Source organism: Mesorhizobium zhangyense (assembly GCF_011045115.1).
Classification (GTDB): domain Bacteria; phylum Pseudomonadota; class Alphaproteobacteria; order Rhizobiales; family Rhizobiaceae; genus Mesorhizobium_M; species Mesorhizobium_M zhangyense.
Genome location: NZ_JAAKZG010000009.1, coordinates 169,840 through 226,763, shown reverse-complemented (window position 1 = coordinate 226,763; position 56,924 = coordinate 169,840). Strand labels below are relative to the sequence as shown.

The window sequence follows — 56,924 nt, the reverse complement described above, 5'->3', positions numbered from 1 at the left end:
AAGTAGCGTTGCGTTCGACATCATCAGAATTTGCTGCCTTCATGATCTGCCCGACCGACGGCACGATCTCGCGGGCCATCTCGGCGTCATAATCATATTCCTCCTCATCAGCGCCTTCCGGCTTTGAATTGTCATTGGCTGCGACCAGCGACCAATTTGAGTTCAACGGCTCTTCTTCTGTTTGATCGCGCCATGCCCGCAGTGGCTCAAACTGCTTGGCCTTCTGATTGCGACGCGGTTTCGACGGTGCCGATTTGCGCTCAAGATATGCGGAGAGACCATCGAGGAAGGAGCGGTATTTTGTTTCGTGATCAGGCTGCATCTTTTTCCTCCGGTGTGCGATTGTCATTCGCAGCCACATGCGGCCGCGGTGTCGATACGTGAACGCCAGAAGCGGCTGCGTTAAACCGGTCCAATCCGGTAACGCCATCTGACGGCAAGTGAAAGTCCTTGGTCATTGCTGGAGCCGGGCCGCGCCAGGCGGGCGCTCCTTGTTGGCGATGAGTTCGAAGGGGTGGCATTTGCTTTCCTGTTGATATGCGGTGTCGAAGGGGCGCCCGGTCCCAACCAGACCGGGTGCGAACCCCTTCGCACACTGCTGGGGGTATATAGGGGGTGCGCGAACACCCCAGTTCGAAGGGGTTCGAAGGCGTTCGAAGCGGGGTGCGAAGGTTAGTTCGAAGGCACCCCCCCATAAGTCTCGGAAGCGACGAGAAGACGATTGTACTGACGCGATGGTGGCCCCTCGCTGACAATGCGAATTGTTCCAGCATCAAGCAGGCGCTGCTGTGCGGCGGCCAGATCCTTCTTCGAAACCCCTTTCGCGTCAGGGTGCGTTGCAATTACCTTCGGCGCGTAAGTGGCACTCGGATTGGGACTGAGCCGCTGACCTTGTCTGTTCAATTTAGAAAGTACAGCTATGTAGGTCTTCTCGGCATGCTTATGCAGCAAGCCGGCGATTGCGCTCGGCCTCCCGTCATCGAGTACAAATGCGCCGTCTTGCCACCGCAGCCGCAACTCGGCGCCTACCTTGCCGTAATTTGCCTTCATCGTGCGTAGGATGCGGGCGTCGGGGTCCTCGTCTTTGCCTTCCGGGCGCGTCAGATAAAGTCGACTTCGCGCACTGTTGTTCCACGCCGTCGATCCCGACGACCCGGTGCCAGTTTGCATTCCGGAAACCGACGGATGGGATAGCAAGATGATCGCACAATCAATCTCGATGGCCAGCTTTCGGAGCATCGAAATGAATTGTCGAACCTGATTCCGCTTGATCTCGTCACCGCCGAACAGGTCCGCGCTAGTGTCCAGAACGATAAGCTTCGGCAGGAACGCCCGCGCGTCGACTGCAACGGTAAGCCATAATGGCGTTGGTCGCATCGTGCCGTCCTTCTCCGGAACGGCCAGTAGCGCGTCTCTATCCGCCAGGGGCAAAAGCCTGAAATCGGTTAGGTCGGACATTTGACGGTGGTGCATATTGACTATATCGGCCAGACGTCGATGGAATTCTTCGGCCTCATCTTCTGCACCAACGTACAGGACGCGACCGGCCATCGGGCGAAGCCCCAGCGTGTCGCACTGAAGCGCACCGGCTGCGGCTAGCTGAAGCGCGGCAAGGGATTTGCCAACACCACCGTCGCCATTCAGGATGGTCACCTGCCGCATTGGAACTAGACCTTCGGACCACCACTCACGCGCCGGCACAGGAACGTCCTGCCACTCTGCGGGGCAAAGATAAGGCAGAAAGTTCGTCGGGTTCTCGTTATCGTTATCGGCCTTCGGAGAACCGGATCGAAGATAACCAGCCAGGATCGTGCGATTGCCGCCGGCATCGAACGATACGCTTACGCTGACTCCTTCTGATAAGGATACTGTTCCGCTTCCCCACTTGTCATGAACGACCCGATCACCAGGCACGTAGGCAGATTCTTCTTCAGGCTGCGTCTTCGGTAGCGGCGCCAATGGTCGACTCCATATGATGTGCGGCAAGTTGAGAAATCTGGTCACGAAAAGCCGGCGCCAGTGATGCGCAACGTCGACCGTCCTGCCGATCTGGTGGGTATATCTCCAACCGCGCGGATGGCGTCTTCACGAGGCGCAAGCCGTGAAGCGTGACCGCTGGTCCAAGCTCTAAATCGAATGTCGCAATACGTTGAAATCCCTTGGGCGACGGGCTTTCACCCGTCACTCGAAGATGCCTGATTGCAGGTTCCATCAGGCGGCAGCCTTCAGAAATGCTGCATCCTCGTCCGCGACGGCGGCCTTGAAGGCCTGAATGTTGCAGAAGCGGTTTCCGTCGCAATCGGTTACGAGGCCGTTCGGCTCCTGAATCGCTGCGTAGCCCTCCTCGGTGCTCCGGCCCTCCAGGAGGGCATAGTTCCCACCTGGGCAAATGCGCCAACCGATCACCGCCCGCTCTTCAAAGAAGTGCTCCCGATCAATCACATCTGTGATGATGCCTCGATATCCGGCTGCCGCCGGCACGATCGGCCAGATTTTAGATTCAGGCTCGTTGGTTCGGCCGGTGGCGATGCTGCCATCGGTCATGAGGAATTTGTATTCGCCGTTTCTGAGCTTGGTCAATTTCACCACATGCGCGGTGTTCAAGACGTCGCCGTCATCGAGCGTAATTGTAGACATGGCTTCTCCCTTCCCGCTCATGGCGGGTTACTTGGTAGATTTGGAAAAGATTTAGGCGGCGCGGGCCGCAATGCGTGCGTTAATGAATTCCATTACCTCGGCCTTGACGAAGGCCACCCGTCGCTCACCCAATGGGACCGCGAGCGGGAATTTCCCGATCGCCCGAAGTCTGTTGATAAAAGTGCGCGACAAGCTGGTCATTCTAGCCGCGTCGTTGAGTGAAACGAGAACGACGTTGTCGTTGGCATGCATACGAAATCCTCCTCGCGACCGAACGGAATCCGGGCGCGTAGTTGTGGCGTTGAATAAAAACGGGGATTTTTGGCCAAGGCCGCCGGGTTGCCGTCGCAGTCCACGCGGGGACACTGCGGGTCGGGAAAGCGTCCGACCAACGTTAGCGAAAACCTGCTAGTCACACACTATATAGGGTTTTAGAATCAATTTTCTCAACATGTGCGTCCATTTTATTTATCGTGGACCTATGCCTTCGGCAAACTGGCACAATAGTCCGCCCAGTCAGACATCAGCACTCGCCGCTTGTCCAGCGCATCTCCGCGCCGATAAGCACGCTCAACGGCATCACCGACCGCGTGCGCCAAGGCCGCCTCACCCAGCTCACTGGGGTAATCAGTAGCCTCGATCGTCCAATCCTTAAATGCCGAACGGAAGCCGTGTGGCGTGGCCACCCTCGGCTTTCCATCTGCATCAAGTTGTTTGGGATCGACCCAACCAACGCGACCGGCTTTTAGCTCGGCAACCTGCATACGCTTTATCGTCGCCGAAAGTGTCATGTCGCTAAGCTCTCCGCCTCGCACAGCCGGAAAGACTAGATTGATGCCCTCGAAGCGCGGCACGGCCCGAAGTAGCTTTATTGCAGCGTCTGACAGCGGAACACGGTGCTCCCTGCCCTCTTTCATGCGTTTCGCGGGGACGGTCCACAGTTTCCGTTCAAAGTCGATTTCTGACCAAGTGGTGCCACGCACCTCGCCACTGCGGGCGGCTGTGAAGATGGTGAATTCAAGTGCCCTTGCGCCCGTGCCTTCGATTGCAGCAAGTTTCTTCATGAAGATTGGCATCTGGCTATAGGGCAGCGCCGGATGGTTCGCTGTGTTCGTCAGATCGTCGGGCTTGTGCAGCACGTGTTCCAAGTTGCCTTTCCAGGCGGCTGGATTCTCTCCCGCTCGCAATCCTTCGACGCGCGCTGAGTCCAAAACTCGTTCAAGGCGCTCTCGAAGCTTTTCTGCCGTCTCCTGTTTTTCGCCCCAAAGGGGTCGCAGCACAGAAAGGACATCCTGAACGTCAATATCGGTGATCGCCTTGGTTCGTATCGCGGCGGCATGTTTGGTCAAAGTGTTTCGCCAACCGGCTTCGGTCTTAGCGCCACGCCAGCGGCCCGCCTTAATGGCAGCGTCGATGTAGGCGTCTGCGTAGTCACCGAACGTCTTTACCGAGGCGGATGCCTTGGCCGCCTCGATGGCGCCCGCGCCCCGCCTGTGTTCGACGGGGTCTGTGCCTTGTCGAAGTAGCACCCGAGCATCTTCAGCTTTCCGGCGGGCTTCTGCCAATCCGACTGTGTGTAGCGGGCCAAGGCCCATTTCGCGCCGTTTGCCATTGTAGCGAAAATCAAAGATCCAATACCGGCCAACCCCTTTGCGGACGAGCCAGAGCCCTCCTCCATCGCGCAACTTTTTTGCCTTGCTCGAAGCAATGGCCTTAACTGTGAGGGCATTTTTCGTATGGCTCCCCATCGCGTCTTTCCCCGCTTTATCCCCGCTATTGGGTTGCGCGCTAGCTGTAACCACTATGGACATAATGGACAAGTGAAATGTTTGTTTTCAAGGTGTTGGTAGCACGTTGGTTGCCACAATGGTTCCTTATGGATACCGAAATGTCTCCGGCCCGGGGAGCCACTTTTCCAATTATCTCATCGACGCTTGAATCCGCAGTCTCGCCAAGGCAACGCTTGGAGATGCCGTATGCGAGATGGCCTGGCTAGGTGACACGTCCGCTCGCTCGTCGTCGGCGAGGTGCATGGCTGGTTTCCATTCCCGCCACGCAACGCGATTGAAGGTCTTCAGGCAGTGATCTGGCAGTATTGCTGTCGTTTTCGGACTGTGATCTAAAAGCGCTGCCGGGGGGCGCTTCTAGAATGAAATGCGGTGCGTCTGATGGACGACCACGAAGAGTTTCGTCGCCTTTGCACGACGATCTATGGCTATGGCGCGCAATCCAAAGTGGCCCGAGAGTTTGGCTGGACTTTCCGATCAGTTCACCGTTGGTATCACGGCAAGACATCCGTACCGAAAGAGGTTCTGGACGCACTGAGGCGTAAGACGGAAATCGCGTCGCCTGCTTCGGGCGTCACCTGCAAGGATGCGATCGCACTCCTTTTTACTCGCCTCGTGATTCGCGCGATGAGAGCCGGCTGGCAGGAGAATCAAATCCGGGCGGCCGTCATCGAACTGGCTTCGGACGGCGCCGCGTTCGATATCTAAACTCAGCCGGGCCACTCGATCGCCGGCAGGGAAACATTCAAGAAACCTGACCTTCTCTCCCGCCGAGTGGAACCTTGGGTGCCATTTCGCGTTGTTCCCAATCAACCGGGAAATCTCACAACCTGAAGGAGTGATTCCTCCGCCGCTGGGGCGTGTGGTTCATCATGATCATTCAGCTTCATGTATTTGAGATCCGGCTTACAGGCGCAGATTGAGCGTATTGGCGTCAGGCCGTGCGTGATCTCGAAGCGAATGTCACCGACAAACGGAGATACTGGATGACGGACACTCACTGGTCGAAAAAATATCGAACTCCTCCGCTGGAGGAAATCCAGAGAGTGGGTGCCGATAATTGGGAGGTGTTCAAGCGTCAGGCCGAAGTCATCGAACCCGTGATCTCAAGCCATCTCAAATCGGAATTCGGGTTCTGGCCGTGGTCGAAACCGAGAAAGGTTCTGGATTTCGGCTGCGGCATAGGTCGCGTCGCGCTCAAGATGCACGCGGAGAAGAACTGGCCGACGCATGGCTGCGACGTGAACCGAATCGGGGCCGCCTATCTGCAAAGGCAAATTCCCGAGATTCAGGTCTTTCATACCGAGTATGATCCGCCCCTCCCTTTCGAAGCCCAGACGTTTGACGCCGTCTATTCGGTTTCAGTCTGGACCCATATGCCGGAGGATGCGCAGGACCGCTGGCTGAAAGAGATGGCAAGGATCCTGAAGCCTGGAGGCCTCGCTCTCATCACAACCTCCGGCTACAAAGCCCTGGAAACCCGTCGAAAGCGCGGCGACCCGGGCTGGACCGACATCAAAGACGAGGACCTGAAGGAGCGCGGGTTCATCTACATGGAATACGAGCGCTTTCGCGCACGCAAAACCACCGACTACCCCGGCATCACGGATTCCTACGGCCTCACCGCCCATGACGATGACTACATCCGCCGTCATTGGGGCGAGTTTCTCGACGTGCGGGCGATCAAGCGCGGCGTGATCTCGAATGTTCAGGATCTGGTGATCTGCACGGCAAGAAACGTTCACTAGGCAGCGCTGCATATTACGGGATTCGGGCAGCAAGCGCCCTGCCCCGAATCCCGCCGTTGCTTAGAGCGGTTGAGCTAGCTGAAGAGTTTGGGGCCGATCACCGGTATCGAGTTAGCCGGAGATCCGCACATTGAGGCTTCCTCGGCCCTTGGCGAACAAGGCCTCTGAAAGTCTTGACCGGAAGAATTGCTCTGGCATCCAGAAATAGCAGCACCCGCTGCAAGCATTACACAGATCGCAAGCCGTTGCATTTGCCATCCTCAGTGTATTCATGCCCCCAGGACCATCATCACCGCACAAATCCAAAAGACAAGCCTCTGGTGCGGGCTGCCGGGTCCATGGTTAATTTTCTTAACGATTACGGCCTAGAATCTGCCATAGAGATTTCGGCTTCAACTGAAGGCATCGTAACGGTCCGGCCATGCAAGCACTTGTCTTCCTGCTCTGCGCCTGCGTTTCGCTCGAACCCGCCTATGTGGTGATCGATGGCGATACATTCGTGCTGGCCGGCGAACGCATTCGCATCGCCAACATCGATGCACCGGAATCGCAGGACGCCGGATGCAAGACCGAGAACCAGCTTGCGGAACAGGCAAAGCGGCAACTGGAAAGCCTGCTGGTTACCGGCTTCATCACCGTCAATCGCGGCGATCCGGTCACCGGTCGCCTCAAGGGGCCGGACGGCGATACGCTGGCCACCGTATCGATCGACGGGGCGGATGTCGGCGAGATGATGATCGAGGCCGGCGTGGCCCGCAAAGCGAGTGCCGGATCGGCGAGGCCGGCCGTGCTGCAGGCCTCATCCTCGAACGTGGCCTGCATTCAGGCCACCGCCGGGCGCTGACCTCAGGCAACCCAGTCCAATTCCAGCGCGAGGCCGGGCGGGCTGAAGTCGTTATATCGTTATATACGAATGAGGTATGCATATCGTCTTGCGTGCATCACGCAATCTATGCAATCTCGCCGTGCTCAGATGTACGTGGGCCTCTTTTGAGGCAGTTCATCCGGCCTGGGCTCCGGACGTGCGATTGAGTTCGCACGAGGGAGCCGTTCGCGCGTCCTGCAGCTTCTGCACGTCCGTAGTTTTTCAACATTGGTGACCACGATGCGGTGCGCACCGAAAACTATGGAGAATTCAGATGGTAGCGGAAGCGACGATCAACCAGTTCAGAGCTGGCAATCCCCTTGATATAATTGAACATACGGCGGAACTGCCTGGACAGACAGTTCAATCATTCTCTTCCACCAAGATCGTCTGGGGCAAGAAGAGCGGCAGCTTCTGGGCGCAGGACAGGATCGAGATCGAAGGCCAAAATCTCAGCTATAACCCGCTTACCGGCGTTGCGTCGGGAACGGTGACATCCATAAAGATCATCCCGGCAATCCGCCTTATCATCAACGGTGTCGCTCAGCCAGATCCCCTTGAGATCATCGGCCTGTCGCAACCCGTTGGTCCGATCGCGCAAGCTGTCATGGATGGCAATTACGCGGCGCTGACGGCAATGCTGGATGCACAGCCATTCGTGTATAATGGCAGCTCCGGCAATGACAACGTCACATTCGGAGCGGCTTACGACAAGCTGCACATGGGCGCCGGAAACGACGTGGCCCATGGTGGTGGCGGAAACGATCTTCTCGAGGGCTGGTCGGGTCATGACGTCCTTTATGGCGACGGCGGCGATGACCTGTTTTATGGCAATACCGGCAACGACAAGCTGTTTGGCGGAACCGGCAACGACACGATCTATGCTGCCGAGGATAATGACTATCTCGATGGCGGCGCTGGCAACGACACCATGTATGGCGGCACCGGCAACGACATCTTCGTCGTTTCCTCGACCGGCGACCGGGTGATTGAATCCGCCAGCCAAGGTACTGACACCGTACGTTCCCATATCGACTGGACGCTCGGCGCCAATGTCGAGCGGCTGGAGCTGCAAGGCACGACCAATCTGGTCGGCAACGGCAACAGCCTAGGCAACACAGTGATCGGCAACAGCGGCAATAACGTCCTGCGTGGCGGGGCCGGCAATGATTTGCTGTCCGGTGGCGCGGGCAAGGACACGCTGGTCGGCGGAAGCGGAAATGACGCCTTCCATTTCGACGCGCGATTGGGCTCCACCAACATCGACAAGATTACGGACTACAATGTCGCGCAGGACATGATCCAGCTGGAGAATTCGGTTTTCACCGGTCTCGCGGCTGGCTGGCTTTCGGCGGGCGCTTTTCACACCGGAAGCGCCGCCCACGATTCAACCGACCGGATTATCTACAACAAGACAACCGGCGACCTGTATTTCGACAAGGACGGGCTCGGTGGAGCGGCGGCAACGAAGTTCGCCACGCTCTCGCCCGGACTTGCGATGACTGCGGGCGACTTTTTTGTCGTCTGAAGTCTGAAACGGAACAGACCCGCCACGCCTTTCGGCGTGGCGGGTCTGTGCACGTTCACGCCAGGCGCTCCGGCATCGAAGGGGCGTGGAACCCCGCCATCCTCGTCCAGGAAGGCGGGCTACGTTGCTGTTAACCGCGAGCGAAAAGGGAAGCTCTCATGGCTACGATCACTGTCTCACAATCATTCGGAAGCGACCTGCTCGGCTTCCTGCAGGACGTCATGGAAAATCAGACGAATTCAAGCGGCACCGATTATCGGAAGACATATACGGGGCCAGACGGCTCGTCCTATGTGTCTTTTCGAGGTCAGCCGATCCCGGGCAGCCCCGGCCTGAAAACGATCGATAATATCCAGTTGGTTGCAGCAACCACTGATCTTATCGGCGAGCCCAGCGCGATAACTTTGGGCACAATCACAGGGTTTTCTCTACCTGCGGCCGATGTGCTGGCGGCCGCAAACCAATCACCGCAGGCCCTTCTCAATCTTTTGGGCGACATAACATTCATGGGTAACGCCGGTCGCGACGTCGTCACGCTCGCAGACGGCAACGACGTGCTGCATCTCGGGGCCGGAAATGATGAAGCCCATGGTGGAGCCGGAAACGACCTTCTCGAAGGCTGGTCCGGCCATGACGTCCTTTATGGCGATGCCGGCAATGACTTGTTTTATGGCAATACCGGCAACGACCGTATCTATGGAGGCGACGGCAACGACACGATCCATGCCGGTGAAGACGATGATTACCTCGATGGCGGCGCTGGTGCCGACATCCTGCGCGGCAGCACCGGCGACGATATCTATGTTGTCTCATCGACCGGTGATCAGATCGTTGAATTGGCCGGTGAAGGCACCGACACCGTGCGTTCCCATACCGACTGGACGCTTGGCGCAAATCTTGAGCGGCTGGAACTTCAAGGCAGTGCCAACCTGACCGGCAACGGCAATAGCCTCAAAAACACCCTCATCGGCAATGCCGGCAACAACATCCTGCGCGGCGGGGCTGGCAATGATTTGCTCTCGGGTGGTGCGGGCAAGGACACGCTGGTCGGCGGAACCGGAGGCGACGCCTTTCACTTCAACGCCCCGCTCGGGTCGACCAACATCGACAAGATTACGGACTACAACCTCGCCGACGACATGATCCAGCTTGAGAATGCGGTCTTCACCGGCCTTGCGAATGGCTGGCTTTCGGCGGGGGCCTTTCACACCGGCAGCGCTGCGCATGATGCGAGTGACCGTATCATCTACAACAAGTCCACTGGCGACCTGCTGTTCGATAAGGACGGCCTTGGCGGTGCTGCGGCAACGAAGTTCGCCACGCTCTCGCCGGGACTTGCCATGACGGCCGGAGAGTTTTTCATCGTTTGAGGTGTGCAATGAAAAAAGTCCGCCACACCTTTCAGCGTGGCGGACATGTCTTAGCTTTGGGTGAGGTCGCCAACCTCACCCTTCAAGGTTACACGAGGAAGAAGTCGCCGGCCGTCAGAGCCAGTCCAGGCGTAAGCAGGGCGAATTTGATCGCTGCCGCACCGCCCAGCCCATCCTTGTCGTAGAGAAGGTCGCCGGTCGTCGAGTTGTAGATGATCCGATCGCTCGCATCATGTGCACCGGTGCCGATGTGGAAGGCTCCCGCCGATAGAAAGCCAGCGCCGGTGTTGGTGAAGTAACCGTTGTCCAGTTGCATCGTATCGTCAGCAACATTGTAGTCGTTGACCTTGTCGATGTTGTTCGACCCGAGCGGCGAATTGAAGACGAACGTGTCACGGCCGGCCCCACCCAACAGTGTGTCGGTGCCTTTGCCGCCGTTCAACGTATCGTTACCATCGCCGCCGCGCAGGATGTTCTTGCCGTCATTGCCGACAAGGGTGTTGTTGAGCGTATTGCCGTTGCCGGTGAGGTTTTCCGCACCCTGAAGCAGCAGGCGCTCAAGATTTGCACCGAGCGTCCAGCTGAACGCCACCCGAACCGTGTCGGTGCCCTCGCCCACAGCTTCGATCAATTGATCGCCGGTCGAGGATACGACGTAAGTGTCGTTTCCGGCTCCACCAAGCATGGTGTCGTTACCAGCCGCGCCATCGAGGAAATCATTGCCGCCTCCGCCTTCGAGGCGATTGTTTTTCTCGTTGCCGGTAAGACTATCGGCATGGGCAGACCCGATGAGATTGTCGATACCGGCCAACGTGTCGCCTTCGGCGTCGCCACCGTGACCGATAGTGACATCCTGCAGACCGAGCGTGAGCCCCAGGATCTCAAGCTCATTGTCGCCAGTCTCTGACAGGTTGATCGTCACACCCGCCGAAGACCCGGTGTAAGAGGCGGTATCGTTACCAGCCAGTTCCACCGTTCCAACGCCGAGACTGACATTGAGAATACCGCCGATCAGCACATCGGCGCCCTGGCCGCCGTTGAGCACATCATTGCCGGTCCAGCCCATCAGCAGATCATCGCCGCCGAGCCCGTTTATCTCATCATCTCCTAGCGCCTGAAGTGGCGCGAGAAGCAGTGGGGGTAAGATTTCACCGCTGTTGGTTCCATTGAATGTTGCCATCAGTTCCTCCTGCAACCTGGGCGTCATGATGCCCACACCAAACATCCCATAATTGTGTTGACGTCTAATTGAATGTAATGAGATTTTTATATTATAAATTAATTTAACTTTAATAATTATTACTGTAAAATATGAAAGTAGAGTCAAAGCATAGCCATTTGTATGCTGTCAAAAAGACACTTAATCATTCAGCTTTATTAGCAAGAGCTGAAGCACGAAACCTGTGCGCCCGAAGCGAAAGGCGCTCGGCGCAATGGGTTCTGCTGTTAATCAAGCCGGCTAAAGAGCGGGAGGCGGGCTACGGCGGAAAGCGCCTCGGGTGGCATCGCCTATCGAAACAGGGGAACCCCGACACCTGCGCAATACAGTGCGCTCGGTGAGCCGAAGATGACGATCATGGCGTTCCTGCCAAGGCGCGCGATCAAAGCTTTACGGTGAGAAAGTTTTCTTCCAGGCCAAGTATTCCAAGGCGCGGTATCGAACCGAGCCACTGCACAAGGCAAAAGCCGGGATCGATTGATACCCGGGAAGAATCGCAATCAGCGGGGCAGCGGCCCCTTCTCCAATCCGAACGAAGCAGGTTCTATACGACGAAGAAGTCGTTGGCCGTCATCGCCAGTCCGGGCGAGAGCGTGGCAAACTTCATGGCCGCAACGCCGCCCAGGCCGTCCTTGTCGAACAGCAGGTCGCCCGTCGTCGCGTTGTAGATGATGCGATCGGTGGCATCGTGGGCGCCCGTGCCTGTGTGGAAGGCACCGGCAGCCAGCCAGCCTGTGACCAGGCCCGCAAAGTATTTCGTGTCGAGCTGGATCGTGTCCTGGGCGGGGTTGTAATCATTGATCTTGTCGATGTTGGTCGACCCGAGAGGCTTGTTGAACACGAAGGTGTCATTGCCGGCGCCGCCGACCAGCGTGTCCGATCCCTTGCCGCCGTTCAGCGTGTCGTTGCCGGCCCCGCCACGCAGGATGTTCTTGCCGTCATTGCCGACAAGCGTGTTATTGAGCGTGTTGCCGTTGCCGGTCAGATCGGCAGTGCCAAGAAGCTCCAGCCGCTCGATATTGGCTGCAAGAATCCAGTCGACGTCGGAACGCACCGTGTCGGTACCCTCGCCGGCAAGTTCGATCGTTCGATCACCTGTCGACACGACATATGTATCGTTGCCGGCCTTGCCATCGAGCGTGTTGTTCCAGGAATTCCCCACCAGCATATTGTCGAGAGCATTGCCCGTGCCATTCAGCGCGCGATCGACCAATACGAGCTTTTCGACGTCGTCCGAAAGGGTCCAACTCACGTAGGAATGGACCGCATCGTAACCTTCGCCGGCAAGTTCAATCGTCCTGTCTCCGAGATGCACAATGTAGACATCATCGCCTGTGCCTCCATAAAGCATGTCACCGCCGGCACCCCACAGCGTATCGTTCCCACCCATGCCGTAAAACGTATCATGACCTCCGTAACCCTGCAGTGTGTCGTTGCCGGATCCCAACTGGACGACATCGGAACCTGACGCCCCAACGAATTCAATATCACCGAGGAGGTCGAGAAATGCGTCGATCGACGTAGAAAGAGCATTGTAGCTGTCGACCAAGGAAACCGAGGACTCGATGAATCTTATTATTGGGGCCTTGTCTAGCGTACGGGAGACATAAAATGCCGTGGCCGTGCCAGCGACAGGTATTGGATCATTTTCATTAGCACTCAGATATTCAAAGCCGTAACCGGCCCAGCCTGCGTCAACACCATTTGCTTCTTCACCGCCCTTGTGCATCGAAAGCGTTGTCGCTGATCTATAGGACGTAATCGGACCCTCCCAATCGATATACTCTTGCAACTGGGCGCGAAGATTGCTGTCCTGGCCTTCACGCGCCGTCACTGTGATTTTGGTCATTTTCCCGCTCCTCCTCAGCAACGCTACACTATGTTGATTTTGGCTTCAGGGCCTGCGTCCAGCGTTCGCCAACGGCGATGGCCCTGCTGTCAAAATGGCCAGGTCAAGAAACCGCGCATGGCAAGACCTGATGTCATAATACCAGGACAGATCAGACGATGAAGAAGTCATTGGCGGTCATCGCCAATCCTGGCGAGAGCAAGGCGAATTTCAAGGCTGGCGCACCGCCCGGGCCGTCCTTGTCGAACAGCAGGTCGCCGGTCGTCGCGTTGTAGATGATGCGATCGGTGGCATCGTGGGCGCCTGTGCCAGTATGGAATGCACCGGCAGCCAGCCAGCCGGCGACCAGGCCCGTAAAATACTTCGTGTCGAGCTGGATCGTGTCCTGAGCGGGGTTGTAGTCGTTGATCTTGTCGATGTTGGTCCCGCCGAGAGACCTATTGAACACGAAGGTGTCATTGCCGGCGCCGCCGACCAGCGTGTCCGATCCCTTGCCGCCGCTCAGCGTGTCGTTGCCGGCCCCTCCGCGCAGGATGTTCTTGCCGTCATTGCCGACAAGCGTGTTGTTGAGCGTGTTGCCGTTGCCGGTGAGATCGGCCGGGCCGAGAAACTCCAGTCGCTCGATATTGGCTCCGAGAATCCAGTCGACGTCGGAACGCACCGTGTCGGTGCCCTCGCCGGCAAGTTCGATCGTTCGATCACCGGTCGACACGACATATGTATCGTTGCCGGCCTTGCCATCGAGCGTGTTGTTCCAGGAATTCCCCACCAGCATATTGTCGAGAGCATTGCCCGTGCCATTCAGCGCGCGATTGACCAATACGAGCTTTTCGACGTTGTCCGGCAGGATCCAGCTTCTGTAGGCGTTTACCGTGTCGTAACCTTCGCCGGGCAGCTCGGTGATCGTGTCTCCGGGAACAGTCACAATGTAGACATCATTGCCTGTGCCTCCATAAAGCATATCACCTCCGCCACCCCACAGCGTATCGTTCCCGCCCATGCCGTAAAACGTGTCATGACCTCCGTTACCCCGGAATGTGTCGTTGCCGGATCCCAGCTGGACGAAATCAATCCCCTGCCCTCCAAAGAATTCAATATCACCGAGGAGGTCGAGAAATGCGTCGATCGACGTAGAAAGAGCATTGTAGCTATCGACCAACGAAACCGAGAATTCGCTGAAATTTAGTTCTGGAACCAATCCATCGGAGCGGAAGAGATGGAACTCGGTAGCTATTCCAGAGATAGGGGTCGGGTCATCATCGTTTGTGGTAGCGTATCCAAAGCTGGTTCCACTCCAGTGCGCACGGCCAAACAATCCTTCAGGATCGCCTCTTGTTATAGAAAGCTGGGTCCCGGCCTTTACGACGGTGGTGGGGCCAGCCCAGTCAATATACTCCTGCATTTGGGCGCGAAAGTCGGTACCCATCCACTCTTGGCCAGAGACCTCAATAGTCGTCATCGCCTGGTTCCTCCTCAGGAACCGCTAAACTATGTCAACGTCGGCGTCAGGGCCAGCAGCCACGTGCGGCAAGGCCCTCCCGGCACTCTGAAGACTGACGCGCTCGGCAGCCTACACGACGAAAAGGTCTCCAGCCGTCATCGCCAGTCCGGGTGTGAGCGTTGCGAACTTGATTGCCGCTGCACCGCCCAGGCCGTCCTTGTCGAACAGCAGGTCGCCCGTCGTCTGGTTGTAGATGATGCGGTCGGAAGCATCGTGGGCGCCAGCCCCGGTGTGGAAAGCGCCGGCCGAAAGCCAGCCCGCCGCGAGACCGGTGAAGACGCCATTCTCCAACTGGATCGTGTCCTGCGCGACGTTATAGTCGTTGACCTTGTCTATGTTGGTCGAGCCGAGCGGGGCGTTGAACAGGAACGTGTCGTTGCCGGCTCCGCCGACCAGCGTGTCCGATCCCTTGCCGCCATTCAGCGTGTCGTTGCCGGCCCCGCCACGCAGGATATTCTTGCCGTCATTGCCGACCAGCGTGTTGTTGAGCGTGTTGCCGTTGCCGGTCAGGCTGGCGCTGCCTTGCAGTTCCAGCCGCTCCAGGTTGGCGCCCAGGGTCCAGTCGATATGGGAGCGCGCGGTGTCTGCGCCTTCGCCGGCTGATTCAATGATGCGGTCGCCGGTCGAGGAAACGACATAGATGTCATTGCCGGTGCCGCCATACATGCTGTCCTTGCCGGCCTTGCCATCAAGGAAATCGTGACCGGCCCCGCCATACAGCGCATTGCTGTCGGCATTACCGATAAGCGTATTGGCAAACCTGTTGCCCGTTCCAATCAAATTGCCAGTACCGATCAGCTCAAGCCGTTCGACCTCGTCGGCAAGCGTCCAGTTGATATAGGATCTGACGGTATCGATGCCCTCTCCGGCATACTCGAATGTCTGATCGCCGGTGGACGAGACGATGTAGATGTCATCACCTTCCCCGCCAGTCATCCTGTCCTTGCCGGCGCCACCGTCGAGATAGTCGTTGCCTCCAAGGCCGGACAAACGGTCGTCGCCTTCGCCGCCATAGATATGGTCGACCTCATCGCTGCCCATAATGCCGTCATTGCCTTCGCGGCCATAAATCGTGCTGCCGGAGGAGCCGCCGTAGATGGTGTCGTTGCCCGTGCCGCCGTCGAGAATGTTCGCACCGGAGCCGCCGTAAATCTCGTCGTCGCCGGCTTCGCCATAGACCCAGTTGATCGTGCCCGGACTGTCCCGATGCGTGTCGTCATAATAATCGGCGTAAAGGGTGTCGTTGCCGTCACCGCCGTAAATCCTGTCACTGCCTTCCCAGCCGAAAATCCAATCGTCACCCCCCAGACCGGTGATCGTGTCGTCTCCGGATGTTCCATTGAGGGAATCGTTTCCGGGGCCTCCTGGAATTACTGCCATTTCGTATCATCACCTCGTTGACGGGAAGGTCGGATATGGCGGACCGGAACCTTCTTTCAACCCCTCATTGTATTTTTCGTTGGTCTCGACGGTTGAGGCAAAAGAATTCAACGCACGGCAGAAGCCGCATCGACGGCGGTCCAGGACCGTCGTCGATACGGCATTCCTCAAAGCCGAATTACCCCCTTGGAGCAGACCTACACGATGAAGAACTCGCCCGCGCTGAGGGCGAGACCGGGCGTCAGCGTGGCGAACTTGACGGCTGCCGCGCCGCCGATGCCGTCCTTGTCGAACCAGAGATCCCCGGTCGTCTTGTTGTAGATGATGCGGTCGGAAGCATCGTGCGCCGAGGTGCCAACGTGGAATGCACTCGCAGCCAGCTTGCCGAGGGAAAGGCCGGCAAAGACGGAATCGTCCAGCCGGATCGTGTCGTCGGCAGCGACGTAATCGGTGATCCTGTCGATGTTGGTCGAGCCGAGGCGGGCGTCGAAGACGAAGGTATCGGCTCCCGCGCCGCCCGTCAGCGTGTCCTTGCCCGTGCCACCGACCAGCACATCATTACCGGTACCGCCATCCAGCGTATCATTGCCTGCTCCACCGGACAGCGTATCGTTGCCGCCGCTGCCGCGCAGCACGTTGTTGCCGCTGTTGCCGATGAGCGTGTTGGCAAGCGTATTGCCGTTGCCGGTCAGATTGGCAGTGCCGCGCATTTCAAGGCGTTCGACATTGGCGCCGAGAGTCAGATTGACATAGGCCAGAACCGTATCGGTGCCCTGCCCGGCCAACTCCACCACCTGATCGCCGACATCCGACACGACATAGCGGTCGTTGCCGGCCCCGCCGGCCATGTAGTCATTACCGAGCCCGCCATCGATGGTGTTGTTGCCGGCATTGCCATAGATGGTGTTGTTCAGCGTGTTGCCGGTAGCATTCAGGTTGGTTGCCCCAAGCAGCTCAAGCCGCTCTATATTGCTACCAAGCGTCCAGCTTATATAGGAGAGAACGGTATCAGTGCCTTCGTTTGCGGCTTCGATGGTCTGGTCGCCGGCCGCGGAGACATAGTAGATGTCGTTGCCGGTGCCGCCCTGCATACGATCGTTGCCGGAGCCCCCGTTGAGCGTGTCGTTGCCTTCCATTCCGTAGAGAATGTCATTGCCGGCACCGCCGTTGAGGTTGTCATCCCCACTGTACCCATTGAGCGTATCGCCACCATTGCCCCCGAACAGGACGTCGCCGTAGAAATTGGAACCGTGGACCGTCAGATCTGCCGAATTGGTGTTGAAGATGAAGTGCGATGCGTTCAGCGCCGCCTTCGAGACGCCATTCAGCGTGATCCATTCCGAAGTACCACCAAAGCCGAGCTTGATGACGGCATTGCCATTGGCATCCTGCGTGATGAAACGCGACAGCGTGCCGAAGTCGGCGACATTAAACAGTGACAGGTCGATCTTGTCCCCCGCCTTGAGGTCGGCAATCGTATCCCGGCCGAACTCTCGAGCAGTGTATGCAAATGTGTCGTCGCCGGCGCCGCCGACCAGGATGTCATCACCGGTCATGCCGTTGAGTTTGTCGTTGCCGGCGCCGCCGCTCAGCGTATCGCTGCCGCTCAGGCCGTTCAGCGTATCGTTGCCGTTGCCGCCGAACAGGATGTCGCCGTAGAAATTGGTGCCGTTAACCGTCAGCGCTGCCGGATTGGTGTTGAAGATGAAGCTCGATCCGTTGAGCGACGCCTTCGAGACGCCTTCCAGCGTGATCCATTCATAGCTGCCGCCGAAGCCGAGCTTGATAACGGCATTGCCAAGCGAATCCTGGGTAATGAACCGCGACAGGGTGGCGAAGTCTGCAACATTGAACCGCGACAGATCGATCTTGTCGGTACCCGGCGCAAAGTCCTTGATCGTATCCCGACCGAACTCGCGGGCAGTATAGGCAAATATATCGCTGCCCGCACCACCGATCAGCGTGTCATCGCCAGACATGCCGATGAGCTTGTCGTTGCCTGCACCACCATTCAGCGTATCGCTGCCGCTGAGGCCGTTCAATGTGTCGTCGCCATTGCCGCCGAACAGGACATCACTGTAGAACTCGGTGCCGTTGACCGTGAGGCCTATCGAACTGGTGTTGAAGATGAAGCTCGACGCTTTCAGCGTCGAAGCCGGAACACCTTCCAGCGTGATCCACTCATAGCCGCCACCAAAGCCGAGCTTGATCACGGCATTGCCGAGGCTGTCCGTGGAAATGTAGCGTGACAAGGTCGCGAAATCGGCCACGTTGAGCGCCGAAAGATCGATCCTGTCCTGCCCGACCGTGAAGTCCTTGATCGTATCACGACCGAACTCACGGGCGGTGTAGGCGAAGATGTCGTTGCCGGCTCCGCCCACCAGCGTATCGTCGCCCGCCATGCCAATGAGCATGTCGTTGCCCGCGCCACCATTCAGAGTATCGGCGCCACTGTAACCGTTCAGCGTGTCGTCGCCGTTGCCGCCGAACAGTACATCGCTATAGAAATTGGTGCCATTGACCGTCAGGGCTGCCGGATTGGTGTTGAAGATAAAGCTCGACGAAGTCAGCGTCGAAGCGATTACACCTTCCAGTGTGATCCACTCATTGCTGCCGCCGAAGCCGAGCTTGATCACGGCATTGCCGAGACTGTCCGTGAAGATGTAGCGCGACAGTGTATCGAAGTCGGCAATATTCAGGGCCGACAGGTCAATCCTGTCCTGCCCGAGCGTAAAGTCCTTGATCGTGTCCCGGCCGAACTCGCGAGTGGTGTAAGCAAAAATGTCGTTGCCCGCGCCGCCGATCAGCGTGTCGTCGCCGCGCATGCCATTGAGGGTGTCGTCGCCGCCCTTGCCGTCAATTGTATCACCCGAACTCGTCCCCACGAGATTTGGGTTATTGCCATCGTCACCGTTAATTGTTGCCATGTATTGTTCCCATATCTGGATAGGCAATATTCCTCACACAACACGCCTCCCAAGCATTAGCCAGGCGAAGGTGATATCAACTCGAGATCGAATTTGGTGAAGGTTATGCCAACCTATGATTTCTAACGCCCCGACATCTCGCGATGTCATACCCCTGTTTCTTCATGTCCCTGACAGACGGCATCGACCCGGAAAAGATCAACCGGATTTTGCCAAGAAACCCCTCCTTTCACTTCTTCTGGATAGTCCGTTTAGACTCGCACTCTCCGCCAATTACTTGGAGGAAAATTCTTATTGCACAACTTACGGGACGTCGCAATTCGCGCAATACGGGCAATCGTCGACTTGAACTTGAGAAAATCGGGGAACGGCCTCGCCGCTAAAAAATCAAAGCCCGCCACTCCTTTCGGAGTGGCGGGCTTTTTTGTACTTCAGACCTCAGACGATGAAGAACTCACCCGCGCTGAGGGCGAGACCGGGCGTCAGCGTCGCGAATTTGACGGCTGCCGCGCCGCCGAGGCCGTCCTTGTCGAACCAGAGATCCCCGGTCGTCTTGTTGTAGATGATGCGGTCGGAAGCATCGTGCGCCGAGGTGCCAACGTGGAATGCACTCGCAGCCAGCTTGCCGAGGGAAAGGCCGGCAAAGACGGAATCGTCCAGCCGGATCGTGTCGTCGGCAGCGACGTAATCGGTGATCCTATCGATGTTGGTCGAGCCAAGGCGGGCGTCGAAGACGAAGGTATCGGCTCCCGCGCCGCCCGTCAGCGAGTCGCTGCCGTTACCACCCACAAGCGTGTCGTTGCCTGCGCCGCCTGACACCGTGTCGTTGCCATCGCCGCCGCGCAGCACATTGTTGCCGCTGTTGCCAACGAGCGTGTTGGCGAGCGAATTGCCGTTGCCGCTCAGATTGGCAGTGCCGCGCATTTCGAGCCGTTCGACATTGGCACCGAGGCTCAAATTGACATAGGCCAGAACCGTATCGGTGCCCTGCCCGGCCAACTCCACCACCTGGTCGCCGACAGCCGAGACGACATAGCGGTCGTTGCCCGCGCCGCCCGCCATGTAGTCGTTGCCGACACCGCCATCGATGGTGTTGTTGCCGGCATTGCCATAGATGGTGTTGTTCAGCGTGTTGCCATTGGCATTCAGGTTCTCCGTCCCGAGCAGTTCGAGCCGCTCGATATTGGCACCCAATGCCCAGCTGATGTAGGAGCGAACGGTATCGGTGCCTTCATTTGCGGCTTCGATGGTCTGGTCGCCTGCCGCGGAGACATAGTAGATGTCGTTGCCCGTGCCACCCTGCATGCGGTCGTTGCCGGAACCACCATTGAGCGTGTCGTGGCCTTCCATTCCGTAGAGAATGTCATTGCCGGCACCGCCGTTCAGGTTGTCATCACCGCTGTACCCATTGAGCGTATCACCGCCATTACCGCCGAACAGGACGTCATCGTAGATGCTGGTGCCATTGACCGTCAGGGCCGCCGCATTCGTATTGAAGATGAAGTGCGATGCATTCAGCGCCGCCTTCGAGACACCGTTCAGCGTGATCCATTCATAGCTGCCGCCGAAACCGAGCTTGATGACAGCATTGCCGTTGGCATCCTGCGTGATGAAGCGCGACAGCGTGGCGAAATCGGCGACGTTCAGCAACGACAGGTCGATCTTGTCGCCGCTCTTGAGGTCGGCAATCGTATCCCGGCCGAATTCGCGGGCCAGGAAAGCGAAGGTGTCGTTGCCTGCGCCACCAATCAGCATGTCGTTGCCGGTCATGCCGATGAGCTTGTCGTTGCCGGCACCGCCGCTCAGCGTGTCGTCGCCGCTCTGCCCGTTCAGCGTGTCATGACCATTGCCGCCGAACAGGACATCGTCATAGATGGTGGTGCCGTTGACCGTAAGATTTGCCGGATTGGTGTTGAAGATAAAGCTCGACGAAGTCAGCGACGCCTTCGAGACGCCTTCCAGCGTGATCCATTCATAGCTGCCGCCGAAGCCGAGCTTGATGACGGCATTGCCAAGCGAATCCTGGGTGATGAACCGCGACAGGGTGGTGAAGTCTGCGACATTCAACAGCGACAGGTCGATCTTGTCGGTACCGGGTGCGAAATCCTTGATCGTATCCCGGCCAAACTCGCGATCGGTATAGGCAAAGGTGTCGCTCCCGGCGCCACCCACCAGCGTATCGTCGCCAGTCATGCCGATAAGCTTGTCATTGCCGGCGCCGCCGTTCAGCGTATCGCCGCCACTCTGGCCGTTCAGCGTGTCGTTGCCGTTGCCGCCAAACAGCACATCATCATAGATGGTGGTGCCGTTGACCGTAAGGCCCGCCGGATTGGTGTTGAAGATGAAGCTGGATGCGCCCAGCGACGCCTTCGAAACGCCTTCCAGCGTGATCCATTCATAGCTGCCGCCGAAGCCGAGCTTGATGACGGCGTTGCCGAGGCTGTCCGTGGTTATGTAACGCGAAAGGGTCGCGAAATCGGCCACGTTGAGCGCCGACAAATCGATCTTGTCGGTACCCGGCACGAAATCCTTGATCGTATCCCTGCCGAACTCGCGACCGATGTAGGCAAAGGTGTCACTGCCGGCACCGCCGACCAGCGTATCGTCGCCACCCATGCCGATGAGCTTGTCATTGCCGGCGCCGCCGTTCAGCGTATCGCCGCCACTCTGGCCGTTCAGCGTGTCGTTGCCGTTGCCGCCAAACAGCACATCATCATAGATGGTGGTGCCATTGACGGTCAGATCCGAGGAGCTGCCGTTGAAGATAAAGCTCGACGCATTCAGCGACGAGGCCGAAACGCCCTCCAGCGTGATCCATTCATAGCTGCCGCCGTAGCCGAGCTTGATAACGGCATTGCCGAGGCTGTCGGTGAAGATGTAGCGCGACAGCGTGGCGAAATCGGCCACGTTGAGCGCCGACAGATCGATCTTGTCGCTGACGGGCGTGAAGCCGGAAATGGTCTCCTTGCCCCAGCCGCGGGTCGCAAATGTGTGAGTAGTCATGTGTGTTGGTCCCACGTTCTGTTGGCAAAAACTTCCCGAGCCCTCCCCGACATCCGGACGGACATCGACGGGCAGGTTCACTCAGGATCGAATTTGCTGAAGGTTGTTCTGACGTTCTTGTTCAGAAGGCCCGGACATCTCGCTGTTTCGCGTCCGGGTATTCTTGTTTCCTTGGCATCCATATCGAGCTTCATGCCTGGCCGGGAGAAACCTCGCGTCAGGCCACGCAGAAATCGATTATTCGATAAGTGCCAAAGAGCCTCCTTTCACTCTACCGATAGTCTGGTTCAGGCTCGCTACGTGCGGCCGGTTACTTGGGGGCGAATCTTTATTGCACAACTTACCGCACCCCGCAATTCGCGTAATACGGGAAGTCGCTTATTTCAAATACCTCAAAAGGATGAGGCCGCGCGATCAGCTCTGCCGGATGGCGGCAGACTTCCAAGGGTTGCCGGCAAGCAGCGCCCGGCACGGAAATTTCCTGTTCACCTCCCTTCGGAGGTACTTCCCATGCACGGTCTGTTGCAATGTTGTGGCAGGATTGCCGTGATTCGAGGTCAAGTTGCGGTCGCAGGGAGTGAACAGTGGCTTCTCCAACTCAGAACTATGTGCCGGTTTCAGACGTCAATCCTGCCGTGGCAGGCAACGCCATCTCTCTGATCTACGGTGCCAAATGGGGCGGCGGCGCAGGCACCGGCGTGACCCTGACCTACAGCTTTCCGACCGGAACAGCCTACCACATCACCCCTTATTCGAGCAGCTACGAATGGGATAGCTGGTCGCAGCTCTCCACCGGCGAACGAGCGGCGGTGCGTGACGTCCTTTCGGCCTGGTCGAATTCCGCCAACATCCGTTTCACCGAAGTTGCCGACAATTCGTCGACGGTCGGGGAACTGCGCTTTGCCTATACGGAAAATATCGACGCAACCGCTGCCGCCTATGCCTATCTGCCGGTCGATCATCCTTCGGCCGGTGATGTCTGGTTTAGTTGGACTGACTTCAACCCGACTGGGAGCGCGAATATCGCTCGTGGCACCTTTGACTACTACTCGATCCTGCACGAGGTGGGCCATACGCTCGGTTTGAAGCACCCGTTCGCGGGAGAGAACACCATCCCGGAAAATCTCGACAATCTCTTCTATACCGTCATGAGCTACACTGCTTCGCCCTGGTCGGTGCAAGATGATAACTACGCGTCATTCTATCCAACCACGCCGATGTATTACGACCTTCTGGCGATCCAGGCGCTTTACGGCAAGAACACCACGATCAACAGCGGCAATTCCACCTACACTTTCAATGACGGCACGCGTTACTGGCAAGCAATCAACGACAGCGCCGGCCACGACAGGATCGTCTACAACGGCTCGGAAAACAGTTCGATCAACCTTAATCCCGGAAGCTTCAGCGACCTGAGCGAGGCGATCTTCTTCACTGACGGGCAATCCTCGCGATCCACCGTGACGATCGGACCCGGCGTCGTCATAGAAGACGCCCGTGGCGGCAGCGGCCACGACACGCTCACCGGCAACGGTGTCGCCAACTACCTCGATGGCGGCGCAGGCAACGACAGGCTCGTCGGCAATGCCGGCAACGATACGCTGAACGGCGGCATCGGCAACGACACCATGATCGGGGGTACCGGCAACGACATCTATATCGTGTCGTCTACCGGCGATCGGACAATCGAATCCGCCGGCCAGGGCACCGACATTGTGCGGGCCTATACCCACTGGACACTCGGAGCCAATATCGAGCGGCTGGAGTTGCAGGGAACCGCCAATCTTGTCGGGACAGGCAACAGCCTGAACAACACGATCGTCGGCAACAGCGGTGCCAACACACTGCGGGGTGCTGCCGGCCACGATTACCTGACCGGTGGTGCCGGGGCTGACACCGCTTATGGCGGCACCGGCAACGACACCTATATCGTCACCTCCGCAGGCGACCGGACCATCGAACTCGCCGGCGAAGGTTCGGACGTGGTCAAATCCTCGGTCGACTGGACACTGGCTGCGAATATCGAGCGCCTCGAGCTTATGGGCACCAGCAATCTCACCGGCAACGGCAACGGGTCCAACAACACCCTCATCGGCAACAGCGGAACCAATGTCCTGCGGGGCGCTGCCGGCAACGATCGCATTGTCGGCGGTGGCGGCAAGGACACACTGGTGGGCGGCTCAGGCAACGACACGTTCCTGTTCAACGCCGCGCACAGTGTCACCAACATCGACAAGATCACCGATTACAACCCGGCCCAGGACACGATCCAGCTGGAGAACGCCATCTTCACCGGCCTCGCAGCGGGCTGGCTGGCGACGGTGGCGTTCCACATCGGCACTGCCGCGCATGACGCCAACGACCGCATCATCTATAACAGCGCGAATGGCGACCTGCTCTTCGACCGCGACGGAAGCGGCAGCGGCGGCACCATCAAATTCGCCTCGATCTCGGCCGGACTGGCTGTGACGGCCGGCGACTTCTTTATCGTGTAGTGAAGACCGCGTTATCAGGACAGCCACAGCGCTCGACCGCAGGCGTCATCGCCCGGAGCCGGAAGTAAAACCCTCCGATCGAAGAATACCGAGAGCCGACGACGCTCTGTCTGGCCTGCGTAGTGCCGGACATGAAGTGAGCCGACGTTCCCATCCTCTTTAGCCCGACGTTTATTGATAGCGCCAGTCCGGCCTCATCATGAGCGCGCCCAGATCAACCAGACCTCGTTTCTTCTCGATAGCAAGGTCCACCCATTTGGGTGTTGCACGCTTTGGTTGGCTGCTGCATCTGCCCATTAAGGGTTTCGGCGAATTCGCGGCGGGATGACGTGATGGCAGACATTACCGGCACTGATCTCAACGATTATTTTTCCCCGATAGGTGTCGTTCCTGACCTTCCTCCGGGTTTTAGCCACTTCGCTTACGGCCCGGGGGATCATGTTTTTGCCCTCGCCGGAGATGATATCATCATCGGCGCAGGGACTAGGGCCTTCTATGTTCCTGGTGAAGGCTACGATACTCTGGACTACCAGAGCTACACCCAGGGCATCGTTTTTGCCGACGACGACCTGGGCGGTTACAGCAGCATCCATCATTTGGACGGCACACCCATAGGCTATTACTGGACAGTAGCGAGAAGCGGCTTCGAACGATTCTATGGCACGGCTTTTGATGACACGCTGCGTTCGGGACACGATACCGAAAGGCTTTACGGCTATGGCGGCAACGACACGCTGATTGCCGGTGCTAATGCCGAAACCCTGGACGGCGGCGGTGACAATGACACCGTCAGCTACACCAACTCCACGGCAGGCGTAACGATAGACCTGAGCCTCTTCCTGCAGATTTCCGGCGGCTATGCCAGCGGCGATACTGTGTACAACATCGAGAACGTCACCGGTTCAGCACACACCGACAGCCTGACGGGCAGTGATGGAAACAATGTGCTGGCCGGCCTTGGCGGCGCGGACATCCTGGTCGGAGGGCTCGGTTCGGACACTGCCGGCTATACGGCCTCGACGGCAGGCGTCATCGTCAGCCTCACGGCCGGATCGGGAACCGGCGGCCATGCCGAAGGCGATACACTGACCGGCGTCGAGAACCTCACCGGATCGGCCTTTGGCGATACGCTGACCGGCACCGATGCAGATGCGAACGTCCTCAATGGCGGGGCCGGCAACGACGTCCTGATCGGGCTTGGCGGTGCGGACAGCTTGATTGGCGGCCTCGGTACGGACACCGCAGATTACACCGCCTCGACGGTCGGCGTCATCATAAGCCTTGAGACCGGTTCAGGAACTGGCGGCCACGCCGAAGGCGATACACTGACCGGCATCGAAAACGTGATTGGTTCTGCGCACGCAGACAGCCTGACGGGCGATGGCGGAAACAATGTGCTCACCGGCCTCGGCGGCGCGGACATCCTGGTCGGCGGGCTCGGCTCAGACACTGCCGACTACACTGCCTCGACGGCGGGCGTCTTCGTCAGCCTGGAAACCGGTTCGGGAATTGGCGGCCATGCCGAAGGCGATACGCTGACCGGCATCGAGAACGTCATCGGATCGGAACATACCGACCTCCTGGTGGGTGATGGCGGAAACAATCTGCTCGTCGGCCTCGGCGGCGGCGATACTTTGATCGGCGGATTGGGAAACGACATATTCGTCGTGGACACCGCCGGTGACCAGACGATCGAGCTGGCAGGCGAAGGCACCGACACGGTGCGCTCCTCCATCTCCTGGGCGCTTGGTGAAAACATCGAGCGACTGGAACTTCAGGGCGTCAGTAACATCAACGGCGTCGGCAACATTCTGAACAACACCATCGTCGGCAATGCGGGCAACAACACGATCGACGGCGGCCCGGGCAATGATACGCTGACCGGTGGCGGCGGCGATGACGTCTACATCGTCTCCTCGACCGGAGATCGCATCATCGAAGCGTCCGGCGAAGGCCGCGACACGATCCGCTCCTCGATCGACTGGACGATCGGCGCCAACATCGAACGCCTCGAGCTTCAGGGCACCGCCAACCTGACCGGAAACGGCAATACGCTTGCCAACACCATCGGCGGCAACAGCGGCAACAACATCCTGCGCGGCGGCGCCGGCAACGACACGCTTGCCGGCTATCTCGGCAATGACCGGCTGGTCGGCGGGGAAGGCAAAGACAGTTTCGTCTTCAACACGGTGCTCGGGCCGAACAATGTCGACACCATCACCGACTACAACGTCGCCGACGACACGATCCAGCTGAACAAGGGCATCTTCACCGGCCTGACGGTGGGCTGGCTGACGCCGGCGGCATTTCACGTCGGCAACGCTGCGCACGATGCCACCGACCGCATCATCTACAACAGTACCAACGGCGATCTGCTCTTCGATCGCGACGGAACCGGCAGCGCCGGCGCCATCAAATTCGCCTCGATCTCGGCCGGACTGGCTGTGACGGCGAACGACTTTTTTGTCGTCTAGCAAAGAACCCAACGATCAGCGAACACGGCCAGCCGGAGGTCAGTTGAGGCGTCGCCTAGGCAGTATACCGCCGACATGTTAGCTTCGCCCGGCATGCGCTCGCGCGCTGTATAAAAGGGAGGTGCGCAATGTCTATCCTGAGTATCGGGCAGATTGCAGAGGCCAGCAAAGAAGACTTTCGTTTCTTCTTACAGAAGATCGTTGAGAGCGACGCGGAGCCGATAATTACGCCGACCCAGGTTACACTGACCGCCGCGAACGGTGACAAGTTTGTCATGAAGGGCAGCGGCTTCGATGGCCGTGTCGGGGTTGTCACCCAAATCGAGGTGCAAAGTCTTGGTCTAAAGCTCATCGAAGTGCGCGAGATCTCGCTGCAATACATGAAAGTCCTAAACGCGATATCGTCTTCGGTCGATGCCTTTGTTGCGATCCTTGGGAATGTAATGGTCGACGGCGGCGTCGGACCCGACATCGCCATCATGGGCGCAGGCAACGACAGTTTCTCCGCCAGTGACGGCAATGACGTCTGGAGTGGCGGGGCCGGAAACGATTATGTCTATGGTGGCGAAGGCAAGGACTTCATGAGCGGCGGGCCTGGCAATGATAGTTACGACGTCGACAACGCTCTCGATGTGGTAAATGAAGCCAGCGCCGGCTCGAACGGCATCGACACCATTCGTTCTACCATCTCTTTCAGTCTCTCAAACGCATATGCCGCGCGAGGCGCGGTTGAAAATCTGGTTCTCAAGGGCCCTTACAACACCAGTGCTACCGGCAACGCCCTCGACAACGAAATCTACGGTAATTACGGCAACAACATCATCGACGGCAAGGCCGGCAAGGATACCCTGTGCGGTCTGGATGGAGACGATATATATATCGTTTCGTCGGCTGGTGACCGCGTGATCGAGTATGAGACCGACACCGGCAATGACACCGTGCGATCCTATGTCGACTGGATTCTCAGTGCGCGTGTCGAGCGGCTGAAGTTCCTCGGCACGGCGGACCTGGCCGGCAACGGCAACACGCTCAACAACACACTTGTCGGCAACTCCGGCAACAATATCCTGCGCGGTGGTGCGGGTAACGACACGCTGGTCGGCGGGGGCGGCAAGGACATCCTCAACGGTGGTGACGGCTACGATACCTTCGTGTTCAACAAGCCTATCGGCTCCACCAATATCGATAGGATCAACGACTACAATCTCGCCCAGGACACGATCCAGCTGGACACAAAGTATTTGTCCGGCCTTGCGAAAGGCGGGCTGACTGCAGACGCGTTCCACACCGGTACGGCTGCGCAAGACGCGAGCGACCGCGTCATCTACAACCCGGCGACGGGCGACCTCTGGTTCGACAAGGACGGCCTTGGCGGTGCGGCTGCGATCAAATTCGCAACGCTTGCGCCGGGTCTTGCGATGACGGCCGGCGAGTTTTTCATCGTGTAAGGCGGGATGCGCGGTGGCGTCGGGCATTTCAAGGGCATCTCGGCAACAGCGGGGTTGCTTGTGCATAACCTCACTGCATATGCCGATTTCCTAAAATCCAATCATTTTCGTTCGCGGTTTTGAAAGTATCCTGCGCCACCCTTGCGATGGGGGCGAATGGAGGATCATGTTGCGATCGGATTTCGCCGCTGTAAGGCACCACCTGGAAAAGGCGCAGACCTATCTGCGCGGCAGTGACCAGGACAGCCGAAAGATGAACGAGGCCATCGAGATCCTTGTCGAGGCGGCACTTGCCGCCGAGTACAGGGCGCCGAAGGGCGAGGTCATCGCGTTTCCGCTCAAGAGATCGAGCCCTCGGTAACAATTTGTTCACCACGTTTGCCTAGCTTGGCAAGCGTGGGGCGCTGGTGCTGCGTAGCCCCACCAGTTTCTCCTCTCAAACCGCTCATCTGGTGTGTTTCGCTCGGCTCGTCACGAGTTTTCGATGCTGCCGATTGAGCCCAGACTCCCCGCCCTTGAACCACGGACGCAATTCCGCCGCTTGCGCCTGATAGCTGCAAGTCGTTAGATTCCTGGGTGATTCTCGCCTGCCCCCGGCGGAAAACCGAAATACCCCTGGGGGTCGGATGCTACTGGATTTGGACAATTCTTTCGACGGGATAGCCCGCAGGATAATCGCCCTTCGCAACGACGGGGATTCCTATAGCGCCTCTCTTGCCGACATGCTGGAGGCGATGCTTCATTCGGTGGATCTGCTCGATGAGGCCGTCAGGATAACCGCAAAACCCGCCAGCCTCGCTTTGCTCGACAAGATCGCCTTGCGGGCCTGACGAGATTGGATGACGGCAGCGCATGCGCCTTCTCACATAGATTTGAGCGTGCTTTTGCGCCATTCCGGCCCCTGGCCCAACCTCGGGGGCTTGCCTAGGGGCCAAAAGCGGCGACATAGGCTGCGACTCGTGTAAACTCGGCGCAGTTGTCCCATGCAGCCTTTTCAACCGGCCCTCATATCCTGGAAAACTCCGTGAATCGCACAATCCCGCTTATCCTTGCGGTCGCCCTGTTCATGGAAAACATGGATTCGACGGTCATCGCCACATCGCTGCCGGCAATCGCCGCCGACATCGGCACAAGCCCGATCGCGCTGAAACTGGCGCTCACCGCCTATCTCGTTTCGCTCGCCGTGTTCATTCCGGTCAGTGGCTGGATGGCCGATCGCTTCGGCGCAAAGAACGTGTTCCGCGCCGCAATCGCCGTCTTCGTCATCGGCTCGGTCGCCTGCGCCATGTCCAATTCGCTAGCCGCTTTCGTGGGGTCGCGCTTCCTGCAGGGGATGGGTGGCGCGATGATGACGCCGGTTGGCAGGCTGGTGCTGGTGCGCGCAACGCCGAAGAACGAACTCGTTGCCGCAATGTCATGGCTGACCATTCCAGCGCTGGTGGGGCCACTGGTCGGCCCGCCCGTCGGCGGCTTCATAACCACCTATTTCACCTGGCACTGGATTTTCCTGATCAATGTGCCGATCGGCGTGATCGGGATGTGGCTGGCGACGCGCTTCCTGCCGAAGACCGAGTCGGCAGGCGTGCCACCGCTCGACACCGCCGGCTTCATCCTCAGCGGCCTGGCGGCGTCCGGCGTGGTCTTCGGCCTCTCCGTGGTCAGCCTGCCTGCCCTGCCCCCGAGCGTGGGCATAGCAACGCTCGTCGTCGGGCTGATATCGGGCGTCATCTATCTGCTTCATGCACGCCGCAAGCAAAACCCGCTGCTGGCGCTGTCGCTTTTCCGCAGCCAGGTGTTCCGGTCCGCCGTGCTGGGTGGCAGCCTGTTTCGCATCGGCATCGGAGCGGTGCCGTTCCTGCTGCCGCTGATGTTCCAGATCGGCTTCGGCATGACGCCGTTCCAGTCCGGTATGATCACCTTCGTATCGGCGATCGGCGCGATCGGCATGAAACTCGTGACAGCCTGGCTGTTCAGGGCAGCCGGGTTTCGCCGGGTGCTGGTCGCGGGCTCGCTGATTTCAGCCGCGACGATCGCCATCAACGGGTTTTTCACGCCCGAAACGCCCTATGCGCTGATGCTTGGAATGCTGCTGATGGGCGGCTTCATCCGCTCGATGTTCTTCACCGGCGTCAATGCGCTTGCCTACGCCGAGGTTTCCGACGCCGACACCAGCAAGGCAACACCGATCACCGCCGTCTTCCAGCAGATCAGCGTAGCGCTGGGTGTGGCGCTGGCCGGCGGCATACTGGAAGTCTCGACGCAGCTACATGGCGGGCCGCTGACGCTGGCCGACTTCCACACCGCGTTCTTCATCGTCGCCGCCGTCTCGGCAGTCGCTTCGCTGTCTTTCCTGCGGCTGGCACCGGACGCCGGCAGTGCGGTGTCGGGCTATGGCGGGCGCACCGCCAAGGCGATCGAGGCGACCCCGCCGCAAACCTGACGCGGCGGTGGATCGGCCTGTCCGCGCCTACTCTTCGTCGGGAGCGGCGCGGCCTTTAAAGTCCTTGGCGAGCAGGTAAAGCTCGGCCGATTCCTCGCGCGAGGCCGGCGGCTTGACGTGATGGACCGAGCGGAAATTCTGCTTGAGCTGCGTCAGCAGGGTGGATTCCGTGCCGCCCTGAAAGGTCTTGGCCAGAAAATGCCCGCCGGGCTTCAGTACCGAAATGGCGAAATCGGCCGCGACCTCGCACAGATGCATGGTGCGGATGTGGTCGGTGCGGCGATGGCCGGTCGTGGGAGCGGCCATATCGGACAGCACCAGATCCGGTTCGCCGCCGAGCATTTCCAGGAGCTTGGCCGGAGCGTCATCGTCGAGAAAATCCATCATCAACACCGGCGCGCCGGGCACCGCGTCCATGCCGAGATAGTCGATGCCGACGACATGCGGATTTTCCGCCGTCGATTTGGTGCGGGCGGCCGCGACCTGGCACCAGCCGCCGGGGGCAGCGCCCAGATCGATCACCCGCATGCCCGGCTTGAGCAGATGGTGGCGGTCGTCGATCTCGATCAGCTTGTAGGCCGCGCGCGAGCGATAGCCGTCGGCCTTGGAGCGCTGGACATAGGGATCGTTCATGTGGCGTTCGAGCCAGCGGCGCGACGATTCCTTGAGGCCGCTCTTCTTCTTGATGCGCGTCTTGAGCACGCGTATGCCGCCGGGGCCGGATTTGCCGGGTTTCTTTGGGCCAGTCATTGCCGTGGTCCGTTTCGCCAGTTGCGCCGCCAGACACCGTCCTCGGCCATAAGTTCGCTCAATATGCCTTCGCGCAGACCCCTGTCCGCCACCCGCAGCCGCTCCGACGGCCAGACGCGGCGGATGGCTTCCAGAATGGCGCAGCCGGCAAGCACCAGATCGGCGCGGTCCGCGCCAATGCAGGCATTGGCCACGCGCGCCTGGAAATCCCAGCCGAGCAGCTTTTCGATCATGCGGTCGACGCTGGCATTGTCCATCCACAGCCCGTCGACGCGGCGGCGGTCGTAGCGCTCCAGCCCGAGATGGACGCCGGCAAGCGTCGTGACCGTGCCGGAGGTTCCAAGCAGGTGAAAGCGCGACCCTTCCATCAGGTGGTTGATGCGGTCGCGGCCTTCGAAAGCTGACAGCATCCCGGTCACATCCGCCACCATGGCATCGAAAATCTCCGGCGTGACGTGACGTCCGCCAAAACGCTCGGCAAGCGAAACGACGCCGACCGGCAGCGAGGTCCAGGAAACGATGTGGTTGGCAAGCCGCGGCGACCGCTGCTTGGATAGATCGATCAGTGCGATTTCCGAAGAGCCGCCGCCGATATCAAACAGCACGACGCCGTCCGTGTCACGCTCGACCAGCGAGCCGCAGCCGGAAACCGCAAGGCGCGCCTCGGTCTGGCGGTCGATGATTTCGAGCTTGAGCCCGGCCTCGGCCTCGACCCGCTCGAGGAATTCCACGCCGTTGGCGGCCGAGCGGCAGGCTTCGGTGGCGATCAGACGGGCGCGCCTGACCTTGCGGCTGCGCAGCTTGTCAGCGCAGATCTTCAAGGCTTCCACGGCGCGGTCCATGGCGGCATCCGACAGGCGGCCGCTGGCCGTCAGCCCCTCGCCCAGCCGCACGATGCGCGAAAAGGCATCGACGACGCGAAACTGGCCGGGGCGACCCGGCACAGCCACGAGCAGGCGGCAATTGTTGGTGCCGAGATCGAGCGCGGCAAAAACCGGCAGTTCGGCGTTGTATTGCCTGTCCGGCGCATTCGGTCGCCTGTCCGCCGTCGGGGCGGCAGCGACTGCCGAATTCTGGGCCACGACCGGCGCGCTTGGCGCTGCGGGCGAAGCCTTGCCTTCAGCATCGGGCTTTACGCCGTCGCGCGCAAAAACCTTGCGGCCGCGCTTGCGCTTGCGGCGTTTCTTGCCTTTTCCTGGCTGCTGCGGTGCATCGGCCCTCGCCTGCCCGTTGCCGGATCGAGGGCCCGGCGCCCGGTTTTCCCGGTTGGCCGGCGGGTTGCCTGCGCCGCTATCCGGCGACCGCAACCCCCTGTACGCGCCCGCATCCGGCGCCTCTGCGCCGGGTTCGCGGTCTTCCACGTCGAATGTCCTTTTTGCGCCGCGCGAACCGGAACCGGACGCCGCACACGCTTTTGAATTTTTCAGTTGAAACAACGATAGCAGCGTGGCGACCAATCACCAAGGGTAGCCTGAGGAATTTTAGCCGGGCGACGACTTGCCGCCACGTAGACGGTTGAACAGCCGGCTTCGATAAGGCATTGCTGAAAGACGTTACCGCGAAGCGTGGCCGGTTCTGGCGCGCTCCCCCACGAAGACGCCACGAAAGGACACTCGCTGCGCATGGCCGGAACGCGATGAAGCTGAAGTCTTACATCTGGCCCGTGGTCGGGCTCTGCGCTGTCGGCTTTTCCGTCTGGCTGCTGTATCACGAACTGCGCGGCATATCGGTCGAGGATGTCGGCGAGGGCCTGGCGGCAATTCCCCTGCACGGCTGGATACTTGCGGGCCTGAGTTCCATCGTCGCCTACGCCGCCCTTGCCGGCTACGACCACATCGCGCTGATGCATCTGGGCAAGAAGGTTTCCTTCGCCTTCATCACTGTCTGCTCCTTCACCACCTACGCGCTGTCGCACAATATCGGCGGCTCCGTGCTTTCGGGCGCCGTGATCCGCTACCGGGCCTATACGAGCAAGGGGCTCACTGGCCAGGAGGTGGGCATTCTCGTTGCGCTATGCTCCTTCACCTTTGCGCTGGGCGCGCTGCTGCTTGGCGCCGTCCTGCTTTTATCCGAGCCGGAAGTGCTCGAGCGATTCGTCGACATCCTGCCGATTTCGGCCTCGCGGATGACGGGCGGGCTGATTCTCGCGCTCATCGGCCTCTACATTCTTGGAAGCTGGCTCGGCCTGAAGCCGCTGCGCTTCGGCAGCCTGCAAATCCACTATCCACGCCTGCCGATCGTGGCGCGGCAGTTGATCATCGGGCCGATCGAACTGATGGCGGCAGCGGCGATCATCTATTTTGCCCTGCCCGAACAGGGAAACCCCGGCTATTTCATCGTGCTCGGGGTGTTCGTGATCTCGTTTTCGGTGGCGCTGCTATCGCATGCGCCGGGCGGGCTTGGCGTTCTGGAGATCGTCTTCCTCGCCGGGCTTTCGGACATGAACCCGGCGGCGGTGCTGGCGGCACTTCTGGTGTTCCGCCTGTTCTACCTGATCATCCCGTTGATACTGGCGCTGGTCGTGGTGCTGGTGTTCGAGAAATCGCAGTTCGCACAGCGGGAATGAGAGTGCGGCCCTCTCGGGTGCGACTCAAATCGATGTCACACCCGAAGCCACGACGAGCCGCTTACCAACGCGGCGAGAACAGCCGCCAGTTGGTGTCCTGATAGCACAGGCCGGCTTCAAAAGGCCTGTCCCGGCAAATACCTGCCGGTTGCTGCTGCACGGGTGCTGTCTGGCAGCCGGCAAGCACGGCGACAGCGCCCAACAAAGTCCACACCACTAAGCTTCGCGTCATCGCCTGATTCTCCGTTTCTCGTAAGAACCTAACATGTAGGTCGGCGAGGTGAAGCGCCAAGGGTTGGAGTTTGGCGGGGATCGTCGCCCCCGCGACAGAATCAAAGAGTGAGACAGCGAAGGCCAAGGCGCAACGGCCGCACGAGTTCGGAAAATGCCCCGGAAAACTGTTCCGGTTGGCTTTTTCTGATATTCTCTAAGCAGCCGATCTGATTGTGAATATAAGTCTGGCTGGGGAACCTGGATTCGAACCAGGACTAACGGAGTCAGAGTCCGTGGGTCTACCGTTAACCTATTCCCCAAAAGCGAGAGATTTCAATCGCTTGGCTGAAAGAGCCGGTTTGGTGCAACGCACCGTTTTGCCCCGGTCAGGCAAAACCCGCTCCCTTTCGGTGGCGCCTTTTAGCACATCCGCCTCATCTATCAAGCCCTCGAATGCGCTGCATCGAAAGAATGATGCGAGGGTCGAAAATGCCTTCGGCGATAAGTTTGCCGCCTAGGCTTCCTCGGCCCGCCATGTGCCTTGCGCCGTGCGTTTCAGGCGCGGCGACGCGATCGCGCCGTGGATATGCGGGACGAAGGATGCGTCGTGCTGGCCAAGGGCGGCGCGCCAGTTGTCGCCCTGAAGCATGGCGACGACTGCGGCCACCGGCTCGATGCCGGCCTTTCGCAGCAGGCGCAGCACGGCCAGCATCGACGTGCCGGAACTCACCACATCGTCGACCACGACCACCCGCCTGCCCTGTAGCAGCGGCAGCATGCGCGGATCGACATAGATGCGCTTGGCATGGGCCGGGCTGGTGATCGAGCTCATCGGCTCGGAGAGAGCGTCGTCGTACCAGAATTTGCGCGAGGTTCCCAAGGCGACCATGCGGGCGTGGCCGAGCCGCCGCGCGACGCCATTGGCCAGCGGCAGGCCGAGCGTCGGCACGCCGATGACGGCTTCCGGGCGGTAGGCGCTAGCAAGCGCTGCCATTGCCTCGGCAAGTGCGTCCTCCACGCCAAAGCTTGCCTGATTGACGATGAGCGAGGCCACGGCCTTGTCCTCGCCACCCGGGAGCACGCGGATGGGCAGCGCGATCTGGCGGCCGTCCGGCAGCGTTGCGGGATAGAGGTCCGCGAAGCCGTCCTGCGGGTTCGTCTCAAAAGTTCCGGCGGGATAGACGGTCTGCCAGAATTCATGCGGGGCAAGTGGCAAAACGGATCTTTCTGTTGCAGAAGGAAGATGCGGCGAAGCTGGCCCTGCGCGCCGCGAGGATTCGCATGGGCCGGGCCGGACGGAGTTTTACGGTGAAGACAGCGGGGAGCCAAGACGATCATGCGGAATTCGAGATGCTGGCGGCACTGCGGCGCGATATTCATGCGCATCCCGAGCTCGGCTTCGAGGAAATCCGCACCAGCGGCATCGTCCGGAAGATGCTTGGCGAGGCCGGCATCGCGGTTCATGCGGGCCTCGGCAAGACCGGCGTCGTCGGCACGCTGAAGCTTGGCGACGGGTCGCGGCGGATCGCGCTACGTGCCGACATGGACGCGCTGGCCATGCCCGAAACCGCCGAGGATCGCGATTACAAATCAACCACGCCGGGCAAGATGCATGCCTGCGGCCATGACGGCCATACGGTGATGCTGCTGGGGGCGGCGCGCGAACTGGCGCGGCGCAAAAGCTTTTCCGGCACCGTTCATTTTATCTTCCAGCCGGCCGAAGAAGGACGCGGCGGGGCGAAGGCGATGATCGAGGACGGGTTTTTCAAAAAATTTCCGGTCGATGCGGTCTATGGGCTGCACAACATGCCGGGCATCGCCACCGGCAGCATGGCCGTGGTGGCCGGGCCGCAGCTTGCCTCGTCCGACCGCTGGATGGTGACGTTTCGCGGTATCGGCACACATGGCGCCAAGCCGCATCTCGGCCGCGACGCGATGACGGCGGCGGGCCAGTTCCTGACGGCGCTGCATACGATCGTTGCGCGGCGGGTCGACCCGCTGCAGCCGGCAGTGGTCAGCGCCTGCGCGATCGAGGGCGGCAGCTTCGAGGCGCTGAACGTCATTCCCGACACGGTGAAGATCGGCGGCACCTCGCGCGCCTATTCGGCGGCCGTACGCGATCAGATCGAAGAAGAGATCGGCGCGCTGGCGCAGGGCTCGGCGCAGCTTTTCGGCATCAAGGCGGACTATCGCTACATCCGCCAGATGCCGCCGGTGGTGAACGACCGCGATGCGACACGGCGGGCGCTGGCGGCGGCGCAAAGCACGCTTGGAGCCGAGAAGGTGATGACCGAGTTCCCGCCCTCCACCGCCGGCGACGATTTTGCGATGTTCAGCCAGGAAGTGCCGGGCGCCTATGTCTGGCTCGGCAACGGTCCGGCAGAGGATGGCGCGCTGCATCACAACAGCCGGTATGATTTCAATGACGCGGCTATACCGGCCGGCGTGCGGTTCTGGACGACGCTGGTGGAGCAGGAGTTGGCGGGGGTGTAGGGGTGTTGGGCGACGGTGCCGAGGTCGAGCAGAAATAGCCTTCATCGTTCTCGCTAGAATAGCCCCCTCTCCGTCTCGGCTTCGCCGAGCCACCTCTCCCCGCAAGCGGGGCGAGGAACCCAAGTTCTGCAATGCCGAGGCCTCAGTGAGTGCCGGTTCCTCGCCCCCGCCTTGCGGGGGAGAGGTGGCGCGCGAAGCGCGACGGAGAGGGGGAATGCTGCCGCTAGTTCATTGCTCGCTCAGCCCACCAGCCTCTCAAACTGCAGCTTCAACGCCCCTTCCCCATCGACCTTCATCGCAACGGAAATCGCAGCGCCCTTCTCGTCATCGATGGTCAGCGCGCCGGCGTCGCGCGTTGTCCCCGTATCGACCGCAATTTTCAGCGGCTCGCAGCCGAACAGCTTTTTATCCAGTGCAAATAGCATCACGCAAGGGTCGTGCAGCGGACGGCTTTCGCCGCCGGTGGTCGACTGGAAATAGGCGTCGATGAGTTCGCCGGACGCCTTCGCCGCGGGCACGCTGGTCGCCTGAAGGGCTGCAGTGTAATCGCGCGTCGCCCTCACCTTGCGCGTCACGTCGAGCGGGATCAGCGTGAAGTTCAGGCCGGCGGCGAAGACGATTTCCGCCGCTTCCGGGTCGGCGGCGATGTTGAATTCGGCGCGCGGGCCGATATTGCCGGGCTCGTGCACCGCCCCGCCCATGGCGATGACGCGGCCGATGCGCTTTGCCGAGGCCGGGTGATCCTGCACCAGCCGGGCGATGTTGGTGAGCGGGCCGAGCGCGAGGATATCGAGCGAACCAGTGGGCAGTTCATCCAGCAGTTTCGCCAGCCATGCCGGCGCATCGTTGCCTGCCACCGGAGCCAACGGTTCCGGAAATGCCACGCCGCCAAGGCCGTCATTGCCATGGATTTCGGTGGTGTCAAAGCCCTTCCGCGACAGCGGCCCGGCTGCGCCCGAAACCACGGGAACATCTGCACGGTTTTCAAGCGCCAGGATGCGGCCGGCATTGCGCGTGGTCGTGGCGATGCCGATGTTGCCGGCAACGGTGGTGATGCCCCTGACGTCGAATTCCGCCGACTTCAGCGCGAGTAGGATCGCCACCGCATCGTCGATGCCGGGATCGGTGTCGATGACGACGGTGCGGGCGGGAGCGGTTGGCATAAGGGCGCGGCCTTTCGTTTCAGGGGCGATTCGAATATGGCTTCGCTTCCCATTTTCGGGTCAGGTAAAGCAAGCTGAAATGCTTGGCCCACACGCATGCGAGTACCGAATTGAACGACACCGCGAAGCTTCCCGACGACCTGCTGATCAATGCCGCTGATGAAATCCGCATCCGTCAGGATCTCGTTCTGGTGGCGCTGGGCAAGCGCGAGGCCGACCGCGTCGTTCGCGTCGGGCGGTTGCTCGACGTTCATACGGGAATGTGGATGGAGGATTGCGAGGTTGCGATCCGGGGCCGCCGCATCGCCTATGTCGGCCCGGCCGGGACGTTTGCCGGCACTGCGCGCGAGGCGATCGACCGGATGCATCTTTCGGCTGTGCCGGGGTTCGGCGAAATCCACAAGCATATCGAAAGCTCGCATCTGACGCCCGAGCATGAGGCGGCGCTCGTCATGCCGCGCGGCAACACCTGGACCTGCGAGGCAAGCCACGAATTTTCCAACGTCAACGGGCCGAAAAACCTCGAATTCTGGCTGACGGCGCGGCTGGCCGGCTCGCCGATGAAGATCTTTCCGCTGCCCGGCTCAGCAGTACCGCCGACGGCATACGAATGGGGCGGCGGGCATTTCGGCTATGCCGAACAGGCGGGCTTTCTTGCGCAAAGCGCGATGGTCGCCGGGCTGGACGAGGTGATGGACTGGCCTGCCGTATGGAACCCGCAGAACCCTTCCTATGAGCGGCTGTGGGGCATGATCCGCGCCACCTTCGAGCAGCGCGGCGTGGTCGAGGGCCATGGCGCCGGCTTGCGCGACCTGCCCGAGATCAATGCGTTCGCCGCCGCCGGCCTGTCGTCCGACCACGAGGCGTGGACGCCGCAGGAGGCGTGGGACAAGCTGCGGCGCGGCATTTTCATCGAAATCCGCCCGCATTCCATGCCCGACATCATCGGCGGCTTGCTGGAGCGGGGCCTGCGCGACTGGAGCCAGGTGGCATTCGCCACCGACGACCGCAGCGCCTCCGATACGCTGAAGATGGGCGCGACCGACCACAATGTACGCCTTGCCATCGAAAGCGGGCTGACGCCCGAGATCGCCTATCAATGTGTGTCGATCAATCCGGCGCGGCATATGCGGCTGACGCCTTTCGTGGGCAGCATCGCGCCGGGGCGTTTTGCCGACATGGTGTTGCTGGACGACGCGGGAACCGTTTCGATCGCGGAGGTCTGGGCCGATGGCCAGCAGGTTTCGCGGGATAAGAATTTCACCGGTCATTTGCCGGCTATCGATTGGCCGGACTGGGCGACGAAGACGGTCAATATCGAGCGGCAGATGACGGCGGATGATTTTGCCATTCCGGCAGAGGCTGGTCGCGACACGATGCAGGCGGCGCTGCTGCGGCCCTTCCACTGGGACGACAATTTCATCACCACCGAACTGCCCGTGGCGGACGGTGCAGTGCAGCGGGACACGGCGCGCAACATCACAAAATTCGCCGTCGTCGACCGCTTTTCCGGCGAGGGCAAGGTGGCAAAAATGTTCTGGCTGGGCTGCGGGCCGAAGACGCCGGACACCGCCGTCGGCTGCACGGTGGCGCATGACAAGCATAATATCTGGGTGGTCGGCTCGTCGGATGCGGGGATGGCGGAAGTCGTCAATCGCATCCGCGACAACCAGGGCGGCTGGGCGCTGGTGACGGGCGGCAAGGTAGTGGCCGATGTACGCTACGAGGTCGGCGGGCTGATGACCAACCGGACGGCCGAGGCGCTCGATGTCGAGATGCAGGCGCTTTATATAGCCGCGGAGAAGATCGAGTGGCTGTACGAGCCGACCTTCTCGCCGCGCTGGTTCCCCGGCTTTCCCGAGCGGCTGCAATTCGCGACGCTGACCTGCGCGCCGTGGCGCTGGGTGCTGGTGGCGCCAACGGAGGCCGTGCCGCAGGGTTTTGTCAACGTGCAGACGGGGCAGAGCCACAAGGTGGTTTGGTGAGGCTTGGTTTTGGGGTGCGTCCTTCGAGGCTCGCCCGTTGAGGTTTGCGACACACCTTCGCGGCTCTGCGGGCTCGCACCTCAGGATGAGGGAGGTCGGTTGCGGTCCTCATGTTCAAGAGCGTTTCGCGGATTTCGCCTGACACCATCGTAACACGTCAAAGCGTTGCAGAACCTGGTTCGGGCGTAGCACGTCCGCCCTCATCCTGACGTGCGAGCCCGCAGGGCGCAATCCTGTTAGCCGCCCATTTGAATGGGCGAGCCTCGAAGGACGCACCCCTTTAGCATCAATCCCGCTCCGCAAACGCCGCCAATATCCGCGCCCAGGACCTGATGCCCTTGCGGTAGCTCGACAGGTCGTATTTCTCGTTCGGGCTGTGGATGCGGTTGTCGAAGCGGGCGAAGCCGATGAGCAGCGAATCCATGCCGAGCTTGCGCTTGAATTCGCCGAGGATCGGGATCGAGCCGCCGGTGCCGGCGATTGCCGCCTCGCGCTCCCATTCCACTGTGAGCGCGCCAAGCGCCTTTTGCAGCAACGCGCCGTCGATCGGCATGACAGTGGCGGGGCTGGCGCCGTGGTCGAGGAATTCGACCTTGCAGTCTTCCGGCATGCGCGCCCGGACATGGGTGTGGAAGGCGACGCGTATCTTTTCGGGATCCTGGCCAGCGACCAGACGGAAAGACAGTTTTGCCTTGGCTTTTGCCGGAATGACGGTCTTGAAACCTTCATCGGTGTAGCCGCCGATTATGCCATGGATTTCGCAAGTCGGCCGCGCCCAGACCTGCTCGAGGATCGAGCGGCCCCTTTCGCCGGCCGGGATGCTGAGGCCGACATCGCCGAGGAAACCTTTTTCGTCGAAGGGCAGCCGCTGCCACTGCGCCTTCACTGCCGCCGGCAGTTCTTCGACGCCATCATAAAAGCCTTCGACGGCGACGCCGCCGTCCGGCGTGCGCAGACTGGATATGATGTCGGACAGGACCTGAAGCGCGTTGCGCGCGGCATTGCCGTAGATGCCGGAATGCAGGTCGCGGTCGGCGCAGGTGATTTCGATTTCTTCCTTCAGCACGCCGCGCAGCATGGTGGTGACGGCCGGTGTCTCGGCGTCCCACATGTCGGTGTCGCAGACCAGCACGACATCGGCCTTGAGTTCCTCACTGGTCTTTTCGAGGAAGGGCGCGAGGCTCGGGCTCGAAATTTCTTCCTCGCCTTCGAACAGCGTCGAAACCCGGATCGGCAGCTTGCCGGTGACCGCCTTCCAGGCGCGGCATGCCTCGACGAAAGTCAGCAACTGGCCTTTGTCGTCGGAGGCGCCGCGCGCGACGATATGGGTGTCGCCATTGAGCTGCGGCACCAGTTTTGGTTCGAACGGGTCGGAGTTCCACAGCGACAGCGGATCGACCGGCTGGACGTCGTAGTGGCCATAGAACAAGACATGCGGCCCCTCGCCCGAGTGGTCGTGCCCGACGACCATCGGATGGCGCGCGGTGTCGCGCACGGAAGCTTCGAAACCGAGGCCGGAAAGCTCCCCTGCCAGCCAATCGGCAGCGCGGCGGCAGTCGGCGGCGTAGGCCGGATCGGTCGAAACGGAGGGGATGCGGATCAGCTCGAACAGGCGCTCGATGCTGGCATCGATATTGGCGTCGATGGTGTCGAGCACCTTGTCGAGATGGTTTTTCGCGTCGTTCGTGTTCACTGCTTTTGTCCTGTCGTTGCTTGGCTGCGGCGTCAGCCGGCAGCATCAATGCGGGCCATCTCGGCCTTGAAGGCGCTGGCGACCTGAAGCGCGTCGCGTAGCACTATCTTGCGCTCCAGGCTCAACACTTCGCGGTCGCGCATCAGCCATTGGCCGGCCACCATCACGTCGCGCACGTCGGTCGGCATGGTGGCGAAGACCAGTGTCGAATAGATGTCGTAGATCGGCTGCATGCGCGCCGGCGAGAGATCGATGCGGATGAGGTCGGCCTTCTTGCCGGGTTCCAGCGAGCCGATTTTTTCGTCCAGCCCGAGCACCTTAGCGCCCTCGATGGTGGCCATGCGGATGACCTCGACGGAGGGCATCGGCTTGCGGCTGTGGCCGAGCAGTTTCTGGAACATCGAAACCGGTGCGAATTGCGAGAACAGATCGAGCGTATTGCCGCTCATCGGGCCGTCGGTGGCGATGCCAACGGGAATGCCGGCCTTGCGCATGGCCTCGACCGGGGCAATGCCCCTGCCCGCCTTGCCGTTCGACCGCGCGTTGTGTGCGACGCAGACTTGGGCGTGCGCCATCTTTTCCATGTCGCTGTCGTTGACATAGAGGCAATGCGCGCAGATCAGGCCCTTGCGCAGTAACCCGGCCTTTTCAACCGCTTCGACCGGGCGCAGGCCGCCGAGCTTCGCGGCCCAGTCCATCTCGGCATCGGTCTCGGCGAGGTGCATCTGCACCGGCACATCAGGATGATCATCGGCCCAGCGCGCGACGCGCTCCATGACCGCCATGCCGGTGGAGTAAGGCGCATGCGGCGCGATGGAGGGGATGACGCGGTCGTGGCCGGAGAATTCCGCCACCAGTTGCTCGACGAGGACAAAACCTTCGTCGAAGCTGTTGTGGTCGGGTGGATCGAAATCGGCGAGCGTCTGGCCGAGCACGCCGCGAATGCCGGCCTTGTCGACCACGCGGGCGACCTCCGTTTCGAAGTAGTACATGTCGGCGACGGTGGTGACACCGCTTTCGATCAGTTCGAGTGCGGCAAGCGCCGTACCGGCGCGAACCGCCTCGGGCCGCACGAATTTGCGCTCCAGCGGGAGAATGTAGCGGTAGAGCCGGTCGTCGACATCTTCGCCGAGCCCGCGAAACAGGCTCATGGCCATGTGGCAATGCGGGTTGACCATGCCGGGCATGATGAGATCGCCGTTCGCGTCGATGATGTTGGCGCCGGGGATTTGCGGTGCAGGGCCTGTGGCGACGGCTTTGATCGTGTCGTTTTCGATGTGGATATGGCCGCGTTCGATGACGGGCATGTCGGAGGTGCAGGGGAGGATTAGGGCGTTGGTGAGGAGCGTGGTCATTGGGGCCGCAATCCTTGCACGGCAAGCGCTCTACGGCGCCCCCCTCTGGCCTGCCGGCCATCTCCCCCACAGGTGGGGAGATTAGCAGCGTCATTCGTCCCGCCTATCCTGGGACGCTGGAGATTAGCGAAAGCTGACGTGAAGGCTGATCTCCCCACCTGTGGGGGAGATGCCCGGCAGGCCAGAGGGGGGCAACGTAGAGCGCTATGCTCAATCATCGCAGACAACCTACTCCGGCTTCAGCACGCAGCACTGGTCCGGCACCGGCACCAGCTTGGCACCACTGCCGGGCTCCTGCGGCATGGAAAGCGCGCCATTGGCGACGAGCGTGCCGGCAGCCGTTTCGCACTGATATTGATAGGCGCGGCCGAGATAGGTCCTCAGGCCCAGCGTTGCCGGAATGCCTTCAGCCTTTGCATCCGTGGTGACGGCGAGGCCGTCGGCGCGGGCGGCGAGGACGAAATCGTCGGGGATTTCGCCGAAGCGGTCCTGTGACAGCGCAAGCTGCGAGCCGTCGCGTGTCTGTGCGGTAACACTCGCCCCGTCCCGCTTGGTGACTTTCAGCGGCACCAAATTTTCGAAGCCGACGAAGCGGGCGACGAAAGCGTTGGCGGGGCGCTGATAGAGCGTTTCGGGCGTGTCGAGCTGCATGATGCGGCCGGCATTCATGATGGCGACGCGGTCGGAGATCGAGAACGCCTCTTCCTGATCGTGCGTGACATAAACGGAGGTCGTGCCGTTGGCGCGCTGCAGCTGGCGGATCTCGACGCGCATGTCGACGCGCATCTTGGCGTCGAGGTTGGACAGCGGCTCGTCGAACATCAAAAGCGGCGGCTCGATAACCAGCGCGCGGGCAAGTGCGACGCGCTGCTTCTGTCCGCCCGACAATGCACCGGGAAGACGGTCAGCGAGCTGCGAAAGGCCGACGCGCTCCAGCATCGCCCTGGCGCGTTTTTCGCGCTCGGCGGATGCCACGCCGCGCTGCTTCAGGCCGAAGCCGACATTGTCGAGCACCGACAGATGCGGGAACAGCGCATAGTTCTGGAAGACCAGGCCGATGTCGCGCTTGTAGGCCGGTAGCCGCGTCAGATCCTTGCCGCCGAGCGTGATTTTGCCGGAGGTCGGCTGGAGGAAGCCGGCGACGAGGCGCAGCGTCGTCGTCTTGCCGCAGCCGGATGCGCCGAGCAGAGAGACGAGCTCGCCGCTGCCGACCGACAGCGACAGGTCCTCCAGCACCTTGGTCGTGCCGTAGTGGGCGGTGAGATTTTGTACGGTCAGAGCCTGGGTCATGGTTTCATTTCGCAAGAAAGGTAAGGCCGAGCGTGCGCTCGACGATCGCCATGACGGCGACGGTGAGGAACATCAAGAGCACCGACACCGACGCAATGGTCGGGTCGAAGAACTGCTCGACATGGGCGAGAATCTGGATCGGCAGCGTCGAGATGCCGGGGCCGGTCAGGAACAGCGACGTGGAGACGTCGTTGATCGAGGTGATGAAGGCGAGGATGAAGGCCGCGATCACGCCCGAGCGGACATTGGGCAGCACGATGGTGAAGAAGGTTTTCAGCGGCCGGCTGCCGAGGCTGATCGCCGCTTCCTCGATGGAAAAGTCGAAGGAAGCGAGGCTCGCCGAGATGACGCGGACGCAATAGGGCAGCACCAGCAGCGTGTGGCCGATGAGTAGCGTCGCGAAAATCGGCGCGCTGGCGCCGACCGCGACCGACTTCAAGAGCGAGAAGCCGAGCACGATTTCCGGCACGAGTATCGGCAGCACGAAGACGGTGGAGAGCCATGTCGGGAGCTGGATGCGATAGCGGTTGAGCGCATAGGCGGCCGGAATGCCGATCAGGAGGGCCAGCCCGGTGGCCAAAATGGCAAGCTCAAGACTGGTGACAATGGTGCGCCGGAAGGCGCTGATTTCAAAGATGTTCTCGAACCAGCGCAGCGTAAGGCCCTGCGGCGGAAAGGTCAGGTAGGTCGTGTCGCTGACGGACGCGCCGAGCACGATGATCAGCGGGCCGGTCAGGAAGATGTAGACCAGGATCGTGAACAGGATCAGCAGGGGATTGATGCGTGTGGTCATCATGTCGCCATCGGGTTGAGACGCCGCGCAACGCGGCTCATGGCCAGCACGACGGTGACCGTTATCACCACCATGATCGCGGCGATGGTGGAGGCGCCGACCCAGTCGAAGGAGACCATGGCGCGCTGGTACATGAGCGTGCCCATGACCATCTGGCGCTCGCCGCCGAGCAGTTGCGGGGTCGCATAGGAAGTGAAGGAGCCGGTGAAGACCAGCACCGCGCCGACGATCAGGCCCGGCACCGCCAGCGGCAGGATGACCTGCCGGAACGTGCCTGCGGGCGTAGCACCCAGCGAGGCGGATGCCTGCACGACATCCTCGGGGATGTTTTCGAGCACGCCGACCAGCGTCAGGATCATCAGCGGCACGAAGAGGTAGACCATCGCGACGATGACCGAACCTTGCGTATAGAGCATCGCAAACGGCTCGGAGGTCACGCCGATGCCGATCAGGAAGCTGTTGAGGATACCGTTCTTGCCGAGGATGATCAGCCAGGCGAAGGAGCGCACGACGACGCCGGTGAGCAGCGGAAAGACGGCGGCGATGATAAGCAGGCTTTTCAACTTGCCCGGCGACTTCGACACGACATAGGCGGTGAGGAAGCCGACGATGAGCGAGATGGCGGTGGTGGCAAGCGATATTTCCAGCGTGCGCCACAGCACGCTGCGGCGGAAACCGCTGCCGAAGAAGGAGGAATAGGGCGCGAAGATGCCGGCGGTTTCGCCGAATGTGGTGCCGATGGTGGCGACCACCGGCAGGACGAGGAAGACCAGAACGACCAGCGTCGCGGGCGCGGCGAGCCACCATCCGGCATAGCGTTTCAGCATGGAAGTCAGGTCTCTTTTGTCATTGCCGAGCCTCGCTCAGGCTCGATAATCGATTGCATCAGGTCTGCTACCCTTCCTTGGTCCGCCAAGAAAGGGGCAAAACGCCGCAAAAGGCTTGGTACAGGACTTTGAGCAGGGCAATCGTATACGGCGCAGCCGACCCCCACTCCGTCGCGCTTCGCGCGCCACCTCTCCCCCTCAAAAGGGGAGAGGAAAGGTGCCAAGCTTGCGGACGGCGTTTCCTCTCCCCCGTCGATCGGGGGAGAGGTGGCTCGGCGAAGCCGAGACGGAGTGGGGGTCGAATTCCATATGCGACCGCCCTTGGGCCAGCACTTACATCCCGAACACTTCATTCCAGCGGTCGACCCAATCGGTCTTGGCGGCGTTGAGCTTTTCGTAGTCCACCGGCTTGAGCGACGCGATCATGTCTGCGCCGTAGGTCCAGAGCTTGGCCTGTTCCGGGGTCAGCTTGACCGAGGTGACGACCGGCGCATCGACACCGTTTTCGGCAGTCTTTTGCTGTACTTCCGGCGACAGGATGAAGTTGATGAACTCATGCGCCAGCTCAACATTGGCCGCGCCCTTGGGAATGTTGACGGTGTTAAGCGTCGCGATCGCGCCATCCGAAAGATCGGCCCAGACGGCGGTCGGAACGGCTGCCTGGATCTGCGCGAGGGTAAAATCTTGGGCGACAGCGGTAGTGATCTCGCCGGTCGAGAACAGGTTCACCAGTTCGGAGCCGGTGTTGTAGTTCTTCACCACATTCGGCTTCAGTTCCTCGACGGCCTTGAAGGCAGCGTCGCTGTCGGCGAAGGGATCGACGCCGGCATGGGCGCCAGCGATCATCACCGCCATCGGGCCGGCGGTCGTGGTGATGCCGGGCAGCGACAGCTGGCTCTTGAAGTCTTCCTTCCACAGATCGTTCCACGAGGTGATCGGCGTCTTCACCTTGGCCGAATCGTAGATCACGCCGACGCGGCCGATCGTGTAGGCCGGACCAAAATCGCCCTGCGGCGCCTTGGCCATGTCGTAGATGCCTGCGAGATTGGGCAGCTTCGCCTTGTCGACCGGCTGGAACAGGCCCCCGGCGATGCCGATCTGCGAATAGGCGTCGGTGAAATAGGCGACATCGACGCCCTCACCGCCGCGGATCTTGATCTTGTTGAGGCGGTCGGCGTTGTTACCGGTCTCGAACACGATCTCGCAGCCGCATTTCTCCTTGAACGGCTTGATGATGTATTCGTCCAGCTTGTCGCCGTTGAAGCCCCACCAGGAAATGGTCAGCGTCTTGGACTGCGCCCAGGCGGGTGCGGCGGCGATGGAAGCCGCGAGACAGGCCGCAGCAGCCATGACAATGGTTTGAACTCTTTTCACTTTGACGCCTCTTGTTGGATTGATCCCGGCTGTTCTACAGCCGCACCGCATGGCGAGGAAGCCTATTTTCGCATCAGGAAACAGGCAAGGCCAAAGATTGTGCAGTGCACATCATTATCGAGCGGCGAAGAACCCCGGATCTATTCGAAGGCGTAGGTGAAACCCTCGTCGGATGCGCCGACGGTGACCTTCGCCAGCTTTTCGCCGTCGATGGAGCGGTTCAGCACGCCACGGCTCATGCTGGGCAGCAGCGTGTTGGTCAGGATGGCGTCGATCATGCGGCCGCCTGATTCGATCTCAGTGCAGCGCGCCTTGATCATTTCCATCACGCCGTCGCCGATGACCAGTTCGGCATCGTGACTGGCGCGCAGCCGCCGCGCGATCTTGGCGAATTGAATGCGCGTTATCGCCTCGATCATCGAGCCGGACAGCGGATAGTATGGAATGGTGACGACGCGCCCGAGGAACGCCGCCGGGAAAACCTTCAGCAGCGGTGCGCGCAGAGAGGCATCGAGGTCTTCGATGTCCTCGCGTTTCTGGCCGCCTTCGGTCTTGTGCATGATGACTTCGGAGCCGACATTGGAGGTCAGCAGGATGAGCGTGTTGCGGAAATCGATCCGCCGCCCCTCGCTGTCGTCCATCATGCCCTTGTCGAAGACCTGGAAGAAGATTTCGTGCACGTCGGGATGCGCCTTCTCGACCTCGTCGAGCAGGATCACCGAATAGGGCCGGCGTCGCACGGCTTCGGTGAGGATGCCGCCCTTACCGTAGCCGACATAGCCCGGGGGCGCGCCCTTGAGCGTCGAGACGGTGTGCGCTTCCTGAAACTCCGACATGTTGATGGAAATGAGGTTCTGCTCGCCGCCATAGAGCGTCTCGGCAAGGGCAAGTGCTGTCTCGGTCTTGCCGACACCCGACGGGCCGCACAGCAGGAAGACACCGACCGGCTTTTCCGGCGCGCCGAGGCCGGCGCGGCTGATCTGCACGCGCTTGGCGATCATCTCCATGGCATGATCCTGGCCGACGACGCGCTCGGCCAGCACGCCGGCGAGACGCAACGCCTTCTCGGTCTGGCTGGTCAGCATCCGCCCGGTCGGAATGCCGGTCCAGTCCTGCACGACCGAGGCAACCGCGTTGCGGTCGACGGAAAGCAGGATCAGCGGAGTTTCGCCCTGCATCTCGGCGAGTTCGGCCATGAGTTCCTTGAGCCGCGCCAGATCGGCGGTGTTGTCGGGAGGCGTAGCCTCGGCTTCCGGCGGCAGTTCTGCGATGACCGGAGCCTCCTCAACGCTCACTGGAGCTTCAGCGCCGACCAATTCGGCAACGGGCTGCTTTTCCGTTTCGTTTTCGGCAGGAGCCTCCTGCCCCGTCGTGACGGCATCGAGCGGAACGCCCTCGCCGCGCAGCTTCGCGCGAACCTCCAGGATATCGGCAACAACGGTCTTTTCGCGTTCCCAGCGTGCCTCAGCGGCGGCCAGGGCGGCGTCGGTTTCGGCAATGCCGGTGTCGACGCGGGCCTGCCTTTCGACGGCATCAATGCCGATCGCGGTTTCGCGGCCGATAATGCCCTTTTCCACCTCCAGCGCCTGCCGGCGGCGCATCAGGTCTTCCACCTCAGCGGGTCGCGAATGCTGCGAGATCGCAACACGGGCGCAGGCTGTGTCGAGCAGACTCACCGCCTTGTCGGGAAGCTGGCGGGCCGGAATGTAGCGGTGCGAAAGCTGCACTGCCGTCTCGATTGCCTCGTCGAGTATCTGCACCTGATGGTGCTTTTCGAGCGTGCCGGCAACGCCGCGTAGCATCAGAATGGCGGCGGCCTCGTCGGGCTCGTCGACCTTGACCGTCTGGAAGCGGCGGGTGAGTGCGGGGTCCTTCTCGATATGCTGCTTGTATTCGGCCCAGGTGGTGGCGGCGATTGTGCGTAACTCACCGCGCGCGAGTGCAGGCTTGAGCAGGTTGGCGGCGTCACCGGTGCCGGCGGCACCGCCCGCCCCGATCAGCGTATGAGCCTCGTCGATGAACAGGATCACCGGCGTCTCGGAGGACTGCACCTCGTCGATCACAGCCTTGAGCCGTTTCTCGAACTCGCCCTTGACGCTCGCGCCGGCCTGCATCAGCCCGATATCGAGCATGCGCAGGCTGACATTCTGCAGCATCGGCGGCACGTCGCCCTCAGCGATACGCAGCGCAAAGCCCTCGACCACCGCCGTCTTGCCGACGCCAGCCTCGCCGGTCAGGATCGGGTTGTTCTGGCGGCGGCGCATCAGGATATCGACGATCTGCCTGATCTCGGGATCGCGGCCCACCACGGCGTCGAGCTTGCCCTCACGGGCTCTTGCGGTCAGGTCGGTCGAATATTTGGCAAGGGCGGAATCGCCTCCCGGAGCGCGGCGAACAGGTGCGGCCTCGGCAACCGGTGCAGGCCCGGCCGCCTCAAGCGAACCGGACACGACATCGTCCAGCCGCGCGATGACGCCGTCGGCATCGATCTTGTCGAACTCGGGACTGATCTTGGAGAGAAGCCCATCGAGCACCGGTGTCTTCAGGGCGGCCAGGATCACATAGGCGCCGCGAACCTCATCCGCGCCGAACTCGATCGACGCCAGGTTCCAGGCTTCCTGGATGGCGTGGAAGATGTGATCGGAGAATTCCTCGATCGACGTCGCGCCATAGGGCAGCTTGTCGATGGCGCGGGACATATCGGCGGCCAGACGGCTCGCATCGACGCTAGCATCGGCAAGGATGAGCTGCACGTCTGCCCTGTCCGACAACACAAGTTGCTCGATCCAGTGGACAAGTTCCACATAAGGATTGCCGCGGAGCTTTGCTGCATCCGCCGCTGCCTTGAAGGCGCGCACGCAGGTCGGATTAAGTTTTCCGACCAATTCCTTGCGCTTGAAACCTTGCGATGACTTGCGTTGCTGCATGACGGCTCCGATACGATCGAGTTCCTATCGTTTGTGCGTCTCTTCAAAACGTCATCACATGAATAAGAAGTACGTTTCCCCTGATCGGGCGAGTTTACAAAGCTTAGGGAAAATCGTGACTTCCCAATCAACGCCTCAAAACTGAAGCCGATAGCCATAATTGCATATCTGTTTTGGCAAGTGTGATATTTGTCATATTCATTCAAACAGAGGAAAAGTAAATTTCCTTAGTCATGAAATCAAGATGCTGAAAGCTTTGTAGGATAACTGCCTGATTTGTGGTAAATCTAGGCTCCGTTCGGTGACGGAATCCACCGATGGTGGTGAAGATGATTGATTTATCTTCCTGGTTGAGTCCGCTGGACGGAGAAAGTCCTTCCGGGGAGAGTCTGCGCAATAACAGGGACTTCCATGAACTGGAACGTCTCATGCAGCCGCAAATCGAAGTTGTGCGCGATGAGCGCAACAATCCGTCCTCACGAACAGAGGTTCCACCTGACTGGTCGGCAGTACTTGAAAAGGCAGAAGAGTTGCGCACGAAGGGGCGTGATCTGCGGCTTCTGGTCTTCGCTACGCGTGCACTCACCAACCTTTACGGACTGGCCGGGCTGAAGGACGGCCTGACCCTGATTGCCGGCACCTTCGACGCTCATTGGGAGACGATGCACCCCGAATTGCGGCCGGATGCGCCGCCACGCGACGCAGCACTGAGGCGCATCAACGCCCTCATGCAGTTGCAGAACGATCAGGACGGTCCGCTGGGCGACCTGCGGCGGATGACGATGTTCGAGCCGCGCGGCGGCCTCGGCCCGATAACGGGGCGCGACCTCGAGCTGGGCACGCTGGACGGCCGGGCGATGCTGAAGGAAGCCGCCTCCGGATTGAACGACACGGAAAAGGCAGAGCTTGCCAACAGGCACGACCAACTTGTGGATCGCGTGCGCAAGGGCTGCCTGACGCAGTTCGACAATGCGCCCGCCGAGATGACCGAGATGCTTGGCAATGCCCGCGAGGCGGTTGCCGCACTCTACGCCGTCGAAGTGGCGCTCAACGCACGCCTGGGCGACGGCAACGTCGCCATTGCCGACCTGAAAAAGTTCCTCGAGCGCGTTCTTGCAACGCTGGAGCGCGGCGCGACCGGCCAGACGGCAAAGGGCGCGAGCAACCCCGCCGAGGCAGCACCCGAAATCCAGCAGCCGCTCACCAATGGGCATGCGGCTCCGATTTACAACGGAACAACGAGCACCGGTACCATGGGCGTCTTCCCCGATCGCCTCACGTCGCGAGAAGACGTGCTGAAGTGCCTTGATCTCATCGTCGCCTTCTACGACCGCACCGAACCATCGAGCCCGATCCCGCATCTGGCGCGGCGGGTCAGGCGGATGGTGCCGATGGATTTCGTGGAACTGATGGAGGACCTCGCGCCCTCCGGCCTCAAGGAATTCCGGCTTCTCGCCGGTGAACCCGAAAACAGAAAAACCGCCCAAAAGGACGAAAGGTGACCGACGATGAGCGAAAGCAAAGCCAAGGTGATCGAACGAAATCGGGCGCCTCGCGTCCAGATTTCCTATGATGTCGAAACATATGGAAGCCCGACGACCGTCGAGCTGCCGGTGGTCATGGGTGTGATGGCCGACCTCTCCGGTGCGTCGCAAACGCCCGAAGCGCAGAAATCGGTTCTGGACCGCACCTTCGTCGAAACCGACGCAAACCGGTTCAAGCGCTTCATGGAAGCGCTTGGACCCAGGGTGAAGGCGCGGGTTCCCAACAAGCTGCCCCAGCCCGAAGGCCAGGAGCGCGACGAGGAACTGCCGATCGATCTCACCTTCACCAGCATGGGCGACTTCGCTCCCGACAAGATCGCCGAACAGGTTCCGCAGCTGGCTGAAATCCTGAAGATGCGGCGCCAGCTCGAGGAACTTCTGGGCTTCATGGACGGGCGCGTCGACGCCGAAAAACGCATCGCCCAGATGCTGAACAACGAACCGCTGCTCGGGCAGATCGCCGAACAGGCGTTGAGCGACAGCGACAAGGCGGAGGGCTGAGCCATGGCCGAGCAGGAAAAAGTCGCCGCTAACGGCGCAGCCGAGGCGGAAGCCGTAGACCTGGGTGAGTTCAGCGAACTTCTCGAAAAGGATTTTCGCGTCAAGAAGGACGACAGCGAGAAACTGCAGGGGCTGGTCCGCAATCTGGCGCTTGCCGCCCGCTCGCGCTCCGAGACGACCGCGATCTCGTCCAATGCGATCAAGTCGATCAAGTCGCTCATCGCCGGCATCGACAAGATGCTCACGATCCAGATGAACGAAATCCTCCACGCGCCGGAAGTGCGCGAAATGGAGGGGACCTGGCGCGGCCTCTGGTATCTGATCAACAACACCGAGACGGATCAGAAGCTGAAGATCCGGGTGATGAACATCTCCAAGCAGCAGCTGGCCGAGACGCTGGAAGACTACGAAGGCCAGATGTGGGACCAGAGCCCGATCTTCAAGAAGATCTACACCGAAGAATATTCGATGCTCGGTGGCGCGCCCTATACCTATCTGATGGGGGCCTACGAGTTCTCGAACCATCCGCAGGATGTCGGGCTGCTGCGCAATCTGTCGGGCATCTGCGCGTCTGCGCATACGCCCTTCATTGCCGCTGCCTCACCCCGCCTGTTCCGCATGGACAGCTGGCAGGAACTGCCCAATCCGCAGGACCTGCAGATGATCGTCTCCAACCCGGCTTACGCGTCGTGGCAGTCTTTGCGCGAGAGCGAGGATTCGCGATACATCGGGCTGACCATGCCGCGCGTGCTGGCGCGCCTGCCTTATGGCGCCGAGACGGTGCCGGTGAAGGGTTTTTCCTTCGAGGAGGAGGTCGAGAAGGACCACAACAAATATGTCTGGATGAATGCCGCCTTCCCGATGAGCGTCAACATCAACCGCAGCCACAAGCTGTTTGGCTGGGGCACGCAGATACGCGGCGTGGAAAACGGCGGCACGGTGATCAACCTGCCTGTGCACACCTTCCCGACAGACGACGGCTCGGTGGCAATGAAATGCCCGACCGAAGTCGCCATCGACGACCGGCGCGAGGCGGAACTTGCCAAGCTGGGCCTGATGCCGATCCTGCATCGCAAGAACACCGACCTCGCCTCATTCATCGGTGCGCATTCGCTACAGGATGATGAGACACGGGCCGGCCGGCTGGTCGATCCGGACGCCCAGTCCAACGAGCGGCTGAGCGCCAACCTGCCCTACCTGTTCCCGGTCTCGCGCTTCGCGCATTACCTCAAGGCGATCGCGCGCGACAAGGTCGGCTCGTTCAAGGAACGCTCCGACATGCAGATTTGGCTGACCGAGTGGATCAACCGCTATGTGCTGGCCAACCCCGCCTTCGCCGACGACAAGGCCCGCGCCAAGCGCCCGCTCGCCGCCGCCGAGGTGCAGGTGGACAGCGTCGAAGGCCGACCGGGCTACTACGCGGCCCGCTTCTATCTACGCCCGCACTATCAGTTGGAAGGCATCAATGCCTCGCTCCGGCTCGTCTCCGAGCTGCCTTCCGTCAAGCAGTAATCATTTGAGCACGATGGAGAACGGAAATGAAACTGGATGGTTTTCTAAAAGTTCCCGACATCAAAGGCCCCAGCGGCCGCGAGGGGCACAGCGACGAAATAGAAATACACGGGATGGAATACGGCATGGTCGCGCCGCATGATCCCAACTCGCTATCGCGCCGTGGCCGCGTGGCCCTCGGCGTCATCAAGTTCATCAAGCATTACGACCAGTCATCACCCTATCTGAAGCAGGCGCTGTTCAAGAACAAGAAGCTGGACGAGGTGAAGTTCTCGGCCCGCCGGACCATCGAGGAAAAGAGCAGCGACTATCTGGTGATCACGCTGACCGATGCCTCGGTGATCGCATACGACATGAAGCCGAGTGAACTGGAGCCCGACCTGCTCGAGGAGGTCGTCGGCTTTGCCTACAAGAAGATCAAGTTCGAGTACGAGGAAGGCAAGCACTCGGCCGAAATGGACGTCAGTGTCGGCGTTTGATCCTCACGACGACTTTCCGGTAGCGAGATGAGCAAGAGCAGCAGCCCTACTCAGGCAAGACGCGAGGCGGTCCAACCTTCACTTTGGGACCGCCTCGTCAACGATTTGCCGGGCGTGAACTCCGACATCGACGGGCTTCAGCAGGCCGTTCGGACCGAGATCGGCTCGGAACGGGTTGACGTTCTGCTCGAAGGCGGAGCGCGGACGATCGAGGCGGACGCCGCGCTGACGAAAGAGCAGAAACGCAGCCTGCATCGCCTGATCTTCCAGAACCATCGGCGCATGGAACTGGAAACCCGCGGCATCGTGGTTTCGGCGGAGGTTCTGCGCGAGGCGGTGCGGCGCGACATCGAGGCCCTGTTCAACACCGAGCGCTTCGAGGCAACGCCGCTGCTCACCGATTTCGAAGCCGACCAGATCGGCGACGATCCGCCGTCGCTGGATGACTTTCCCGAGGTGCGGCGCAGCGTCGTCAATTACGGCGTGCCGTCCTTTTCGGGCCGTTCCGCCCGCGATTTCGACCGCGAGGCGCTGGCGCGGGAAATCCGCAGCGTGCTTGCAGCATTCGAGCCGCGGCTGAAGGAAAGCGCGACGAAGGTCACCGTCAACAGCGGCGACAAGAGCGTGGGGCTCTCCATCGAAATCGATGCGGTGCTGATGATGTCGCCGACGCCCGAACGGATGCGCCTGCGAACGATGATCGACCTCGACAATGGCTCGGCACGGACCGATTTGAAGGATGTCTGACAATGGACAGGGTCTTCCTGGAATATTACGAGGAGGAATTGACCCACATCCGCGCGCTCGCAACCGAGTTCGCGGACATGCATCCGGCTGTTGCGCGCAACCTGTCGCTCGATACGGTGCCCTGCCCCGACCCTTATGTGGAGCGGCTGCTTGATGGCGTCGCTTTTCTCGCCGCACGCACCAGGCTGAAGGTCGATGCGGAGCGCGCGCGGTTTTCCCGCAGCGTACTCGAGGTTCTTTACCCCGATCTGGTTGCCTCCACGCCAGCGACGGCGATCGTGGTGCTGAAACCGGGCCAGCAGGTCCAGACGATGCTCGCCGGCCATGTCGTGCCGCGCGGCACGCGGCTGGTGTCGGGCCTGCAACCCGGCCTGTCGACGCGCTGCACCTACACCACCGCGCAGGACGTGACGCTGTGGCCGCTGGCGATCACCTCGATCGGCTACATTCAGGATCGAAGCGCGCTGGCGGCTGCCGGCATCGCACCGATCAACGGCGTCGGCGGCGAAGCAGCACTTCGGCTGACCTTTGCACGCACCGGCAAGGGCAAGCTCAACGAGTTGGCGCTCGACCGGCTCGACCTCTATTTTTCCGAGCGCACCAAAGCGCCGCTTCTTTTCGACACGCTTTTCGGAAGCTGCGTCGGCGTCGCAGCCCGTCCCGAAGGCCGGGACCATCGGCCCTCGCCATTGCCTGCGCTCGAAATGATCGGCATTCGCGACGACGAGGCGCTGATGCCGCGCACGCGGCCGACCTTCGAAGGTTATCGGCTGCTGCGCGAATATTTCGTCATGCCCGAGCGCTTTCACTTTGCGCGCATCGACGGGCTGCAACGCGTCGTGCGGCAATGCGAGTCCGGGCTTGAAGTCATCTTCCTGCTGCGGCGGCCGGTGCCGGAACTCGCCGATCTGACGCCCGGCGATTTCGAGCTCTTTGCAACGCCGATCATCAATCTCTTCGAGCGCGAGTGCAACGTGATCGAGCTCGACCGCCGCCGCACGCGGCAGGTGCTGCACGCAGACCGCACGCGCCCGCGCGATTTCGAGATTTACCGCCCGATCCGCGTCGAGGATGCCGATGTCGAGGGCCCTGATGCCGATATTCCGGCGCTGTTCAGCCTGGGGCAGAACCGCGGAAGCGGCTGGGTCTACTCGACCGAACGACGCCCACGGCGCGCGACCGAGGACGAAAGACGCCAGGGCCAGACCCGTACCTCCTATGCCGGAGACGATGTCTTCCTGGCGATTTCGCGGCCTGCCGGCACCGAGCCGGGCCGCCCCCTCAAGCGCGTCGATATCGCAGCACTCTGCACCAACCGCGACCTGCCGATCCTTGACGATACGCCGACGCTGACGCTCGAAAGCGGCGATCCGGTCGAGACGGTGAAGCTGCTCGGCTCGATGCGTCCGCCGCGTGCCGCCATTCCCGCCACACTGCCGGCAGGTGCGGCGGGCGAATCCCGCGCCGACGATCTGGCATGGCGGCTGGTCGCGCAGCTTTCGCTGAATTTCCTCAGCCTTGCCGAGGAAGGGCGCGGCGCCGAACCGCTGCATGCACTGCTCGATCTCTATGCCGATCGCGGCGATCCGGGACTGGCGCGGCATGTGCGCTCGATCACCCGCGTCGAAACGCGCCCCGTGGTCGAGCGGCTGCCGATCGATGGACCGATGTGCTTCGGGCGCGGCACCGAGGTGACGCTTCATATCGATCAATCCGTGCTGGCAGGACAAAGCGCGCTGCTGCTTTCGGCACTGCTTTCACAACTTTTCGCCCGCCATGCCGCGATCAACGCATTCGTGCGCACCCGCACGCGGCTGACCCGGAAACAGGAGGATGTGCCATGGCCGATGACGCCCGGCAGTCGCTGCCTGATCTAGGCACGATCACACTCCCCGACGAGACCTACGATTTCTTCGAGCTGCTGCGGCAACTCGAAAGCGATGGCCGCCTGTTCGGTCACTCCGGCAGGCCGGATCATGAGCCGGCGCGGCTCGGCCAGCATGTGCGCCTCGACTTCGCCTTGAGCGATGTCGTGGCGGTT

The 56,924-nt window shown here is 60.8% G+C and carries 43 protein-coding genes, 1 tRNA gene and 1 pseudogene (1 of these 45 running past the window's edge); 21 read left to right on the top strand and 24 right to left on the bottom strand.

Going from position 1 to position 56,924, the window contains the following annotated elements; translation table 11 throughout:
* The 5 genes and pseudogenes from G6N74_RS20680 to G6N74_RS20660 form a co-directional block, all read right to left on the bottom strand.
* A pseudogene (locus G6N74_RS20680) lies at positions 1-322 on the bottom strand (hypothetical protein); the annotation flags it as partial.
* A gap of 350 nt (positions 323-672) precedes the next feature.
* Positions 673-1,959 (bottom strand): AAA family ATPase, encoded by a 1,287-nt coding sequence (locus G6N74_RS20675; protein WP_246245835.1) that lies wholly within the window; start codon positions 1,957-1,959, stop codon positions 673-675.
* 252 nt (positions 1,960-2,211) lie between these two features.
* Positions 2,212-2,658: a hypothetical protein gene (locus G6N74_RS20670; protein WP_165119903.1), complete on the bottom strand. Its 447-nt coding sequence runs from the start codon at positions 2,656-2,658 to the stop codon at positions 2,212-2,214.
* Between the two features lie 30 nt (positions 2,659-2,688).
* A complete protein-coding gene (locus G6N74_RS20665; protein ID WP_165119902.1) occupies positions 2,689-2,889 on the bottom strand; it encodes a helix-turn-helix transcriptional regulator in 201 nt (66 codons plus the stop codon).
* 227 nt (positions 2,890-3,116) lie between these two features.
* On the bottom strand, positions 3,117-4,385 hold the full coding sequence (locus G6N74_RS20660; RefSeq protein WP_165119901.1) for a tyrosine-type recombinase/integrase: 1,269 nt from the start codon (positions 4,383-4,385) through the stop codon (positions 3,117-3,119).
* Positions 4,386-4,805: 420 nt separating this feature from the next.
* On the opposite strand from G6N74_RS20660, the gene G6N74_RS20655 reads away from it, so the two are divergent.
* The 5 genes from G6N74_RS20655 (at position 4,806) to G6N74_RS20635 (ending at position 9,935) form a co-directional block, all read left to right on the top strand.
* The gene (locus tag G6N74_RS20655; RefSeq protein WP_165119900.1) at positions 4,806-5,132 is read left to right on the top strand and encodes a helix-turn-helix domain-containing protein; all 327 of its coding nucleotides are present in this window, start codon (positions 4,806-4,808) and stop codon (positions 5,130-5,132) included.
* A 278-nt stretch (positions 5,133-5,410) separates the two neighbouring features.
* Positions 5,411-6,172: a class I SAM-dependent methyltransferase gene (locus tag G6N74_RS20650; RefSeq protein WP_165119899.1), complete on the top strand. Its 762-nt coding sequence runs from the start codon at positions 5,411-5,413 to the stop codon at positions 6,170-6,172.
* A gap of 421 nt (positions 6,173-6,593) precedes the next feature.
* Positions 6,594-7,016, top strand: coding sequence for a thermonuclease family protein (locus tag G6N74_RS20645; RefSeq protein WP_165119898.1), 423 nt, complete (start codon positions 6,594-6,596; stop codon positions 7,014-7,016).
* Between the two features lie 295 nt (positions 7,017-7,311).
* Positions 7,312-8,565: a calcium-binding protein gene (locus G6N74_RS20640; RefSeq protein WP_165119897.1), complete on the top strand. Its 1,254-nt coding sequence runs from the start codon at positions 7,312-7,314 to the stop codon at positions 8,563-8,565.
* A gap of 158 nt (positions 8,566-8,723) precedes the next feature.
* Positions 8,724-9,935: a calcium-binding protein gene (locus G6N74_RS20635; protein ID WP_165119896.1), complete on the top strand. Its 1,212-nt coding sequence runs from the start codon at positions 8,724-8,726 to the stop codon at positions 9,933-9,935.
* Positions 9,936-10,023: 88 nt separating this feature from the next.
* Here the strand turns inward: G6N74_RS20635 and G6N74_RS20630 are convergent, their stop codons facing one another.
* The 6 genes from G6N74_RS20630 to G6N74_RS31205 all read right to left on the bottom strand — a co-directional run bounded on the left by G6N74_RS20630 (position 10,024) and on the right by G6N74_RS31205 (position 21,814).
* Positions 10,024-11,115 (bottom strand): calcium-binding protein, encoded by a 1,092-nt coding sequence (locus tag G6N74_RS20630; RefSeq protein ID WP_165119895.1) that lies wholly within the window; start codon positions 11,113-11,115, stop codon positions 10,024-10,026.
* A 583-nt stretch (positions 11,116-11,698) separates the two neighbouring features.
* On the bottom strand, positions 11,699-13,003 hold the full coding sequence (locus G6N74_RS31225; RefSeq protein ID WP_165119894.1) for a calcium-binding protein: 1,305 nt from the start codon (positions 13,001-13,003) through the stop codon (positions 11,699-11,701).
* 151 nt (positions 13,004-13,154) lie between these two features.
* The gene (locus tag G6N74_RS31220; protein ID WP_281354020.1) at positions 13,155-14,405 is read right to left on the bottom strand and encodes a calcium-binding protein; all 1,251 of its coding nucleotides are present in this window, start codon (positions 14,403-14,405) and stop codon (positions 13,155-13,157) included.
* A 168-nt stretch (positions 14,406-14,573) separates the two neighbouring features.
* Entirely contained in the window at positions 14,574-15,884 is a 1,311-nt protein-coding gene (locus G6N74_RS31215) for a calcium-binding protein (RefSeq protein WP_165119892.1), read from the bottom strand.
* A 197-nt stretch (positions 15,885-16,081) separates the two neighbouring features.
* Positions 16,082-18,811, bottom strand: coding sequence for a M10 family metallopeptidase C-terminal domain-containing protein (locus G6N74_RS31210; RefSeq protein WP_165119891.1), 2,730 nt, complete (start codon positions 18,809-18,811; stop codon positions 16,082-16,084).
* Between the two features lie 438 nt (positions 18,812-19,249).
* Positions 19,250-21,814, bottom strand: coding sequence for a calcium-binding protein (locus tag G6N74_RS31205; RefSeq protein ID WP_165119890.1), 2,565 nt, complete (start codon positions 21,812-21,814; stop codon positions 19,250-19,252).
* Positions 21,815-22,398: 584 nt separating this feature from the next.
* Here G6N74_RS31205 and G6N74_RS31200 point away from each other — a divergent pair.
* The 6 genes from G6N74_RS31200 to G6N74_RS20575 all read left to right on the top strand — a co-directional run bounded on the left by G6N74_RS31200 (position 22,399) and on the right by G6N74_RS20575 (position 30,671).
* A complete protein-coding gene (locus G6N74_RS31200) occupies positions 22,399-24,309 on the top strand; it encodes a M10 family metallopeptidase (RefSeq protein WP_165119889.1) in 1,911 nt (636 codons plus the stop codon).
* A gap of 332 nt (positions 24,310-24,641) precedes the next feature.
* On the top strand, positions 24,642-26,783 hold the full coding sequence (locus G6N74_RS20595) for a beta strand repeat-containing protein (RefSeq protein WP_165119888.1): 2,142 nt from the start codon (positions 24,642-24,644) through the stop codon (positions 26,781-26,783).
* 128 nt (positions 26,784-26,911) lie between these two features.
* The gene (locus G6N74_RS20590; RefSeq protein WP_165119887.1) at positions 26,912-28,231 is read left to right on the top strand and encodes a calcium-binding protein; all 1,320 of its coding nucleotides are present in this window, start codon (positions 26,912-26,914) and stop codon (positions 28,229-28,231) included.
* Positions 28,232-28,397: 166 nt separating this feature from the next.
* Positions 28,398-28,592, top strand: a complete 195-nt coding sequence (locus G6N74_RS20585; RefSeq protein WP_244537792.1) for a hypothetical protein — start codon at positions 28,398-28,400, stop codon at positions 28,590-28,592.
* A 265-nt stretch (positions 28,593-28,857) separates the two neighbouring features.
* Complete coding sequence (locus tag G6N74_RS20580) at positions 28,858-29,061, top strand: hypothetical protein (protein WP_091911852.1); 204 nt, start codon at positions 28,858-28,860, stop codon at positions 29,059-29,061.
* 194 nt (positions 29,062-29,255) lie between these two features.
* On the top strand, positions 29,256-30,671 hold the full coding sequence (locus tag G6N74_RS20575) for an MFS transporter (protein ID WP_165119886.1): 1,416 nt from the start codon (positions 29,256-29,258) through the stop codon (positions 30,669-30,671).
* Positions 30,672-30,698: 27 nt separating this feature from the next.
* On the opposite strand, the gene G6N74_RS20570 is transcribed toward G6N74_RS20575, so the two are convergent.
* Both G6N74_RS20570 and G6N74_RS20565 read right to left on the bottom strand, forming a co-directional pair.
* Positions 30,699-31,421 carry an RlmE family RNA methyltransferase gene (locus tag G6N74_RS20570; RefSeq protein WP_165119885.1) on the bottom strand — a complete coding sequence of 241 codons (723 nt, stop codon included), beginning with the start codon at positions 31,419-31,421 and terminating at the stop codon, positions 30,699-30,701.
* A complete protein-coding gene (locus tag G6N74_RS20565) occupies positions 31,418-32,782 on the bottom strand; it encodes a Ppx/GppA phosphatase family protein (RefSeq protein ID WP_165119884.1) in 1,365 nt (454 codons plus the stop codon). The genes G6N74_RS20570 and G6N74_RS20565 overlap by 4 nt, the downstream gene beginning before the upstream one ends.
* 275 nt (positions 32,783-33,057) lie before the next feature.
* Here G6N74_RS20565 and G6N74_RS20560 point away from each other — a divergent pair, with 275 nt between their 5' ends.
* A complete protein-coding gene (locus G6N74_RS20560) occupies positions 33,058-33,987 on the top strand; it encodes a lysylphosphatidylglycerol synthase transmembrane domain-containing protein (protein ID WP_165119883.1) in 930 nt (309 codons plus the stop codon).
* A 61-nt stretch (positions 33,988-34,048) separates the two neighbouring features.
* On the opposite strand, the gene G6N74_RS20555 is transcribed toward G6N74_RS20560, so the two are convergent.
* The 3 genes from G6N74_RS20555 to G6N74_RS20545 all read right to left on the bottom strand — a co-directional run bounded on the left by G6N74_RS20555 (position 34,049) and on the right by G6N74_RS20545 (position 35,416).
* Positions 34,049-34,219, bottom strand: coding sequence for a hypothetical protein (locus tag G6N74_RS20555; RefSeq protein ID WP_165119882.1), 171 nt, complete (start codon positions 34,217-34,219; stop codon positions 34,049-34,051).
* A gap of 227 nt (positions 34,220-34,446) precedes the next feature.
* Positions 34,447-34,520: transfer RNA gene (locus G6N74_RS20550), tRNA-Gln, on the bottom strand.
* Positions 34,521-34,714: 194 nt separating this feature from the next.
* Positions 34,715-35,416, bottom strand: coding sequence for a phosphoribosyltransferase (locus tag G6N74_RS20545; protein ID WP_165119881.1), 702 nt, complete (start codon positions 35,414-35,416; stop codon positions 34,715-34,717).
* 134 nt (positions 35,417-35,550) lie between these two features.
* Between G6N74_RS20545 and G6N74_RS20540 the strand changes: the two genes are divergently transcribed.
* Entirely contained in the window at positions 35,551-36,693 is a 1,143-nt protein-coding gene (locus tag G6N74_RS20540) for a M20 aminoacylase family protein (RefSeq protein ID WP_165119918.1), read from the top strand.
* 239 nt (positions 36,694-36,932) lie between these two features.
* On the opposite strand, the gene G6N74_RS20535 is transcribed toward G6N74_RS20540, so the two are convergent.
* On the bottom strand, positions 36,933-37,856 hold the full coding sequence (locus G6N74_RS20535) for a nucleoside hydrolase (protein WP_165119880.1): 924 nt from the start codon (positions 37,854-37,856) through the stop codon (positions 36,933-36,935).
* Positions 37,857-37,966: 110 nt separating this feature from the next.
* Between G6N74_RS20535 and G6N74_RS20530 the strand changes: the two genes are divergently transcribed.
* Complete coding sequence (locus G6N74_RS20530; protein ID WP_165119879.1) at positions 37,967-39,841, top strand: adenine deaminase; 1,875 nt, start codon at positions 37,967-37,969, stop codon at positions 39,839-39,841.
* Positions 39,842-40,127: 286 nt separating this feature from the next.
* Here G6N74_RS20530 and G6N74_RS20525 read toward each other — a convergent pair whose 3' ends face one another.
* The 7 genes from G6N74_RS20525 to tssH form a co-directional block, all read right to left on the bottom strand.
* On the bottom strand, positions 40,128-41,534 hold the full coding sequence (locus G6N74_RS20525) for a M20/M25/M40 family metallo-hydrolase (RefSeq protein ID WP_165119878.1): 1,407 nt from the start codon (positions 41,532-41,534) through the stop codon (positions 40,128-40,130).
* A gap of 32 nt (positions 41,535-41,566) precedes the next feature.
* A complete protein-coding gene (locus G6N74_RS20520) occupies positions 41,567-42,889 on the bottom strand; it encodes an amidohydrolase family protein (RefSeq protein WP_165119877.1) in 1,323 nt (440 codons plus the stop codon).
* A 228-nt stretch (positions 42,890-43,117) separates the two neighbouring features.
* Complete coding sequence (locus G6N74_RS20515) at positions 43,118-44,179, bottom strand: ABC transporter ATP-binding protein (RefSeq protein ID WP_165119876.1); 1,062 nt, start codon at positions 44,177-44,179, stop codon at positions 43,118-43,120.
* A 4-nt stretch (positions 44,180-44,183) separates the two neighbouring features.
* Positions 44,184-44,975, bottom strand: a complete 792-nt coding sequence (locus G6N74_RS20510) for an ABC transporter permease (RefSeq protein WP_165119875.1) — start codon at positions 44,973-44,975, stop codon at positions 44,184-44,186.
* The gene (locus tag G6N74_RS20505; RefSeq protein WP_165119917.1) at positions 44,972-45,796 is read right to left on the bottom strand and encodes an ABC transporter permease; all 825 of its coding nucleotides are present in this window, start codon (positions 45,794-45,796) and stop codon (positions 44,972-44,974) included. Before G6N74_RS20505 ends, G6N74_RS20510 begins: the two co-directional genes overlap by 4 nt.
* Before the next feature lie 336 nt (positions 45,797-46,132).
* Positions 46,133-47,149 (bottom strand): ABC transporter substrate-binding protein, encoded by a 1,017-nt coding sequence (locus G6N74_RS20500; RefSeq protein ID WP_165119916.1) that lies wholly within the window; start codon positions 47,147-47,149, stop codon positions 46,133-46,135.
* 164 nt (positions 47,150-47,313) lie between these two features.
* A complete protein-coding gene (tssH, locus tag G6N74_RS20495; RefSeq protein ID WP_165119874.1) occupies positions 47,314-50,100 on the bottom strand; it encodes a type VI secretion system ATPase TssH in 2,787 nt (928 codons plus the stop codon).
* 329 nt (positions 50,101-50,429) lie between these two features.
* Here tssH and tssA point away from each other — a divergent pair, with 329 nt between their 5' ends.
* The 7 genes in view from tssA to tssG are tightly spaced (at most 27 nt apart) and all read left to right on the top strand, a layout consistent with a single transcriptional unit that may run on beyond the window.
* Positions 50,430-51,602: a type VI secretion system protein TssA gene (gene tssA, locus G6N74_RS20490; protein WP_165119873.1), complete on the top strand. Its 1,173-nt coding sequence runs from the start codon at positions 50,430-50,432 to the stop codon at positions 51,600-51,602.
* 6 nt (positions 51,603-51,608) lie between these two features.
* Complete coding sequence (gene tssB / locus G6N74_RS20485; RefSeq protein ID WP_091911904.1) at positions 51,609-52,145, top strand: type VI secretion system contractile sheath small subunit; 537 nt, start codon at positions 51,609-51,611, stop codon at positions 52,143-52,145.
* A gap of 3 nt (positions 52,146-52,148) precedes the next feature.
* A complete protein-coding gene (gene tssC / locus G6N74_RS20480; protein ID WP_091911906.1) occupies positions 52,149-53,657 on the top strand; it encodes a type VI secretion system contractile sheath large subunit in 1,509 nt (502 codons plus the stop codon).
* Positions 53,658-53,683: 26 nt separating this feature from the next.
* Complete coding sequence (locus G6N74_RS20475; protein WP_165119872.1) at positions 53,684-54,136, top strand: Hcp family type VI secretion system effector; 453 nt, start codon at positions 53,684-53,686, stop codon at positions 54,134-54,136.
* Positions 54,137-54,163: 27 nt separating this feature from the next.
* Complete coding sequence (gene tssE, locus G6N74_RS20470; protein ID WP_165119871.1) at positions 54,164-54,883, top strand: type VI secretion system baseplate subunit TssE; 720 nt, start codon at positions 54,164-54,166, stop codon at positions 54,881-54,883.
* 2 nt (positions 54,884-54,885) lie between these two features.
* Positions 54,886-56,760: a type VI secretion system baseplate subunit TssF gene (gene tssF, locus G6N74_RS20465; protein ID WP_165119870.1), complete on the top strand. Its 1,875-nt coding sequence runs from the start codon at positions 54,886-54,888 to the stop codon at positions 56,758-56,760.
* On the top strand, positions 56,724-56,924 hold the 5' portion of the coding sequence (tssG, locus tag G6N74_RS20460) for a type VI secretion system baseplate subunit TssG (RefSeq protein ID WP_165119869.1). Its footprint extends 858 nt past the window's final position; the window shows 201 of its 1,059 coding nt (coding positions 1-201); its start codon is at positions 56,724-56,726; the stop codon falls past the right edge of the window. The genes tssF and tssG overlap by 37 nt, the downstream gene beginning before the upstream one ends.

What these genes read in the sequence shown, in the direction of transcription:
- G6N74_RS20670 (WP_165119903.1), bottom strand. Translation starts at nt 2,658, where the DNA reads ATGAGCGGGAAGGGAGAAGCCATGTCTACAATTACGCTCGATGACGGC.
- G6N74_RS20665 (WP_165119902.1), bottom strand. Translation starts at nt 2,889, where the DNA reads ATGCATGCCAACGACAACGTCGTTCTCGTTTCACTCAACGACGCGGCT.
- G6N74_RS20660 (WP_165119901.1), bottom strand. Translation starts at nt 4,385, where the DNA reads ATGGGGAGCCATACGAAAAATGCCCTCACAGTTAAGGCCATTGCTTCG.
- G6N74_RS20655 (WP_165119900.1), top strand. Translation starts at nt 4,806, where the DNA reads ATGGACGACCACGAAGAGTTTCGTCGCCTTTGCACGACGATCTATGGC.
- G6N74_RS20650 (WP_165119899.1), top strand. Translation starts at nt 5,411, where the DNA reads ATGACGGACACTCACTGGTCGAAAAAATATCGAACTCCTCCGCTGGAG.
- G6N74_RS20645 (WP_165119898.1), top strand. Translation starts at nt 6,594, where the DNA reads ATGCAAGCACTTGTCTTCCTGCTCTGCGCCTGCGTTTCGCTCGAACCC.
- G6N74_RS20640 (WP_165119897.1), top strand. Translation starts at nt 7,312, where the DNA reads ATGGTAGCGGAAGCGACGATCAACCAGTTCAGAGCTGGCAATCCCCTT.
- G6N74_RS20635 (WP_165119896.1), top strand. Translation starts at nt 8,724, where the DNA reads ATGGCTACGATCACTGTCTCACAATCATTCGGAAGCGACCTGCTCGGC.
- G6N74_RS20630 (WP_165119895.1), bottom strand. Translation starts at nt 11,115, where the DNA reads ATGGCAACATTCAATGGAACCAACAGCGGTGAAATCTTACCCCCACTG.
- G6N74_RS31225 (WP_165119894.1), bottom strand. Translation starts at nt 13,003, where the DNA reads ATGACCAAAATCACAGTGACGGCGCGTGAAGGCCAGGACAGCAATCTT.
- G6N74_RS31220 (WP_281354020.1), bottom strand. Translation starts at nt 14,405, where the DNA reads ATGCAGGAGTATATTGACTGGGCTGGCCCCACCACCGTCGTAAAGGCC.
- G6N74_RS31215 (WP_165119892.1), bottom strand. Translation starts at nt 15,884, where the DNA reads ATGGCAGTAATTCCAGGAGGCCCCGGAAACGATTCCCTCAATGGAACA.
- G6N74_RS31210 (WP_165119891.1), bottom strand. Translation starts at nt 18,811, where the DNA reads ATGGCAACAATTAACGGTGACGATGGCAATAACCCAAATCTCGTGGGG.
- G6N74_RS31205 (WP_165119890.1), bottom strand. Translation starts at nt 21,814, where the DNA reads ATGACTACTCACACATTTGCGACCCGCGGCTGGGGCAAGGAGACCATT.
- G6N74_RS20595 (WP_165119888.1), top strand. Translation starts at nt 24,642, where the DNA reads ATGGCAGACATTACCGGCACTGATCTCAACGATTATTTTTCCCCGATA.
- G6N74_RS20590 (WP_165119887.1), top strand. Translation starts at nt 26,912, where the DNA reads ATGTCTATCCTGAGTATCGGGCAGATTGCAGAGGCCAGCAAAGAAGAC.
- G6N74_RS20585 (WP_244537792.1), top strand. Translation starts at nt 28,398, where the DNA reads ATGTTGCGATCGGATTTCGCCGCTGTAAGGCACCACCTGGAAAAGGCG.
- G6N74_RS20580 (WP_091911852.1), top strand. Translation starts at nt 28,858, where the DNA reads ATGCTACTGGATTTGGACAATTCTTTCGACGGGATAGCCCGCAGGATA.
- G6N74_RS20570 (WP_165119885.1), bottom strand. Translation starts at nt 31,421, where the DNA reads ATGACTGGCCCAAAGAAACCCGGCAAATCCGGCCCCGGCGGCATACGC.
- G6N74_RS20560 (WP_165119883.1), top strand. Translation starts at nt 33,058, where the DNA reads ATGAAGCTGAAGTCTTACATCTGGCCCGTGGTCGGGCTCTGCGCTGTC.
- G6N74_RS20555 (WP_165119882.1), bottom strand. Translation starts at nt 34,219, where the DNA reads ATGACGCGAAGCTTAGTGGTGTGGACTTTGTTGGGCGCTGTCGCCGTG.
- G6N74_RS20540 (WP_165119918.1), top strand. Translation starts at nt 35,551, where the DNA reads ATGCTGGCGGCACTGCGGCGCGATATTCATGCGCATCCCGAGCTCGGC.
- G6N74_RS20535 (WP_165119880.1), bottom strand. Translation starts at nt 37,856, where the DNA reads ATGCCAACCGCTCCCGCCCGCACCGTCGTCATCGACACCGATCCCGGC.
- G6N74_RS20520 (WP_165119877.1), bottom strand. Translation starts at nt 42,889, where the DNA reads ATGACCACGCTCCTCACCAACGCCCTAATCCTCCCCTGCACCTCCGAC.
- G6N74_RS20515 (WP_165119876.1), bottom strand. Translation starts at nt 44,179, where the DNA reads ATGACCCAGGCTCTGACCGTACAAAATCTCACCGCCCACTACGGCACG.
- G6N74_RS20510 (WP_165119875.1), bottom strand. Translation starts at nt 44,975, where the DNA reads ATGATGACCACACGCATCAATCCCCTGCTGATCCTGTTCACGATCCTG.
- G6N74_RS20500 (WP_165119916.1), bottom strand. Translation starts at nt 47,149, where the DNA reads ATGGCTGCTGCGGCCTGTCTCGCGGCTTCCATCGCCGCCGCACCCGCC.
- tssH (WP_165119874.1), bottom strand. Translation starts at nt 50,100, where the DNA reads ATGCAGCAACGCAAGTCATCGCAAGGTTTCAAGCGCAAGGAATTGGTC.
- tssA (WP_165119873.1), top strand. Translation starts at nt 50,430, where the DNA reads ATGATTGATTTATCTTCCTGGTTGAGTCCGCTGGACGGAGAAAGTCCT.
- tssB (WP_091911904.1), top strand. Translation starts at nt 51,609, where the DNA reads ATGAGCGAAAGCAAAGCCAAGGTGATCGAACGAAATCGGGCGCCTCGC.
- tssC (WP_091911906.1), top strand. Translation starts at nt 52,149, where the DNA reads ATGGCCGAGCAGGAAAAAGTCGCCGCTAACGGCGCAGCCGAGGCGGAA.
- G6N74_RS20475 (WP_165119872.1), top strand. Translation starts at nt 53,684, where the DNA reads ATGAAACTGGATGGTTTTCTAAAAGTTCCCGACATCAAAGGCCCCAGC.
- tssE (WP_165119871.1), top strand. Translation starts at nt 54,164, where the DNA reads ATGAGCAAGAGCAGCAGCCCTACTCAGGCAAGACGCGAGGCGGTCCAA.
- tssF (WP_165119870.1), top strand. Translation starts at nt 54,886, where the DNA reads ATGGACAGGGTCTTCCTGGAATATTACGAGGAGGAATTGACCCACATC.